Source organism: Rhizobium sp. BK661 (assembly GCF_024808825.1).
GTDB lineage: Bacteria > Pseudomonadota > Alphaproteobacteria > Rhizobiales > Rhizobiaceae > Rhizobium.
On sequence record NZ_JANTYT010000027.1, the window covers coordinates 1 to 53,973 of the forward strand.

Genomic DNA, 53,973 nt, shown 5'->3' on the forward strand with positions numbered 1-53,973 from the left:
TCTGTTCGTCTGTGAAACGGCTGCGCTTCATTCCCTGGTCCTCTCAATGGGCCAGAGCTTACTTCAAAATGGATTATTTCAACGGGGCAAGGTCAAAAGCTCCTCAGCTATTCAACGAAAAATACAGGTTGGACTAGATATCTCGCGGATGAAAGCCGTCCGCGACACGCTTGGGTAGCTTGGCGTCTCGTGGCAATACCAGCGGTATTCGCGTCGTTGACCGATCCCTCCTCTTGGCCTGCTGACGAACTTCGAACATCGTGCTGGGATCGAAGACCTTGAGTACGGTCATGAACGCCGACTTTTGGCCTTCCAGGATCAGAGCTTCAGCCCTGATCGCCTCAAGCCGCGCCTCCAATTCGGCCAGCTTGCCTTTCAATTCCTCGACGACCGACACCATACAAACCAACTCCGACAGAGTTGGAGGTAACAATTTTAACGAGAAATGGGCCGTCGTGACCTCTGCTCGCTTTGAGGCTGCGGCGGCTGGCCTTAGCCTAGTCACCCTGGAACCAAAATAAGCTTCATTTTGTTCGGCTTCTGTTAGAAGAGCAGGAGTTGATTGATGGTTGGCAGGCAAGCAGGCCTCGTCGTTCTGAGCGACGCGGATAGAAATTTCCTGTAATCTCAGGTGCGCCGGCATAAAGCGCCGCGCTCCTTGTCGGATCGATGCCGGATGGTCTTGTTGTGCGCGCAGGATCTGCAAAGCAAAGACGTTGCCGAGCGTCTCGGGGTCCACGAGCATACGGTTGGCAAGTGGCGCCGCCGGTTCCTACAAGATGGTATTGAAGGGCTGACAGATGAATATCGTGCCGGTCGACCACGAACTGTCTCTGATGCCCAGGTTGCTCAGGTCGTCGAGCGTACATTGAACACCACTCCCAAGGATGCCACGCACTGGTCCATCCGTTCGATGGCAGCCTCCAGTGGACTTTCGCATACCACCATCCGTCGGATCTGGACAGCATTTGGCCTGCAGCCGCATCGCGCCGGGACATTCAAGCTTTCCTCTGATCTGCTCTTCGTCGATAAGGTGCAGGACATCGTCGGACTTTACATGTCGCCTCCGGACCGGGCGGTCGTGCTTTGCGTGGATGAGAAGTCACAAATCCAAGCCCTGGATCGCGAGCAGCCTGTGCTGCCTATGGCGCCGGGCGTCGCCGAACGGCGCACTCATACCTATGTCCGCAATGGCACGACCGCCCTGTTCGCGCTCGACGTCGCGACTGGCGCCGTGATCGGTCATTGCTACAAGCGTCACCGAGCGACCGAATTCCTCGACTTTTTGAAGCGGATTGACGCCGAAATGCCCAATGGGCCGGCTGATCTGTTCCCGGCGAGGGAGGCCATGACCTCTTTTGGATCCGCGTGAGTTCAATCAGCGCCCGTCTCCTGGGAAGACGAGCATTCTTTGTCCCCATCGCATAGGCCCGCGCATCACCGCGCTCGATAAGGGCTTTGGCAAGATCGCGCCTTTTGCGGACGATCGTTCAGCTTTTCGATGTCGATGTTATTGAAAACTTTGAGAAGCCCATACGCTCGGTAGCGATTCTGATAAATTCTACAAGACGGCTCTTTTCGGCCCGATGCCTAGAGCGCATTTCCGCCGCGGCATTCACGATTTCATCTCGTCTCGCTTTGGGAACGAGAACCTCCACCCCTACGATGTCTGATGCTCCTCCCGTCTCTCGGTACTTATTGATGCGATGATCCATCAAAGGCATGCCGGCAACTCCCACACACAGCAAATTATCCGGGATACGCATCAGGCTTCTGATGGTTGGCTTTATCTTGGTTGATTTCGCCAGCTCAAAAGCCATCGGTTCTGTTGGGCACCCCTTGCTTGTCGTGACGGTAATTCGCAGAAAGACGTTCATCCCCGCGACCAGCAAACAGGCTTCAGCGACATCAGGGGAAACAGTGGTTGGGGGAAGGCTCGAGAGGGGTCCGGAGCCTTCCCTAACGCCAATGCGCCTGTTTTCGGGAAACAAGCCTAACGAGTGTATCGTTAGATCGTTGCCATGGATACTGACACAATGTGAGTAGTCCATAGCCCCAGAAGGAGCCCTGCCTCAACAAGAGCAGACGGAGCAGCTAGGCGGCTAGTTCGAGGAATAACGGAGAAGTGCGCACCCGTTCTTCCGGCGCCAAACAAAACAAGTGGGTTCTGTTCCATGGTTATAAAATAGCCCTGCGTTAGGGCGGGCCAGAGATCCTGGCGATGCCACCCAAAGGGTTGCTCAAAACCCTTATGTATTCATCCTGAAGTTCGTGCTCATTGTTCCGTTGCGGTCTTTTAACACACTTGCCCATCTCCGGAGCCATCATCAGGGCATTCGAAGGTCGCCTCAATGAAAGATGTCGATAAACGGTTGGTCATGATCGAAATTTCCGTTGCTGGCGGCGTCGTATGAATTGATACTCCGGCCGCCGCCCCGCGTTCCGAAGGCCGTCAGCTGGACCAGGATCGCGCGAGCACGTTCTACTGCGGCCTTTTCATCGACGTTGGCGCAATCGCAAACAAGGACCGTCACTGCGTCGCCATCATGACTTCGAAACTCGATCCTCCAGCCGTTGTTCTCATGGGCAACCCTGGTGTCTGTCAGATGCATCCCATCACCCCGCTTTTCGGCCCTTGAGATCAGCTTCGACACTCTTCCGCAGAGCTTCCATGATGTTGACGACGTTCGATTTCAGTGCGGTTTCGGCCGTTTTTCCCTTTGCCGTCTTCCTCGGCTTCAGCGCTTTTTTCTTTGTCTCTATGAGCTTCAACAGGCTGGTCTGGATCGGGTCGCTGGCCATATCCGGCGACCAATGAGCCGACTTCTGTTTGATGAGCTTCTGAACGAGAGGGACAAGGTCAGGATCCGCTTTGGCGGCGATATCCTCGAAATAGCTTTCTTCCGGTCTTACTTCATCGCCGAACCGAAGCGACCAAAGCACAATGCCGTCCCCTCGGGGCTCGAGGATGACGGCGCGCTCGCGGCGGCCCATCACCAGTTTCGAGACACCCACGACCTTGTCGGCCTTCATGGCATCTCGGATGACGGCAAAGGCCTCGTTACCAACAGCGTCATCCGGCATCAGGTAGTGCGGCTTTTCCAGATAGACCCATTCGATGGTGTGGGCCGGAACGAATTTCTCGATATCGATGGTTTTCACGGTATCTAGCGCGACGCGATCGAGATCGTCGTCGGTGAGAATGACGTAGTCGTTCTCACCGCGGGCATAACCCTTGGCTTCGTTCCCATCTTTCACGGGCTTCCCGGTCACGGAGTCAACGTACTGGGAGACCACCCGGTTTCCCGTATCCTTGTTCAGCGTATGAAAGCGGACCTTCTCGCTCTCGCTCGTGGCCGGGGTCATTGCCACCGGGCAGGTGACCAGTGACAGCTTGAGGTAGCCTTTCCAATAATGACGCGGTGCCATGCCTCGATCTCCTTAACCAGTCTTGCGAAGCGCAGAAGCACCGGAAGTGGCAGTTTTTGGAGCCGACTCGCGTGTCGCGCGCTGTCGACCCGGACCTCGATTGGCGTTGGCTGCGGAGCGTTTCGGCTTGTCGGCGGCGGCAGCCTTCATCATTCCTGCGCTTTCCCGGAGGGCGGCCAGCAGGTCGTTCGGCTTCGACACCTCCACCTTCTTCGGTTTCGGGAGCGACCGGCCTTCCATCTTGGCTTTCACGAGATCGGCGAGGGCAGCCTCATAGCGATCGTCGAAAGTCGCCGGGTCGAATTCGCCCTTCTTCGTCGCGATTATGTGCTTGGCAAGATCGAGCATCTCGCCCTCAATCTTCAACCTGGGTATTTCCTCGAATGCTTTCTTGCTGGAGCGGACTTCATAGTCGTAATTGAGGGTAGTGGCGATCAGACCCTTGCCGTGTGGGCGTATAAGAACGGTCCGCATCCGACGGAAGAGGACAGCTCTGGCGATTGCTGCGACCTCAGAGTTTTTCATGGCATCGCGCAGGGCGACAAAGGCGTCCCCGCCCAACTTGTCGGGCGCGAGATAGTAGGGCTTGTCGAAATAAACATCGTCCACGTCGGAGCAGGGGATGAAACAGCCGACCTCCAGGGTCTTGTTGCTCTCGGGGATCGTGGCAGCCACCTCCTCGGGATCGATGATGAGGTATTGGCCGTTTTCGATCTCGAACCCCTTGGTCTGCTTCTCCTTTGGCACCGGGTCTTCCGTCTCGCTGTCGATGAAGATTCGGTTGACCCGGTTCCCGGATACCTTGTTGATCGTGTTGAAACTTATGCGCTCTGACGTGCTGGCCGCCGTGTAAAGCGCAACGCCGCAGCTCACTTCGCCAAATTTGAGGAAGCCCTTCCACTGGGCACGATGACCCGCTGCCATACGCTCTACTCCGAATCTCTCGACAGCGACTCAAAGCCCGTCCAAGGGATTCGTTCCGATTGGAAACGAATCATTTTCAATGTGTTATGGAGATCTCTTCAAATTTTGATTCCAGGGGCCGCGTGCGATTTGACCGAACTCGTATGTGCTATCAGCCGGAGATGCGGCCGGGGGGCACGCCTGCACCCTCCACCGCTCCCTCCGAGGTCCGCCGCCTGCGCTCAATAAGGCGTCGGTGACCATAGGCGCAAATCTACGCAAGGGGAATCCGCAACAGGAGATCTGCCGTCACGTCTTGTCGGATTGTAAGTGATCCACAGGGCGGCCACTCGGTCGGAATTCCGGGATAGGAGCGTAGATTTACAGTGTGGATAACCTGTGGGCAGGCGGTGGACGATGTGTGAAAACGTGGGCTGGCGAGATGGGTCGTTCGTGATGGGGATCTTGCGGAGCATATGCGAATCCGCTGAAATGCGTTTTGTCGGACCACGGCCTCCGCCGCAACGCTGCCGTTTACGACCTAAGGGCGCTCCGACTTGAGTTCGAGTAGCGCCCTTTTCTTTCGCTTATTCATCTGTTTCAAGGGGCATTGGCTACCCAGGGCGAATGTCTGTTCCTAATCCCGCGCGCCTTCTGCAAGGGTAAGCAACCTCTGAGGATCTCGGACCGTCATCTTTTGGCCTCCGCCTTCAACGATCCCCTTCGATCCCCACGCGCTCAGGATTCGGGAGACCGTATGGAGCGTCGTGCCGGTCGTTTCGGCAATATCCTGTCGCGAGATGGGAAAGTCGATGTGAATTCCCGGCCGCTGTCGGATCGCCCGCCGATGAACTGGGCGCCGGTAACTGTCATCATCTTCCTTTTGAAACTGCGGCGGGCACGTCTCGGCACGAGGCCAGACGGACGTTCCTCTCGCCTTGAAGGTCTGCGGCCAATACGGAGCGACCAGTACGACCTGTCTTAAGGGGAGAGCGACAAAAAGTATTACTTTTGTCGCTGTCGTGAACGCGATATCGGGCCCTTATGAGACGCGTACCAAAAGCTTGCCGAAATTGCTGCCCTTGAGCATTCCGATGAAGGCCTCAGGAGCGTTGTCGAGGCCGTCAACCACATCCTCGCGGTACTTTATTTCACCCACGGCGACGAGCGGACCAAGCTCCTGTTGAAACGCTTCATAGTGCGTGGGGACGAACTCGGTGTTGATGAAGCCCCTCAACAGGAGACTACGTCGCAGGATCGCCGACATCGTCGCAGGAAGTCGGTCCTGCTCGCCAACAACAGATCCATTGTACTGGGCGATCAACCCGCAGACGGGCACCCGGGCATAGAGGTTCAGCAGCGGAAATACAGCATCCCAGACGTGGCCGCCGACGTTTTCGAAGTAGACGTCTATGCCATTGGAGCAGTTTGCTGCCAGCTCCGAGGCGAAATCCGGCGAGCGGTGGTCGACCACGGCGTCGAAGCCGAGTTCGGTCTTGACGTAGTCGCATTTATCGCGGCCACCTGCGATACCGACGGCTCGCGCCCCGACACGCATGGCAAGTTGGCCGACAAGCGAGCCCACCGGACCGGAAGCGGCGGCAACCACAACGGTCTCGCCCGATTTGGGCTGGCCGATCACCTTCATCCCGCCATACGCGGTGAAGCCTGGCATACCTAGAACACCAAGCGCTGTGGAGGCCGGTGCTCCGTAGGTGTTTACCCGTTTGACGCGTCTCGCATCGATGACTGCATGGGTACGCCAGCCTGTCATCGCCCGGACAATGTCGCCCTCCCTGAACTCCGCGCTCCTAGACTGCATGACTTCGCAAACGGTCTCGCCTTCCATGACGCCGCCGACGGGCACCGGCTCGGCGTAGGATTTGGCGTCGCTCATGCGACCACGCATATAGGGGTCCAGCGAGAGGTAGAGCACGCGAAGGGAGACCTGGCCGTCGAGCGGTGCTCCAACGTCGATCTCCTCGGTCCGGAAGTTTTCTGGTCCGGGTGTGCCAGTGGGCCGGCTGGCCAAGACGATAGCTGTCGATTTCATGGAGTTGTCCTTTCGATGCAACGTGGCCATGCCGGCCCTTACGAAGTCGCTTATGCTCGAGCTGCGGTGAGGTAGCGCTGTGCGGGTTTGTTCAAGGAAATCTTGGGGATCAGATTCCGCCGCGCGGTGTCGTAGGCGTCCCACTCGGAAACATCCGGCAAGGACGGCAACGTGATCAATTCACCGAGATCGAGGCCGGCAAGGGCCGCATCGACGGCGTCTTCGGCGTGCATGACCGCTCGTTCCGGCAGATGGTCGAGTGATCCTCCGGATGCCTTCCAGAACGCGGTAGCGATTGCCCCCGGAAGCACCGCCTGGAAGCGAAGTCCACTCCCTGAAAGCTCCTTATCCAGGGATTGCGTCAATGCGACCACGAATGCTTTCGACGCTCCGTAAACACCGTTGAACATGCCAGGAGCCAACGCGAGAGCGGACGCGAGATTTATGACTGTGCCGCGCTTGCGTTCGACGAAAGCCGGGACGGCCGCATAGACCAAACGGGTCAAGGCCACGATGTTGATCTCGATCATTCGCTCCATGTCGTCGACGTTCGCTTTCAAAAGCGGTTCGACAGAACCTACGCCCGCATTGTTGACGAGCATGGTGATCGAGGAGTTGTCCTTCAAGACAGCCTCGACACGACGGAGGTCCTCGGGGCTACCCAGGTCGGCCTGAACGGTCGCGACCGATCGACCCGTTGCGTCGACGATTGTCCCGGCGACGGTGGCCAGGGCTTCCTTTCCCCTGGCCACCAGGATGAGGTCGAAGCCTCGCCGAGCGAGCCTGTCGGCGTAGATCGCCCCGAGGCCGGAGGAAGCGCCAGTAATCAGCGCTGTACCGTTTGCGGAAGTCATTGCACGCACTCCTTGCTGGTTCGGCCGCTCGGCCGAGATGTTTCTGTTTGAGTTGCGTTCAAACGAGCTTGATCGTGACGGCGATGTTTCCGCGCGTAGCCCTGGAATAAGGGCAAATCTGATGAGCCTCTTCGATCAGTGATTGGGCGACGTCACGCTCCACGCCGGGGATGCCAACATGCAGGCGAGCGGTCAGCGAATACCCGTCGGTGTCGGACAGATTGAGATCGACTTCTGCGTCAATCGTCACATCGCCACCGAGCGTGATGCGCTTCTTCTGCACGATGAGCCCGATGGCGCTCTCGAAGCAGGCCGACCAGCCTGCCGCGAAGAGCTGTTCCGGGTTGGTCCCTATACGCGCCGTCCCCGGTACCCCCAACCGGACATCGAGACGCCCGTCGGAACTCCGCGCGACGCCATGTTCGCGTCCGCCGGTAACGTGGGTCTTTGCAGTGTAGAGAACTTTGGAATTCGCTTTCTGGTCCATGATGCACTCCTGTTTGCTTTCGTTGCGTATGAGGGGCGAGGTTGGCTTTATTGATCCGGCGTCAGCGACGTCGATGATCGTTTTGGCGAATGCGGATGGCGCTTCCTGAGGCAGGTTATGACCGATGCCTCCACTCCTTCGTCGCGGGGTCGCCGGCCCTTTGGGAGATGGCAGAGGGCGGACGTGCCGCCCTCTGGCGCGTTTGACTATGCGGCCGGTGCCACAGTCGCCATGGCAGCGAAGGCTTTGAGGATTTCCTCCGTCGTCACGATGGCGCTGGCGTAGTTCGGCATGTTGATTTCCAGGGCCGCGTGCATCATTTCGTCGGAGTAGTCGGCGACAGCGTCCTTCACGACGGTGACGTCGTATCCGAGTTCGGCCGCGAAACGGACGGTCGCTTCGATGCAGGTGTGGGCGATGAGCCCGATGACGATCAGCCTGTGGATGCCCCGCCTTTTGAGCTGGTTGTCGAGGTCGGTGTTGGCGAAGCCGCTGGAGCACCAATGCTCTGAAGCCACAACCTCGCCCTTGGCGGGCACGAACTCCGCCCTGAACTCACCGCCCCAGGTCCCGTATTCGAACGACCGCCGGTTCCATGCCATTTTCTGGATGGGGGCAATGTACTTCCAGTTTTCGTAGTCGCTTTCGCGGTACCTGTGGTGCATCGCGAAGAACACCGGGACTTTCACCTGCCGGGCCGCCTTGAGGATTTGCTCCATGTGCGGGACGCAGTTGTTGGCTTCGGCGACATCCTTGATGCGTGGCCAGATTTTGCCGCCCTCGGAGATGAAGTCGTTGTACGGATCAACCACCAGGAGACCAGTGATGCCGTGTTCGTAGGAGAGTTCGGACATTGTTTCCTCCGCTCGCCCTCAGGCGGCCTTCGACGCTTGCTGGCTGCGAAGCGCGTGGCGTTCGATGCTGGCTGCGAACAGCGGCGTCTCGCCCTTGTTGTGGGCGATCGACATCGGCTGGCGCTGTGTGCGGAAGATTTCGAAAGGGATGCCCTGCCGATCGAGGGATGCGAGCATTTCCTGGGTCGCAAAGGACTGCACCCGGTTGGTGAATTCGCAGCGATCCTTGTCGATTGCCTTGACGCTTAGTTCCCAGGTCACGTGAATGGTTACCCGGCCCGTCGGCGTGAACACATCTGAGTCGGAATCAAGGATCAGATGATCCTTTTCGCCGAGCGTTTCGACGTAGTGCTGTACCATCAGGCTGCCGCCGATCGTTTCGACGTTGATCGACATGCGCGTTCCGTCCGGCGCGGTCGTGAAGCCGGCAGCGATATGGGCGGGCGAGCAGCCCTGGTATTCCTTCTCGGGCAGCGTGAAGCACCAGGTTGGAATATCGATCTTCTCGATCGGCGCGTTGATGATCGCGGTGAAGCTGGAATCGACGATCTGGTTGTCTGACATTGTCTTTCTCCTTCATGCATGGGGGTTGGAATGCTGAATTGACTGCGGCGCGGGGGAACGCCGCAGATCTGGTCAGATCGATTTGCGGAGCGGCTTGAAGGCGGCGCGCAGATCGGCCGTGAGAAGCATCGGCTGCTCCCAGGCTGCGAAGTGGCCACCCTTGGGAGGCCGGTTGTAGAAGATGAGCTTCGGGTAGGCCTTCTCGGCCCAGCTCTGGGGGGCCTGGTAAATTTCGTCAGGGAAGGCACTGACCGCCACCGGAAGCTTGATGCCGCGCGGGTCGAAGAAGCCACCAGACGGGAAGTGCGCGTTGTCCCAGTAGAGACGGGCGGAAGAGATCGCCGTGTTGGTCAGCCAGTAGAGCGTGACGTTGTCGAGAACATCGTCCTTGGTCAGCCCTTCTGTTTTACCGTCGAAAACGCGAGCGATCATGTCATAGCTGCGGATGTCATGGTCGAGCATCCATGAGGCAAGCCCGATCGGTGAGTCGACGATGCCGTAAAGCGTCTGCGGCCGGTTATTCATCTCGATGGCGTAGCCAAGACCATTCTTGTAGAAATCGTCGAGCTGATCCCATGCACGTTTTTCATCAGGCGAAAGGCCGGTGGGCTGGCTGCCGGCGGATAGTGCCTTGGATATGTCGGCGGGAACGGTTGCCGCCATGTTGGTATGGATGCCGAGCAATCCCGGAGGTTCCTGCACAGCCATCAGTTCGGTAACCGCATTGCCCCAGTCGCCGCCCTGCGCGACGTACTTTGCGTAGCCGAGGCGTTGCATCAGCACCGCCCAGGCCTTGGCGATACGTGGTGGATTCCATCCGGGCTCCGTCGGCTTGCCGGAGAAGCCGTAGCCGGGAAGCGATGGGATGACGACATGGAAGGCGTCTTCGGCACTGCCGCCGTGCGCGGTCGGATCGGTCAGGGGCTCGATGATTTTGAGCTGTTCGATGATGGAACCGGGCCATCCATGGGTAACAAGGATCGGCAGGGCGTTCGTGTGCTTGGATTTCACATGGATGAAGTGAATCTCCAACCCGTCGATCTTCGTGGTGAATTGCGGGTAGGAGTTCAGTTTCGTTTCGATTTTGCGCCAGTCGTAGTGCTTGGCCCAGTGGTCGGCGAGCTTCTTGATGGTAGCGAGCTGGACGCCCTGCGAGTGATCCTTGACCGTCTCAGCATCCGGCCAACGCGTGGCGAGGACGCGGCGATGAAGGTCCTTCAGCGTCTCGTCGGAGAAATGTACGTGGAATGGCGTGATTGTGTCGCCGCTTTGAGAGGCCGCGAGCAAATGAGAAGGTAGAAGAGCACCGGTGCTAGCAACTGCGACGCCGAGCGAAGCGGCAGCGAGGAACTTGCGGCGATCCTGATCGACTTCTTCGATAACCTTCGTATGCATGGTCGTCTCCTGTGTGTCCGTTTCGGCTGCACCTTTGTGCTGTCCAAAACCTACGGCAGGAGGCGGGGAAACGCCCGTTATGCGTTATTAGATGTTGTTAGGCCCGAACTCGCAGCGTGCTAACAGTTAGCTGTGTTCGCCGCATACGGTGTCTCGTAGTTTTCTATACCTTCGCGTAGTGGCGGAGCGCGACCCGGTGGACTAATGTCCGCCGGGCGTTGGAGCGTCGGCTTGAGGGATTGGTCATGGCGGCCGCAGTCGGGGATAGCACAGGAGTCCGCTTTGGGCCGTTCAAACTGGCGGTAAACGAGCGGATGCTGACCAGGGAGGGAATCCCGGTGGAACTGGGTGGACGCGCCCTCGAGATTCTCATAGCGCTGGCGACGTCTCCGAACGAAGTCCTCAGCAAGAAGGAGCTGATGGACAGGGTCTGGCCGGATGCCATCGTTGAGGAGGGAAGTCTTCGGTTCCATATGGCCGGCCTGCGCAAGGCGCTTGGAGACGGCCAGGATGGAGCGCGCTACATCGCCACGCTTGCCGGGAGAGGCTACTGTTTTGTCGCTCCCACCGAACGGGCGCTCCCCGACGAAAACGACACCTCCACGCCCAAAGAGTCGTTTCCTCATGCCAACCTTCCTCAGCGGCTCGGCCGCATGGTGGGCCGTGATGTCGACGTCATCAAACTAGGCGCGCAACTGGTGGGCTCACGGCTCGTCACGATTGTTGGCCCGGGAGGTGTCGGAAAAACGACGGTTGCAATTGCCGCTGCGCATCAGGCGGCGGACGCTTTCGCCGGACATGTGCTGTTCGTAGATTTGGGCGTTATTTCCGATCCGAAACTCGCGGCGACGACAATTGCCGCAATGCTCGGACTTCCGGTCCAAGCCGAAGACGCGACACCCGATGTCATCAGGTTTCTCAGAGAAAAACGCCTTCTTCTGATCCTCGATACCTGTGAGCACCTCGTGGAGACGATCGCCACCATTGTGTCGTCCATCCTCGACGCAGCGCCGCACGTTCACATTGTCGCGACGAGTCGGGAAGCATTGCGGATCGACAATGAACGCATCTATCGGCTGGATACGCTGGCTTGTCCGCCCGAAGCCACCGCAGCCATCGCGGAGTATCCGGCGGTCCAGCTATTCGTCGAACGTGCGATAGCGGGCGGTGCCCAACTGAATGGAAACGAGGCGGAAGCGGCGATCGTAGCCGATATTTGCCGGAAGCTTGACGGGGTAGCGCTGGCCATCGAACTGGCCGCCAGACGCGTCGAGACATATGGTCTTGAGCAGACGGCCGCCTTACTCGATCAAAGGCTGACGCACCTTTGGCAGGGATTGCGCACGGCACCGCCTCGCCATCAAACGCTGCAGGCGACGCTCGACTGGAGCTACGGACTTTTGTCCAAACCCGAGCGGGCGGTTCTGCGCAGGCTCGCAGTATTCGTAGGCAATTTCCCGCTCGATGCCGCCCTGGACGTGGTAGCGGACGAAACTCTCGAGCGCGCCTCCGTTTTTGCCGCCATCGACAGTCTGGTGGAAAAGTCGATGGTGGCCGCCCGTCCGATCGGCGCGATGATGCGTTATCGCCTTCTCGATACCACACGCGCCTATGTGATCGAACTCAGCGAGGAAGACGAGCGGGAGGAACTGGCGAGGCGGCATGCCGCCTACTGCCGCCTGTGGTTCGATCAGAACGGCAACGAATGGACATCGCTCTTGACCCCGATGGAGCGCGCGCCACACTTCAACGCTGTCAACAACGTCCGCAGTGCCTTGGAATGGTGCTTCGGAGGAAAAGGCGATGTATCGTTAGGGGTTGGCCTGGTTGCTTCGGTCGCTCCAGTCTTTCGTGCCATGGGCCTGCTTCCCGAATGCCAGCGTTGGACCGAGCGCGCCCTACAGTCGTTGGACGACACGACGCGCGGCAGCGTCGAGGAAATGCAGCTTCAGGCGACGTTCGGCGTCTCGGTTATGTTCATGAGAGGCCACAACGAAGTATCGTCTTCGGCGCTGAAGAGAAGTCTGGAGATCGCCCAAGCGCGAGGCGACCTGTTGAATGCCGCTCGGCTGCACGGCCCGATCTACTTCTTCCACTTGCGGAGCGGGGAGTTCCGCCGGTGTCTGGAATACGCCGAACGTTGCTCCGCAATTGCGAGCCAGTTCGACGATCCGGCAGCAACCATGCTTTCCAAGGCGCTACTCGGTCTCTCCTATTGTCTGGTTGGACGCCTTGAGGAGGCCCACGCGACCTTGGCACCGATTGTCGGACCAGGTTTGCCGGCAGCCAGCAAACAGATGCACTATGGTTTCGATCATTATACGTGGGCGAGGATTGGATGGTCTACGAACCTCTGGCTCCAGGGCAATGTCGATCAGGCGCGCGCGGTGATCCGACAATGCTTCAAGGATGCGGAGACAATGCGTCATCCCGTCTCGTTCGCTATCTCCCTAAGTTCGATCGCCACACTCCTCTGGATCGGTGATCTCGATGTCGCCGAAGAGCATTTGATACCTTTCATCGCCCGTGCGAAGACGCAGGCTTTCGGCCCTTATCTCTCCATAGGACACGCCTATCAGGCTGAGATTGCGATCCGCCGCGGCGACGCCGAGGCTGGGGTCGCGGCGCTACAAGAGCAGCTCGAAATTCTCCATACACAACGCTTCGAACTCTTCACGGTACGGTTCCAATTCGTCATCATTACGGGGTTGGTGGCTCTGGGACGATTTGCTGATGCCTGGTCGCTTTCGAAGGAAAGCGAACAACTGATCGAAGAGAAGGGCTATTACTCCTACCTACCGGAGCTTTTGCGGCTCAGGGGGCAAATCGTTTTCAGGGCACCCGAGTTGAGCAACATGGATACGGAGACCTACCTCGCGAAGTCGTTGGAACTAAGCCGTAGCCAAGGCGCTGGAGCCTGGGAGTTGAGGGCGGCAACTGACATGGCCACGATTTGGCAACAGCAGGGTCGCGCCGCGGAGGCTGAGGGCCTGCTCAGACCAATCTACGAACGTATGAAAGGGGGCAGGGAAGCTCCAGCCCACCGCGCGGCCGCGGCGTTGATCCAAGACCGCTTCTGATCACCTACTCCTTGCACGGAACCGTCGGTGCGACAGCGGTAGCATGGAACGTCAGATAAAGATTAAGGGACTGGTCAGCCTCAGAAGCCAGCGAGTGTTGTCGCCACTGACGACATTGCGACAGCAACTCTTCACCGCACCATCGACGGCGAAGTCAACATCCGGACGTGAAGACTGCTATCGGCACTGTCATTGAGTTTCAGTACTCTGCGATCCGATGGTGTTGGTGGTCGACGGCATGCCTCTCAAACGATACTTGTCGTCGTTCCGTCAGGAATGTCGGGAGAAATGAGAAACTGCCCAACGAAGCAAGAACTGACCCCTCGTGTCAAACGAGGAGAGTTGGATGACGAGCGAGATTTTATTGCATCTCCATTGTCGCGAACGATGCAGGGCGGGGATATGCTTCAGGTTGAGTTGGTGGCAATGTTGCGACTACATGTTCTTGGTTGGGTGCCAAGCGGCTGTCCAAGGAATTTGCGTGCGCGCGCAACACGGTTCGCCGATATTTGCGGGAAGGCGGCGTGTCGCTTTTCAAGAAACCTGTTCGGCGCAGTTCGTTTGACGGGCTGGACGATTGGTTGCGAGAACGCTTTTTCCGTCATGACGGCAATGCGGATGTAATACGCCAGGAGTTGGCGATCGAGCACGGGATTGTCATCGGCCTGCGTTCTGTAGAGCTTCGAGTTCGGCAGTGGCGACGGAAGTTGTAGGCTCAGAAGCGTGCGACAGTTCGGTTCGAAATTCCACCAGGTCGCCAGTTGCAAATCGACTTTGGCCAGACGTGCGTATGGGTCGCCGGTGAGCGGCTTCGGGTGTACGTGTTTGTCGCAGCGTTGTGTTACTCGAGACGCATACATATCCGAGCCTCGTTGCGAGAGGGGCAAACCGACCGGTTCGAAGGACTGGAAGGTGCGTTCCTTCGATTTGGTGGCGTTCCCAACGAGGTGTTGCTGGATAATGCGAAGCCGCTGGTCGAGCACCACGATGCGGTCAGCCGGGAAGTGCGGTTCAATGCGCGATTGCAAACTCCAGACACCTTGAGGACTTCCGAACGGTCCGCCATTACCATTCGGTATCGCCGATACCATCGTTCAAGTGCAATGGCGCCGGGCGACGCGCATACTCCGGCTCGTGCAGCATTCGACTGCCGAACATTGAGCGAGGAGCCGACAGATGAAGATTTTGATGGTTTTTACATCACACGACATTCTAGGAAGCACCGGCCGGAAGACGGGTTTCTGGCTGGAGGAGGGTGCTGCCCCCTACTTTGTATTCCGCGACGCGGGGATCGACCTGACCCTTGTTTCGCCTAAAGGCGGACAGCCTCCCGTCGATCCGAAGAGCGATCTTCCGGAAAACCAGACACCAGCGATGGCGCGATTCAAGAAGGATCCAGCCGCGCAACAGGTTTTCGCGACGACGAAGTTGCTGAAGGACGCGCGTTCCGATGGATTCGACGCCGTATTCTACCCGGGCGGCCACGGTCCAATGTGGGATCTGGCCGAAGATCCTGACTCAATCAAGCTAATCGAGTCCTTCTACGACTCCGGCAAGCCCGTCGCCGCCGTCTGCCACGCACCCGGTGTGCTCCACCATGTTACCTATCGGGGCGAGCCGATCGTGAAGGGAAAGCGCGTTACGGGTTTCACCAACACCGAGGAAGAAGAGGTTCAGCTCACTCACGTCGTGCCTTTCCTCGTAGAGGACGAACTGAGACGTCTGGGCGGAATCTATGAAAAAAAACCCAACTGGGAACCCTTTGCGATCACGGATGGACGTCTGATTACGGGCCAGAACCCTGCGTCATCGACTGCCGGCGCTCAAGCGTTGGTGAAGCTCCTTTCCAGCGGTGTGTCCACAGCGACATGAGCCCGTGGTGACGGATTGTGGTCGCAACATCCGAGCTTGCGGCCATTTAAATTACGTGAACCTGGAGGTTTTCACATAATAGAAGAAATTCAGACACTTATTGCCCCGCACGAGCGAGAAAACCACCATTGCAATTACCAGATAAATTTCACCGCACCGCTCTTCACCGAGGACTCCCGGGAGATGTTGTTGAACGAAGCGGCACACGCCTCTTTCAAGGCATCGACCCTGGCTGCCAAGCCGAGCGGTTGTCTTCTGAGGGATCGCGGGCTCTCTGACTGATGACCTGCAACGGGGCGATGGTTGCTACAGCATGCACGTGTTCGACGTCCTGGACAACGCAAAGGCGAGTGACCTCAAGGGCGGAGCGTTGCGACATAATGCGGACCTTCGATATCGACCGCTCTCTGAGCAAGGAATCCCACTCACTCCGGCTCGGGAGGGCTACATGTGGGGACCGCCAATTCTATTCACGGCTCTTGTCAGCTTGGCGGCGTCGAGTATTGGCGCTGACCTTCCCCCATTTCACACGTCAATCTTCTCGGCGGATTGTCTCGGTTGCCTTGTCGGTGCGATCCGTCACCGCGTTTCGGTCTCGGGAATATGACCGTGATGTCACTATCAGGCTGACCGAGCGGCTGAGTAACGGCAGGACCATTTTTATCGATCATGGAAATCATGACGCGCGGGTCAAGTGTCTGCCCGGGAAGGTTTTCGTGGGTGGCAAGGAGTACCTTCCGCTGCCAAGTCAGGCGACTCTCGACTGGAAAGAGGACCTCGTAGAATCGCTATGCACCCGCCAGGTGTCCTAGTCGGCTAACTCAAACCGACGGACCTTCGCGCCAATTAGCTGTCTTCGTCGCGCCCGGGCCGGTTTTCAGCGGCCCGGGCGCACTATTTACTTGACCTGCGTGACGGTCAGCTTGCCATCAACGCGCTCGGCAACGAACTCGATGTTCTGGCCCGCCTTGAGTTTCTCAAGTATGGCCGCATCCTTGACCCGAAAAACCATTGTCATGGCGGGCATGTCGAGGTTCTTCAGGTCCTCATGCTTTATGGTGATCTTCTGCCCTTTCGCGTCGACTTTGTTGACGACGCCCTTGGTGAACTCCTGCGCGAATGCTCCAGCAGCGGCGCTGACGGAGAGCAGGAAGGCCAAAGCGAGTTTGATTGCGATCTTCATGTTAGTCTCCTTTTTTGGGGGGCGCTTACTTGGCGGCGACGGTGACGTCGCCGTGCATGCCAGCCTCGTAGTGGCCGGGGATGAGGCAGGCAAACTTGAAGTCGCCGCCTGTGGTGAACTTCCAGATGATCTCGCCAGACTCACCCGCCGCCAGGCGAATTGCGTTGGGGTCGGCGTGCTCCATCTCAGGGAACTTCTCCATCACCTTCTTGTGCTCCAGGATTTTACCTTCTTGGTCGAGCACGAACTCGTGGTCGGTTTCCCCAGCATTCTTGATGGAGATTTTCACCGTCTGGTCCTTGCGAACCTTAATGACAGCAGGCTGGAACAGCATCTTGCCGTCTTCGGTCTCTTTCATTGTAAAGCGGATGGTCTGCGTGACCTTCGCCTTATCGCCGGGTTCACCAACCGCCATCTTTTCCCCATGCCCACCAGCGTGGTTGCCGGAGGCCAGTGCGGGGGAGGTGACGGCGGCGAGAGCCAGTGCAAGTGCGTAAATTTTCATGTCAGGTCCTTCGTTGCTGAGGATGTGCGTCAACCGTGTTTCATCGGCTTCGGCGTGATGGTGGTGTTTGCGTCTGTGGCCTCGGGAGCGTCCGGCAGTTCGCCGGTCCACTCCCAGGCTTGGGTCCCGGGCGGGTTTTCGTACCAACCCGGATCGGAGTAATCGTCGGCCGAGATGCCCTCACGGACTTTCACGACCGAGAACATGCCCCCCATCTCGATGGGCCCGTGGGGACCCCAACCGGTCATCATGGGAATGGTGTTCTCGGGGATGGGCATTTCCATTTCGCCCATGTCAGCCATGCCTTTGGTTCCCATCGGCATGTAATCGGGCTGCAGCTTGCGGATTTTTTCGGCTACCTTCGACTTGTCGGCACCAATGAAGGTCGGGATGTCGTGGCCCATTGCGTTCATGGTGTGATGCGACTTGTGGCAATGGATCGCCCAGTCCCCGAGGTACTTGGCATCGAATTCGTAAGCCCGCATCGCCCCGACGGGGATGTCGATGCTGACCTCCGGCCACCGCGCTTCCGGCCGCACCCAGCCTCCATCCGTACAGGTGACCTCAAAGTCATAGCCGTGCATGTGGATCGGGTGGTTGGTCATCGTCAGGTTGCCGACGCGGACACGCACGCGGTCGTTCTTGGAAACGACAAGCGGGCTGATGTCGGGGAAAATGCGACTGTTCCAGCACCACATGTTGAAGTCGGTCATTTCCATGACCTTGGGCACATAGGTGCCGGGATCGATGTCATAGGCGTTGAGCAGGAACACAAAGTCCCGGTCGACCCGCATGAACTTTGGGTCCTTGGGGTGGATGACGAAGAAGCCCATCATGCCCATCGCCATCTGGACCATCTCGTCCGAGTGCGGGTGGTACATGAAGGTGCCGGACTTCACGAGATCGAACTCGTAGACAAATGTCTTGCCGACCGGGATGTGCGGCTGCGTGAGACCGCCAACGCCGTCCATACCCGATGGCAGGATCATGCCGTGCCAGTGGATCGTCGTATGCTCCGGCAGTTTGTTGGTGACGAAGATACGAACACGGTCACCTTCGACGGCCTCGATGGTCGGTCCTGGAGATTGTCCGTTGTAGCCCCAGAGGTAGGCGGTCATGCCATCCGCCATCTCTCGTTCCACCGGCTCGGCGACAAGGTGAAATTCCTTGACGCCATTGTTCATCCGATGGGGAAGTGTCCAGCCGTTGAGGGTGACAACCGGCTGATAGTCAGGGCCCGAGGTCGGGTGCAGTGGAGGCTGCATATCCGCCGACGCCATTGCCGGAGCGTCCGGTAGGCCCATCGCGGACGTCTTGGTCCAGGCTCCGGCTGCCACCAGGGCTGCACCAGCGCCAAAAAGTTGTCGTCTATTGAACATCTGAGTGCCCTTTCTCAATGAGCGCCGCCGCCGCTTTCGGAGGCCGAAGCAACCTCGGTCTCGGCTGCCGCCGCAGACGAGCCGCCGCCATAGACAGCGGGGGCAAGGTTCGCGTCGGCCAGCCAAAAATCTCGCTTGGCGTTGACGGAAAGCAGGATGGAATTGATCTTGTCCCGAGTGTCGGTGAGCAATTCGAAGGTGTTGGTGATCATCCCGTTGTAGGTGAGCAGGGACTCTTCCTCGACCTTGGTACGCAGCGGCACGACGTTGTTGCGGTAGTGCCGGGCGATGTCGTAGTTGGAGCGGTAGGCCTCGTAGGCCGATCTTGCCTCCGAACGGACATTGACGGCCTTCTCCGCCAATTGGTTCGCGGCCCGCATGTAGCCAAGCTCGGCCTTGCGCATCCTTGCCTTGCCGGTGTCGAAGATGGGGATTGAGAACTCCAGCTCGCCAGCGGCAGTGGTTTCCCACTTCTTCTTCCCGTCCTCGACTTCGCGTTCGGCTTCGAAGCCTGCGAGGATTTCCAGGTCCGTGACGTAGCGGGTGGCCTCGGTCAGGCCATAGGATCGCGCGGTGGCCTCCAGCTCCAGGCGGGCGACCTGAAGGTCAATACGATTTCTGAGGGCTTCGGTCTCTATTGCGTCGCGCTTGGCAAGCGACCGTGGCAGTGCCGGGAGACTGTTTGGAACCTGGTAATCGACATCTGTGCCCCATAGGCCCATCAGTCTCGTGAGTTCCTCCTTGGCAAGACGAGCCGTCAGTCGAGCCTTCGCCGTTTCGCCAGCCAGCTCGGCAACGAAGACATGCTCACGGGCTTGGCCGCTTTTGGTCATAGCGCCTGTTTCTCCGAGCTTTTCGGCGAGTTCCGACGCTGCGTCGGCGGCTGCTTGTGCTCGTTGCAGCTGACCGACGTTTTCCCATGCGGCGACGGCGTTGATCCAGGCACGACGGGTTTCCGCTGCGAGCTGCAGGGTCCTAACGGCAGCGTTCAACTGAGCCTGCCTGAAACGGGTGTCGGCGATTTCGATGTCCCGTTTCTTCGTCATCAAGGCGAGAAGGTTTGTGGTGATCGCCCCCTCGATTGTACGAAATGCCTCAAGTTCCGGCGCACCGACCCCCGAGAAGCCTACAGAAACCGTCGGGTTCAGCAGCATCGTCGACTGCCAGGCATCTGCCGCGCTGTCGCCGAGGTCGGCGTAGGCTGCCTGCAGGCCCTTGTTGTTGATGAGCGCGACCTGAACGGCTGTCTCGGCGTCCAGCACCTTGTTCCTGCCAAGGATGGCCCTCACGCGAGAGGACGTTGCCTGTGCCTGCTGTTGGTTTTGCACCCAGACAGTCTGTTTAGACGTGACACCACCGACTTTGGCAGAGACCGTGGAAAAGCCCGCTTCCTTTCCGGCGTATTCGGCACTGCTGACGCAACCGGCCAGAACCAGTGGAATAGCTGTCAGGACTACCGCTCTCCTGATCGCGATCATGATTGGTCTCCGGTCTTCGGAGACAGCTGCTCGTTTTGTTGCCGCCACGGCTTGGGATCGACAGGCTGGCGGGCAACGAAGCCAGAGATTGGCGAACGGTATCGAATAGGACGCACCGAGTACGTCTGCTGGACGTCCGCCGACGCAATAACATCGGGAGGGGTGGATGCGCAGCCGCCAATCAAAAGGGGCAGCCCCACCACAAAAAGGGAAGGTTTCATTTTGAAAAATCCGAATAGCAGAAGTCGACCGGCAGGCGCGGCTGTCGCCACGGCATGCCTTCCGGACCCGTCAGGACGGGCTAATCGCTATTCAGATATTAGGCGGTCGATACAGAGGCGGCAGCTCGCCAACGAGACTTTGATCGTTGACGAACTGCCGGATCGAAGACACGACGGGTCCGCCTACGTCGTGAGCTTCACAAACAATGCCAAAGCCGCCGCAGAAATCCTTGCAGCACTGCTGTTTGGAGAACTGGTCGTGATCGCCCGTGGATGACCCGTGATCATGCTGCTGGGAAACATCTTGAGCCGCCGCCTGATCACCGGACATCGAATGATCGTGACCGGACATGCCGTGATGATCGTGAGACATGGCACTATGGTCGTGCCCGCTCGCGGCAATTGGTGACGGCAATTCGGGGAAAGCCGATCCATGCATGGCGGCATTTGCGTTGGACAAGGTGTATCCTGCCAGCGATACGATGATCACCAGCCGCACGAATATGAGCAGTCTGCTCAGTGCGATTCGATACATTTTGCCCATTCCCAAGAGCTACAGCCAAAGCGGCCTCGCTTCAATTGCGCTCCCGAACGTTTCAAAGATTCGCGACCATTGTGAGGCAGTCATGGGGGCGTGTACGGCTTGCCACCGTTGGAAGGTCAACATCTATTTTGCTGAACCGCCTGCAATTTCGGACGGCAACGAGTTTGAGGGAGGCGACCCCGGCTTTTTGCAAACCACCCCTCCGCTGTGGCCTCCCACTATCCTCCCAGCAGAAGAGGATAGGAAGAGACTAGGACTAACCGCTCCCCTCGCCATCGGACTTGGGTCCAACAATGCGGTTAGCGTCTGACCTGACGGTTCAGGTAACCGGCTCGTCTGTGCGGGGAAGGATTATCCGGTCGATTGTAGCGTCTCGCTTGATCAACGTATGCCAGGCAGCAGCGGTGAAGTGGATCGCGACCATCATCAGGATCACATTCGATCCGATGGCATGAAGCGGGGCGACGGAGAAGGTCAAATAGCTGGCGACGAAACCAAGTGCGGCTTGACCGATGATCGCTGTATAGAAGGCAATGTGGAGGGCTGTCGCGAGCAGGTCGGCGCGTGTTAGCGGCGTTGCTTTTGTAGGCGGCTGCATAATCCTCAGGAGAAGCCGCAGGACCATCAACCCGCCGATGACAAGCCCTGCATAGTTGTGGATCAGATGCTGCAGAACGTCGGTCGCCGACGGCTGCACGCCCATGTGCACCGCATGATGGGTCCGCTCAATACTACCTCCAGTGAGGTACTGTATCGGCAGTAGTCCAGCGATAACCCAGTGCAAGGCGATCTGGTAACCCCTGTAGCCTTTGCGCATTCGATCCCCTCCAATTGCCGTGGAGAGTGCCGTGACTCTGTAAAAATTGGGTATCCACTTCGCGCTCCTTGGTTGCTTTCCAAGCTTCCCAGCCCATATCGCCCTCAGGAACAAAATTCTGCTTTCGCAGTGGAAGCGAAAGGGAAATTCGCAGTGAGCCGTATTCGTAGCAAAATGGCCCATGCCATAATCGCCCTGGCGTTGAGCTTGATGGTGATCGCGGCGATGGCCCCGTCGGTGAACGCTGGTTCGCTGGGCGGGCAGTGCGTGCATGCCTACTCAGGCTCACATGATGAAAAGCCGGATACGATACATGTAGGCGCATGCTGCACTGACATGCATTGCTGTCCGCTTATGCCGATCGTCGTGCTCTCCGGTGCGTCGCTGCGGTTGGGAGGCATCGTTTTCCCGGGACACGCGGCAGCAAGCCCGCTCCTGTTGATCAGGCCAATCGATCCGCCGCCGAGAGACGTCGCGGTCTGACGTTTCGATCAACCCAATCTTTGGAGATTTCCGATGAAAACGAAGTACCTTTTGACGGCTTTCGCCGCGTCTTGCCTGTCATTTGCAGTGCAGCCTTCTATCGCCCAGGAAATGACCCTTCCCGAAAAATGCAAGGGGATGGACATGGCCAACATGGGCACGGCGTCCGGCGGCGGGATGAAGATGGACATGTCTTCTGGCGGTGACGTGAAGATGGATATGCCCATGGATAAAATGGGCGATTACCAGAAGGCCGTGATGGACGGCATGAAGTCGATGCACGACGACATGATGACGGGAATGATGCAGAAAGACCCCGATGTGGCTTTCGTCTGCGGGATGATCGCCCACCACATGGGCGCAATCGCCATGTCCGAGGCCGAACTGAAGTACGGCGATAACAAAGCGGCGAAGGACATGGCGAAGAAGGTCATCGCTGCGCAAAAGAAGGAGATCGCGTACATGACCAAGTGGGTCGAGAAGGAAGCCAAGTAGGAGCCGGTCATGCACCACCAATCGGAACAAATGAAGCGTTGCATCGAGACCTGCCTGGCTTGCTACCAGGAGTGCCTATCGATGGCGATGACCCACTGTTTGGAAATGGGTGGCGAACATACGAAGCCTGACCATTTCCGTCTCATGATGGCTTGCTCGGAAATGTGCCGTACATCGGCGCATTTCATGTTGCTCGGCACACCGCATCATAAGCACACCTGCCGTGAATGCGCGGAAATCTGCCGGGAATGCGCTGCTGACTGCGAGCGCATCGGCGACATGGAAAGCTGCGTTGATGCTTGCCGACGCTGCGCGGACAGCTGTGAGAAGATGGCCGCCTGAGGCCGTCGGGAGGGCCGGGTGACCGGCCTTCCATTCAGGTTCTTTTCGGAGACTGTGGGAAGTGATTGCCCGCCTCCGACGTCATTTTTGATACGCACCACCTGGCGTACGCTTTTGCCGGAACTCCGCCCAGCCAGCTACCCACCGGGCTGAGGGAATGCGAGTATTGAATTTTGACGATTACCGGGTGCCTTCCGAGATCGGCCTGATGACGAAGTCCATAGGAGTCGATGACGAGGAACTTCGGACGGCCGAGCGTTTGCCACGGCTTCCGCCACGGTGGGTGCCATTCGGTGATGATCTCCTAGACGAACAGCTCCATGCCGAGAACCTTGCCGCGCATCTTTACGATGGAGCCGACGACTTGCCCGTTCCCGGCATCGACGTCGTATCGCATGGTGGCACCCAGCATCATTAGCGAGCGCTTCTGCAAATGGGCTTCGACAACGGTTGGGTCGTCAAGGAACGCGAAGACCTGCTGGGGCGGAGCCAGTAGGTCGTTGGTGCTTATCGCAGAGTCCTCGTACGTCATCACGCGCCGTCCTTGTGGTCATGACCTCCATGGCCACCGTGTCCATGGAACAGGTGCATCAGCGGACATGCCAAAAGAAGAAGGTATGGGGCGATGCCAAGCGCGTGCGGCCACTGCTTCCGGAGCATGATGAACACGACGATAATGCCAAGTGATGCCGCAATCAAAATCAAGGTGTGCGAATAGGGAGCTGCCGACGACGCTCACGGACGACAGGGCCATGGCGGCTGCGGCAATGATGGGGGAAAGGAGGACTGCGAAGACGGGGTAGAGAACCCCCGCCGCTATTGGCACGCCAGCGGCGTTGTAAATGAAGGCGAAGAACAGGTTCTGACTGATGTTGCGCATCGTCGCCCGGCTAAGCTGCCTTGCCCTGACAATGCCTTGTAGATCGCCCGTCAGCAGGGTTACCCTCGCACTCTCGATGGCGACGCGGGTGGCCGCCAGCCGGGGCGAACGACGCCGAGGCGGCCATCGCGCTCGCCCGCCGCGCAATCGTTGCCGGCGACGAGGATGCAATGTCGCTGGCGAGGGCCGGCTTTGTGCTTGCGATGGTGGCACGCGACTATGATGTCGGTCTTCACGCAGTGCGCCGCGCCCTCGACCTCAATACCGGCGCGGGATACGTGGTTTTCACCGCCGCCGCAGCGCTGGTTTTCGGCGGAGACCCGAGCGAAGCATTTGGACTTGCCGAGCACGCCATGGCGTTGAGCCCGCTGGATTCCGGCCGTTTCATGTTTTTGACGATCGCCGCACTTGCCGCCCTCTTCAGCGGCCGCCTCGAGCAAGCCATTGGTCACAACTAACGCCCACCTCGACCGCATCGAGGAGGCTCAAGACGCGCTTTCCAAGCTTCACTCCCTGTCTCCCGGATTGACTCACGACGCTCCGACGCCTACCGCTCAGGAACCCGGTCTCAATGGACCTAATTCTGAACGGATTTCGGAAGGCGGGCCTGTCGGATTGAAGGCAGCAGCCTAGTTGCGCTTGCTCAATTCTGTTAGCGTTACGCACACAGTCGAGGAGAATCCATGTCCAGCGCGTCGCAGCAGATCATGAGGCTCGGATTCGGGTTCGCTGTGTCACAGGCACTGCGGGTCATTATCGAACTCGGCGTCCCCGATCTTTTGGCCGACGGCGAGCGGTCGGTGGATGAACTAGCGGCCGCCACTCAGTCAGACGCTGACCCGCTTTATCGTGTAATGCGACTTCTCGCGCCTGAAGGGGTTTTCAGGGAAGTAGCGCCCCGACATTTCGAGTTGACGGAGGTCGGTGCCGTGCTGCGCTCCGATCGGCCGAGTCCGCGTGACTTCGTCAGTATGATCAATAGCGAGGCATATCTTGCCTTCGAGCAACTCCTGTATTCTGTCCGTACAGGAAAGCCAGCCTTCGACAAGGTGTTCGGGAGCCCAAGGTTTGACTGGCTGTCGAAACACCCCGAGCAGGCTGCCTTGTTTCAGCGTGCTATGGTCGCTGTGAGCCAAGGCAGCAACGAGGCCGTTGCCGAAGCTTATGACTTCACCCCGTACACGAGGATCATTGACGTAGGGGGCGGACATGGTCAGCTTCTCTCGGCGATCCTAGCCCGCAACCCCCATCTGCGCGGCGTGCTTTTCGATCTGCCTTCGGGCGTCGCGGCGGCACATGACGGTACCGGAGGCGACCTGCCGCGCACCGAATTTATCGCTGGTGATTTCTTTGACGGCCTTCCCAGCGGTGACGTCTACGTCCTCAAGAAGGTCATTCACGATTGGGACGATGGGCGTGCTATGGCGATCCTGCGAAATTGCCGAAAGGCGATGCTACCGAACGCGAAGGTGCTTGTGGCAGAGACGCTGATCCCGCCGGGTGACGAACCGAACCACATTAAAGGTATCGACGTGGTCATGCTCGCCGTCACCGGCGGCTTGGAGAGGACGGAGGCACAGTATGCAAGCTTGTTCAACGCCGCCGGGCTACGGCTTGAACGGGTGATTGAGACCTCAGGACCCATTTCCATTATCGAGGGGTCTCCCGTCCACGCGTAAGGGTCTCATCGTGTGATTTAGTTTCGCCTTAGCCTAAGATGCTCGAGGAAGAAACGAACCATCTCTGCTGAGGCATCCGGTCCATAGGAGTCGGTGTAGGAGCCGCTGCCATGGCCGCCCGACCAGGCATGTCCGGCACCTTCGACGAGCCAGTGTTCCACCGTCGATACCCCATTTGGGTCGGCAACAATTGTTCTCGTATAGGTCCGCCCGCCTGCGGAACGGCCCGTTTGCGTTTGGGTTGTCGAGCCTGCCGGAGTGGCTGCCGTCACGATCCGTTTGGCGTTGGAAGGATGAACCGTCCGGTCAGCACTTCCCTGGAAGACTATGGTGCGAACCAGCTCCATCGGGCGAGCACTGCGCTCGGGCCGGGATATAAAACCTGCATCCCCGCGCATGACGGAAAATGCCGACATGACGTCGTTTGCCGATCCATAGGGCAGTCCAGAGTGGATGCCCACTGCGGCATAGAGATCGGGATAGGTCTCGCCCATGACGGCCGCCATCGCGCCGCCCGCTGAAAGGCCGGCGACGAAAACCCGGCCGCGATCGAGGTTGAATTCAGACATGAGCTCCGCGGTGATCCCCGCAATGATCGCAGGTTCTCCAGCCCCGCGCATCTGATCCGTCGGCCGGAACCAGTTCCAGCAGGACGAGGCGTTGTGCGCCCCGGTCTGGCCGGGATAGGCGACGAGCAGGCCGTGTGCCTCGGCAATATCATTCATGCGCGTGCCAACGGCAAACCCATCTGGGTCTTGCTTGCAACCGTGAAGCATCACGACAAGCCCGCGCGGCTGGTCATGCGCGGATGCCGGTATGTAGAGCTTGTACTCTCGTCGGCCGGCCGCGCCGGTAAAGGATCGGATGAGAAATTGTGCCCCGTCTGCAACCGCAGGATAGGGGCCATGTTTGGCCATGTCTGGCGGAGTTGAACCCGACATCGATCCGAACGCGCTGCTCGCCGACCGTCCTTCACGCAGGATGCGTAGAACCTCTCCGAGGGGCTTTCGCAACCTTTGCGAGGTTGCAGCCCCGCTCAGCCCTTTCGTCGGCTCGATGACCTCTGCGGCGGGATCGATCGGAAAAGGTTTTGACCGGCCTTTTGATGGAGCAGGGGTAATGTCCGGGTCTGCTGTCCCGTGAGTGCCGAACGCTGGAGGGCCCGCAAGTGCAACTTGGATCACGCGTGTCGCCTCGGCGAGGTTGAAGGCGCGTGTGGATAGTGTTGCCCGGCGCATGGATGCTAGGAAATCCTCGTTCATGGACATGTCCTTGCTGGTGTTGCCGTTGCCCTAGCGAATACGCTCGGCCAAGGCTGATTTCAGTTCTGCACTGGCGTGAAGTGCGCCCAGCACGGTGATGGATTCGATGGTTGCAAGGGCAAGCTCGGGGGAGACATCGGCTGCGATGCGGGCAAGTCCGACTATCTTGATATCGAGGCGTTCTCCGGCAGCCCTCACCGCTTCCAGATCGGCACTGGTATAGTCGCGAAGTCCCAGTTCGAGAGTGTGCCGGACGATCGATTGAGTGACCGCCTCACGCTCGATGGCAAGCTGGTTTCGGATTGCCGTGCGGATGAAATCCGTGCGATTGGAATAAAAGCCTTCCTGCACGAGAAGATCGACACGACCGAGATCGACATAGCCTAGATTAATCGTGATTTTTTCAGAGTCACCGCCCTTGTCGCGGAGCTTGTGAACATTGTCCTTCATAACGTATCTCCATCCACATAGATGTTATATGGATGGTATATGGATGCTTTTCAAGTGCGACCGCACAGAGCGGTAATTCGAAGGCGGTTTCCATGGGATCGCGCCGGCTATCGTCGAGCGTTGGCGGGGAGAGAGGCGCCCCCCTTGTTCCTGGATTTCGGTGACGCTGAATTTGCGCTCCCTTGGCTGCCCGCAAAGGAACTCCTCTGGCCGCTGAATTACCTTCCACCGGAGCGAGTGATCGTGACGCCCGTTTTCCGGCAGAGTGTGATTGACCATCTGCTATCAGGAACGCCGATTGAGGGGTTTGCCAGGCCGATGCCGGTTCCACCGCCTAAAAACCACCATTGCCCGGGTTTCAGGCCCATCTTATGAGTGCGCGCGGGCGGCGGCCAAGGTTCGCACGCAGCTGTTAGCGGTAGAACTCGGCGACTATCGGCAGCCTCCTGTTCGTCAGCTACAGCAGATCGGCCCTCCTGATCCATCCTCGTTTCGACTCCGGATCGAGGGCCACGGTCAGAGCGGTAGGGCGCACTCTGAGCCCGGAAATACAAACCTTGGTATACCTGCTACATTGAGGACAACTATGATAACCTTGAGGCGTGAAGGACCGCCGCCCAAGGACACCCTTCTGCGGCCCGCTAATGCCCCGATCTCAGCATTTCCCTGCGATCAAATTCTCTGCATGCCGGTTCAACATAGGTTGCCAATGGATGTCTGGCTCCCGCGCGAAGATTGTCGCTATAGTCGATGACGACCGTAAATTTCGCGTCGCGTTGGAGGACATGCTTGCCTCCGCTGGCATATACGGCGAGCTGTATGCTTCAGGCGAAGATTTCATGTCCAGCAAGGGCTATCTCACGTGCGACTGCATTATCAGCGATCTCCGGATGCCGGGAATGTCTGGAATCGAACTCCTCCGACGACTGAGGGAAGGTGGGATCGAGCAACCAGTGATCCTAATGACATCCTATCCAGACCCGGATGCTGCGTCTGTCGCTTTCGAACTGGGAGCCTGTGCATTTCTCAGCAAGCCCTTAGATAGCAGTGAATTGCTCAATCTGCTGAGGCCACCATGACCAAGGCGAGCCACCCACCGTTTACAACGGTCCACATCATTGATGACGACCTGAGAATTCGAACGTCGCTGGTCGATTTCTTCGCATCGATTGGCCTGCTGGCTACGGCTTATGCAAGGGCGAGCGACTTCATGGAGCAGGCCGACTTGTCGGGCCCCGGGTGTGTCATTCTGGATGTCCGGATGCCTGGAATGACTGGTCTGGAGCTTCAGGAAAAGCTGTCTGCCCTGGAATGCCCCTTGCCGATCATATTCATGACTGGGGACGCTTCTGTGGAGGCGAGCGTTTTGGCCATGAAGGCCGGCGCGTTTGACTTCATATTGAAACCATTGGAGCTCGAAACCCTTGCTGAACGCACGGGTTTCGCGCTTTCCCGCAATGCTGAGATGCGGTCTAAATATCTGGCGCGGTTCCGCGCGCAATCGGTCGTAGATACTCTTACGCCCCGTGAGTCTGAGGTATTTGCCCTTGTTTCGAAAGGCCTGCCCAACAAAGCGATAGCACGGGAGATGAACATCAGCGAGATAATGGTCAAGCTTCACCGTAGCCGCATGATGAAGAAGCTTCAGGCCAGATCGATCGTGGACGTCGTGCGTACCTTCGATGAAATCAACACCGCCCAGGCCAACTAGCTGCTATCATTTGCCGGCAGGCCACGATTGGCAAACCAACGTATATCGTCCGCGACCGCTACGTTGGTGTTAGACTGCTGCGCAACGTAGCCGGAACAAGTTCTGGCAGACAAGCACTCCGGCCGGGAGGTGTACCATGGCAGTTTTGAGTTCCAAAGCGGAAGCAACGGTGGAACCCATTGTCTATATCGTTGATGACGACGATCGGATGAGGGAATCGCTTCTCGACCTTTTTATGGCCACTCACAAGGAGGTATCCGCGTTTGCCAGTGGCGCTGAGTTCCTCGAAGCGGCGGACACGGGGCGACCGGGCTGCATAGTCCTCGACCTTCAAATGCCAAACAGCAGCGGCCTAGCGATACAAAAAGAACTGGCAACCTCCGGAAGCCGAATGCCTGTCATATTCCTGACGGGACACGCCGATGTTCCGTCCAGCGTCACCGCCCTGAAGGCAGGGGCGGTGGATTTCATTTTGAAGCCGTTCGCTCCTCGGAACTTGCTCGAAGCGGTGGACAAGGCAATCGAGCTAGATGACGAGCGTCATCGCGTGCTGAACGAACATAATAGGTTGTACGCACTCGCGGACACGCTTACGCGACGGGAGCGTGAGGTGATGTTCCTCATTGTAAGCGGCCTTATGAACAAGCAGGTGGCCTACGAACTCGGTATTTGCGAAATGACCGTCAAGCTGCACAGGATGAACGTCATGAGGAAGATGGAAAGCCGGTCGCTCGCCGATCTCGTCCGCAAAGTCCAAAAACTCCATGACGGCCACGAGATGACAACGGTGTAGTCCTCTAATTTACACGGGTTTGATGACGGGGTAGGGTGCCGACCGACAATAAACGCGGTTGGGGAACCGCCGAATATGGGCGAAGTTTCAGGCAATGCCGCCATATCCCGCGATCCTGCCTCTCTGGTGATCGGCGCGACAGCCGCCCAGATTATCGGCGGTCTCGTCCCTCAAATGTCGCCATTTGTTGTCGCTGGATTGATCGACGGTCTTTCGCTGCCGGAGCGCGATGCTGGTTTTATTGCCTCCGTCGAACTGTTGTCTCTCGCGACTGCCGCGATCCTGATCGCACCGTTCTTATCGCGGTTTTCCTACAAACGGGCCAGCCTGTTCGCGATTATTGTGACCCTTTCTGCGCAAGGCGCATCGATCTTTGTCGCTGGGTGGAGCGGGCTATTGCTTTTGCGGGGATTGGCAGGAACCGGGGAGGGAGTCCTCTACGCGATTTCGCTCAGTATCGTAGCTTCTCACTCGCAGAACCCTGAAAAGATTTTCGGCTACTTCCAACTTGTCTGGGCGATAGGAAGCATTGCGCTTTTCAGCATCGGCGGTGAAGTCACCGCCGCATTCGCGCATCGAGGTATATTCACTCTCCTTGCGGCAACATCCCTGGCATTCACACCACTTCTTTTGCTCGTTCCCAACGTCCGCGCGGTGAGGGACGGCAACACGATCGTTGCCATCAACAACCGGATGCTCGGAGTTTTGCTTCTTGCCGCAATCGTCCTGTACGTGGCCGTTTCCGCCGGGCTATTCGCCTTTAGCGGACCACTGGGCGAACGGGTCGGCCTTGATACCAGCGCGGTCGGATACGTACTGACTGCGTCCACACTCGTTGGTCTGGTGGGAGCGGGTACGGCCACGGTGCTGAACGTCCGCTGGGGAAGGGCAACTCCAATCACGGGCTTCTGCGTTGGTTACATCCTCGTCGTGCTGGCGCTCTGCCTCTGGCCCGACCCGTGGGCATACAGGATAGCGGTCATTGCATCGGCCGTCCTTTACTACTTTTCGCTGCCGTATCTATTCGGCCTGGCTGCTGCGCTCGATTCCAGCGGACGGTGGGCGGCGGCGGCAGGTGCTGCAAATCTCCTCGGGTTTGCAGCAGGTCCCGTTTTTGCGGGCGTAGTGATCGGGGCTTCCGGCTATGCGAGCTTGGCGGCGGTTTCCAGCGCGATGATCGCTGCAGCCTGGGTCCTGGCCATGTACGTTATAGGCCGTGGGTACAATGGTCGGAGCCTTCGCGAGCGCGTGCCAGAATCGACGGCCTAGACTTGTTCAGCCGGAAGCCCGATCGGCAAAGTGAACGCGACGGTCGCACCCACCGTCTCGTTGTTTTTCACCCAAAGATGGCCCCCGTGGGATTCGACCATTGAGCGGCAAATCGGAAGGCCCATCCCCATCCCCGCGCTCTTCGTCGTGAAGAACGGCTCGAAAACGCGGTCAGGATCGCTAAATCCACTCCCGGAATCCTCAACGGAGATGACAACGGTATTGGGACCATCCCGATCTGTTTTTATCCTCAACTTCCTCAAGGGGTTCGTGCTGTCCATCGCCTGAATTCCGTTCCGGATCAGGTTCACCAAAATCTGTTGCACTTGGATGTGATCGACCAGAACCTGTGGGAGCGCTGGATCGAGTTCGGTATCGATCCGGGTGGTCGTCGCGGCAATTTCGTCCGACATGAGGCTCAAGACCTCGTTGATCAGTTGGTTTATGTCCTCAACTGTTCGCGCCTGGGGCTTGTGCTGGAAGAGGGCGCGGATTCGAGCGATGACATCCGTGACCGCTCCAACGTCCTCGGATATACGTTCCGCAGCACGCCTGCCCCTCTCGACGTTCGGTGGGTCGGCCGACAGCCATCGCGAGCATGCCTCGGAGTCAGCGGCGATCGCTGCAAGCGGCTGATTGATTTCGTGGGCGATAGACGCCGAAAGCTGTGACAGGTTGGCCGCTTGCGTTGCCTGCGCCAGCTTTTCCGCCGATCGTCGCAGCGCCGCCGTCGCCTGTACCTGGTCCTCGATGTCGTGGCATAGGCCGAACCATTGGACGATATTGCCGTCCTGATCCCGCAAGGGTTCGGCTCGACCTGACATCCATCGATAAGCGCCGTCCGCGCGAAGTAGACGATACCTCATTGAGAATCTGTCCCCGGATGCCAGGCACCGGGTAAGCTCGACACCAACGGCCTCGACGTCATCCGGATGGAAAATGGTGTCCATAACGGACTCGAGCGAGCTCACGTTCGACACATCAAGGCCAAGAAAATCGGCCATGCGCTTGTTGACCAGGGTTGTCGTTCCATCAGGCGTCAACCGCCACAAATGGCTTGGGACCATATCGACGAGCAAGGATAGCTCGAGCGTACGCGCCTTCAGTTCCGCTTTTTGATCCTCCATGTCGACGTTCTGACCGTGCCATGCCGTTATCCGGTGGTATGTGTCCCAAGATGGCCGCCCCTCGATACGAAACCATCGATACTCGCCGTCTGCTCCTCGTAAGCGGTGCTCGCCCTTGAAAATTTCGCCTGTGTGCAGCGAATGTCGCCACTTGGCAGCTGCGGCGTCATGATCGTCGGGATGGACCCGCCACAGCCAGTCAGACTCTTCTGTCAAAGAGCCGACGCCGAAGTATTCTCGCATGCTCGGATTGATGTACGTGAACCGCCCCCCCGAGTCCGTCGACCACAAATGGCCAGGCAGCGCGTCCACTAGGTCACGCGCCAGCGCCGCAAAGTCGCGGTCGCTTCCCGATTGATCAACCTTCGACAGCGCCTTGCCTTCAGACATTGGCTCCTCCGGTCAAAAAACACTAAAGCCCACCTTTCGCTCGGTTTGGCGATCAGGCGGCTTGTTGAAGGGATGGCGCATTATACGCTGAAGAAGCCGATCTTCAAGTTACAGTAGTGCGCTATCTTTCCAGACAAAAGCTTCCATCGGGCAGGGCTTTGGGTTTCTTCAGGTTAGGTGTCGAAGCGCTCACAGGACCCCAAACTTCAGTTTACTTGTTGGCTGCGCTCCCACGCCTTACGAAGGTTTCCAATCGGTCGCTCAAAGCGGCTGAAATCGAAGCGCAATGGCGCTCCGGTAGCCAGAACCCGAGCAAGGCCACGGAGATGAACGCAAATTCCACACACTTGATCTCCCCAAATACCGAAGCCGACGGGCTCGATATATCGGGCTTCCTCGCGGAAATAGCATTGGAGGTCGAAATGACGCTGGGAGAGGATATCGTCCTGGACATCGAGGTCCCCTCAACCATCCCTCGCGTGACGGTCTTCGCGACGCAGTCATCCAACTGCTCGCGAACTCTCGCGAAGCCTTGCCAGAAGGAGGTTCGATCTCGCTCGCAGTGGCTGCGACGCGCCATGCCCCCCTCTCGGAGGTCGTAGAACTTCGAATTGTCGACAACGGCATAGGGATGGACCGCGAAACACTCCGGCGCGCCAGCGACGCGTTCTTCACGACGAAATCCACTGGCCTCGGCGGTTTCGGGCTGACGATCGTCGGCCACTTTGCCCAAGAGATCGGAGGAAATCTCCATCTGCAGAGCGAGATTGGCATCGGCACGCGCGCAACTCTGGTCCTTCCGCTGCGAAGCCGTGATGAAAAACTGGCTCTGTGAGAACGGAGAAGATTGGTCACAAGGAGGACTTTATGGAAACGTCGAAGAAGACCGTGAATTTCGGAGTTCCTTGGGAAATGACCTATGGCTACTGCCAAGCGGTCCAAGTCAAGGATGTGGTTTACCTTTCTGGGCAGCTCAGCCACGACAGCGAGGGAAATCTCGTCGCTCCTGCTGAGCTGGACGCATCTGGGCGTCCTGTGAATTTCTCGAGTATGGAAGCCCAGATGCGGCAAACCTACGCCAACGCCGTGGCGCTCCTGGAAAAATTCGGAGCTACGCTTGATGACGTGGTCGAGGAGACCTTGTTCGCTCTCGACGTCGACGCTGCCTTCGCGGTAGCAGGAAAAGTCCGGAAGGAAGTGTACAATACAGAGCTGCCTCGGTGCGCGAGTAACTTGATCGGAATTTCCCGTCTCGCCTTCCCGGAGCAGCTCATCGAAATCACGTTTCGAGCGGTTTTGGCATCGGCGTAACGAAAATCGGGGTCAATTAGTGCGCTCCACCTGCGGAGAGCCGGCCTGGTTTCTTCAGCAGGAGGGACGCTAGCAATGCAACGACGAGCGCCGCTCCCATCAGAAAGAACGTATCGCTGAACGCCATGATGTTTGCCTGCTGCCGGACCTTGAGGGCAATGGTCACGATAGCCTTGTGCGTCGCAGCGGCTTGGTCGCTGACGCCGTGGTTCATGTAGTAGGCCGCCAGCTTGGCAATACGGTTACGGGATGACTCGTCGAAAGCGCTGATGGAGTTCGTCAGGATGTTGGAATGGAACTGCTCTCGCTTGGTGAGGAATGTTTGCAACGACGCTATTCCGACCGCACCGCCGAGGTTGCGCATCATGTTGAACAGGGAGGATGCCGACCCGGCGTTTTGCTCTTCGATCCCCGCGGTGGCGACTGCCGACAACGGGGTAAAAACAAGAGCCTGGCCGACGGCACGGACGACGTTCGGCCAGAACAGCTGGTCGCTCGCATAGTCTGCCGTCATGTAGACGTTCATGAAGTTCGAGGCCGCAAACAGCGCGAAGCCGAAGACGATCAGAAGGCGGACGTCAAAAACCTTCATCAGTCGCGGAACGAGCGGTATCAGAAGAAGCTGTGGGATGCCTGTCCAGGCAAGCACCGCTCCAATCTGCTGCGAATTGTAACCCTGCACGCGGGAAAGGTAGATCGGCAGGATGAAGGCCGATCCAAAAAGCGCCATTCCAAGCAGAAAATTCGCGACGATCCCGAACCCGAAGTTTCTCCTGGCGAGAAGCCGGAGATTGAGCAATGGGTGCTTGCTTCTAAACTCAATGACGAGAAATAGCGTCAGCGCGATTGCCGCGACAATCGACAGCCGCACGATGAAGTTGGAGCCGAACCAATCTTCCTTGTTTCCTTCTTCGAGCACGGTCTGGAGGGCGGCGAGACCAATGGCCATTGTGACGATCCCGAGCCAATCGCCCTTTGCCAATAGGCAGAGGTCCATGGGCGCGCGATCGAGCGATGCCCAAAGCATGCCGACCATGATCACTCCGGGGACCAGGTTAACGTAGAAGATGAATTCCCAACCGTAGTTCTCGGTCAGGTAGCCGCCGATGGTTGGTCCTATGGCCGGCGCGAAGGTGGCTGAAAGCGCGAAAAGCGCCAACCCCGTCGGCTGCTTGGGTTTGGGAAGAAGGGTGATGATAATCGTGAAGGCCATTGGGATAAGCGCTCCGCCGGAAAAACCCTGGACGGCCCGCAACGCGATCATCTGCTGGAGATTGGTCGCGAATGCACATGCGACTGAGAAGACGAGGAAGAGGATCGCGCTGGCGAGAAGGTAGTTGCGGACGGAGAACACGCGCGCAAGCCAGGCGCTCAACGGAATGACGACGATCTCGGCGATCAGATAAGAGGTGGATATCCATCCGCCGTCGTCCTTTCCCGCACCGATCGCCCCCTGGATGTCGGCCAGCGACGCGTTGACGATCTGGATGTTCAGAACAGCCATGAACGCGCCGAGTGTCGAGGCGACGACGGCACACCAGACCCGCAACGTATCTTCGGCCTGTTTTGGAATTGCAATTTGACGGTTGCTGTTCGCGGAAATAAGAAGAGTAGCCATGACATGCCTCTCCGTAGTTACGAACGTGCGGGTGAGCTTCGTTTTCGATATTGCTATGGCGCTTCCGGCGCGTAGGCGTCTTTCGTGTCGATTTCCGGCTCCACCGACATGCCTGACCGCAGCGTGGCGGAGAGGCGCTCGTCATCGATGAGGATTTTTACCGGAATGCGCTGAACGATCTTCGTAAAATTGCCCGTAGCGTTGTCGGGTGGGAGCAGGGAAAACTCCAGGCCGCTGGCGGGAGAGATACTATCGACGTGTCCCTTGATCTTGAGCTTGGGAAAGCTGTCCACCCTGATCTCGGCTTGTTGGCCAGGGTGCATATGCGTGAGCTGGGTCTCCTTGAAGTTCGCCACGATGTAAACCGCATGCAACGGGACGACCGCCATCAATTGCGTGCCTGAGGCCACGAACTGTCCAACCCGGACCGATCGTGCGCCGACCGATCCCGACGATGGAGAGCGCGACATGGTGGCGAACTCCGGCGGCACGCTCCGCCTTGAGCAGATTGGTCGTTGACGTCTCGAAGAACGAAAGCACGGCGCTCGGTTCCCAGGAGGGGGAGTTCGTGACGTCTATTACGACGTTTGCTCCAGCCAGCGCGCCGCCGAGACCTTCGCCCGTGAGAGAGTTGACTCCAGTGGACGGAGAGGACTGAACTACCTCGTGCCCACGCGTTCGCAGGCGCTCGGCAACTTTCGTCCCGATAAGGCCTGAGCCTCCGATGATGACGATTTTCATGGTTCCATACCTTGTTTGGGGGCGGCACATCAATGTTCGGATGTGGCCGCCGAAGTTCAGAGAAGAGCCGGCTTGAGAGAGCCGTACCGCCGCAACCCTAATCGGTAGCGCCATCCGGTATCGTGAGCTTCGTTTCATCAGTGTCGACAACGAAGACCGCGAGAATTTTGGCGGGCTTCGTATCGCTGGCATTGGCGCTGACCTGGTGGTGGTCACCGGGGACTTCGATCCAGTTTTCACCGGTCTTGTAGATTGTCACCTTACCGTCGTTGAGCTGGCTCTTAATCTCGCCTTCGATGACCGTGGCGTAGATGAATGCGCTTTTGGCATGGGTATGCGACGGGTTATGGCCACCTGGCCCGTACTCGACGAGCACGCCGCGCATGCTCTTGCCTGGTACGTTGGGGAGGGGGTGGTCGAAGACCACGGAGACTTTGGCGTTGTGAGGTTTGTCCGCCGCGCCGGCCGGTACTGCAATCAGTGCCGAGCAAAACAAAAAGGTCGCGAGCTTTCGCATCATGCTTCTCCTTCGCTTTTGATCCTGCCTATGACCGGCTGGGATCGTATGCGACCTGCGAGGAAGAAAAATAGATATACCAAGGTTAGTAATCGGCCTGGCGCAAGGCCACTCGCCAAACGCCTGCCTTTGATGAAGCGAGTAGAAGGCTTTGGCAGGGAGTAGAGTCGGCGGAAAAAGCACTGCCAAGGAGGTCGCGTCGCAGCACCCCCAAACCTAAGCATACCTCGACCACATCTTGTCCCCGATCTAAGGTTCTGATCGCGACCTATGACCGACAGCTCTCAACAACCTTATCTGGAGCCTATCATGTCAACGGTAGATGCAAGACCCACCACCACGTCGATCCCTGGGCCTATACTCGGTAACCCTCAAGGCGAACTGGTCCCCTCGCGCTATGCAGTGCGCGTTGGCGACATCGACGTACTTGTGATCAGCGACGGCGTGCTGACGCCGCCGGCCGAGTCAATGGCCACCAACGCCGACCCGGCAACTCGGTCGGCCTGGCTGGACAACATGTTCTTGTCGAAAGAGGCCTTCGACTGGGCCTTAAATGCGGTCGTCGTGCACAGCGGCAGCCAGACGATACTGATAGACAGTGGTCTGGGGGAAGAGTATCCGGACTTCCCAAGGGCCGGCTTGTTTGTTCAGCGGCTGGAGGCGGCAGGCGTCGATCTCGCGGCGGTCACGGACGTAATCCTCACCCACATGCATTTCGACCACGTCGGCGGCTTGCTTGCTGACGGTGTCAAGGAACGGTTACGGCCGAACCTCAGGATTCATGTGTCTTCAGCGGAAGCCGAATTTTGGCAGTCGCCCGACTTCTCTCGGACCGCCATGCCACCGCCTCTTGTCGAACTCGCACGGCGTGCATCTTTGGAATTCTTGCGCGAATACGGCAGCCATCTTCGAACATTCGTGGATGAGGCCAAGGTAGCGCCGGGCGTCACCGTCGCTCGCACGGGCGGCCATACCCCTGGACATAGTGTTGTACGCCTTGCGTCTGGCGGCGAGCGACTGATGTTCGCAGGCGACGCCATCTTCCCCGTTTCGTTCGATCATCCGGAATGGCACAACGGCTTCGAGCACGACCCAGAGGAAGCGACGCGAGTTCGCCTTCGTCTCATGCATGAACTCGCCGCCAATGGGTCTTGGTTGGTATCGACGCACTTGCCTTTCCCCTCCGTGGGGCGTGTGGCGGCTGCCGGCGATCTGTTTCGCTGGGTTCCGGTATGGTGGGATTTCTGAGTATCGCTTGCGGCCCGAAATGAGTTGTATCGGCGCAGTCTATTTTGATGCCTGACTTTCTCAGCAGGCGCTTCTAGGACGCCCGTTTCGGCCTTTGCTTGAAGCGGGCGTCGTCCATTGCTGCTCTGCCGATGGACGCTCCACCATCGACATTCAACATCTGCCCTATCATCATGCTAGCGTCGTCGGGCAACAGATATTCGATAGCCGAGGCGACTTCATCGGCTGTCCGAAGCGTCCCATAGGCACGCCCGACATAGCAGGCCTCGCCAGGGCCGCCAACAGGATTGTTTGCCCGGAACAGGTCGTTTTACGTGGGGTCGGCGTCGATAATCTGAGCTTCGCTCAATCTGATTTCTGCGGACCCGTCAATCGTCCAGTGCGATCCCAGGCAACGGTCCTTTTGCCGGACCATTCAAATTGCTCGTGCCCGGCACGGCGTGTTCCGCGGGCCAGTTGATAAACATAGCGGGTTCTCGATCTTAGCGCTAATCGAGAGCCGCCGCACCACGTGCATGGCGATGACCGCCTATGGCGTCATGCACTTTAGGTACTTGGTTTCAGATTGCGGAGACGCGCAGCCTCCGCATCGCTGAGGTGACCAACGCTGACGGGCAGGAGCCGCTCAAGTCCGGCGCGCATTTCATCCTGGTCGACGCTTCCTTTGTGGGTCGGATCCAACACGTTCCAATGCCTATCCACGACGGCCGCGTCGTAGGGCCGGTCGTTTGCCGCGGCGAGTTCTTTGTTGCTCTGGGCGTATTCCTCCTTCGAGACCCTGCCGTCTTCATTGGTGTCGGCTGCGAAGTTTGACTGTACCAGCCTTCGGTAAAAATCGTCCACCAACTGTGCGTCGGTCTTCAGCGCCGGAATCTTGGTGGGAGTAGACGAGGGTAGTTCAAATTTCTCATCGCTGACGGACGGGGAGTTTCCCGTTTGGCGGGCTAACACACTGTAAACCGAGCTGTGAAAATCGATTTTCATAGAAACCTCCTGGGCAAAAGCCAGGAGACCATGGTCGCAACGGCTTGCCTGAAACTGGTCGTTTTCTGGAATTCAGCCACTCTGTGACAGCTGCCATCGATTTCTCGATCCCGCAGTTCTTTCGGCATCCCGAGGCAACGCGTACGAACTTTTGGCTGCCCTCGAACGCCAGGCTGGCCGGGAGCCTTAGGAACGCCCGCTGGGGCATTCCAAAAGGCCATATCGCCCCGGGTGAGACGAGCACGTTGCCGCAAGTCGCGAAGCGTTCGAGGAGGCGGGAGCCAAAGGATTGAAAGCTTGAAGGCTCGTTCTCATGTCGAGGTTCACTCGCGGAAGTGTCCTCGCTGGCCATTGACCTCCCGAGAAAGGTGTGAGGAAACAACAAAGATTTCTGACCATTCTTCGGGATTCGCCCCGCAATCGAGGGCCGAGAACCGCCCGCCCTTGACCTCCGTGACGTGGTAGCCGGCCCTCCTCGTACGACAATATCAACGGCAAATTCGGCGCGGAGCCGACGTGGGACAGGAGTTGTCCCAAAGTGATGTCCAATGTCGTCGAAACCGTCTTGATGATCGAGTCCATATGCGCTACCCCTCTGATCAATGTTTCAAGGAATATTGAATTATGGAAGAACGTCAAGCCCTTATGTCTTTCGCGGCGCTGTCGCAAGAAACCCGCTTGGGCGTCGTACGCACGCTCGTGGTCGCCGGTCCGGATGGAATGGCGGCGGGTGCGATCGCCGAGAAGATGGGTGTCTCTCCGTCGAACATCTCGTTCCATCTCAAGGAACTCGAACGGGCCGGGCTGATCGACCAGCGGAGGGAGTCCCGATCGATCGTCTACAGCGCGAACTACGAGGCACTATCGGGGCTAGTCACGTTCCTTATGCACGACTGCTGCGCGGGACATCTGCGAGTACTTGGGGTTGGCGAAGGTGAGGGAGCCTGCTGCTCTACCGAGACGTCGGAAGAGAACCAAAATGCGTGATACGAAGAACGCGATTTCGCTCGCAACGATTTTCGCGCTCGGCCTGACCCAGATCATCGGCTACGGGACGCTCTACTATTCGTTTTCAATCCTCGCGCCCGGAATGGCGAAGGACCTCGGGATCACTCTCGAGCAGGTCTTCGGCGTGTTCTCGGTGTCGCTCCTCGTCGGTGGGCTTTCGGCCCCGATGATTGGAAAACAGATGGACGGGATCGGGGCGGCGACCGTGCTGACCGTCGGCTCGCTTTTCTCGGCACTGACGCTCGCCCTTTGCGCTTGGTCACCGTCGGTCGCCGTGTTCGCGCTCGCTATCGTCCTGCTAGAGGTATCCTCCGGGATGGTCCAGTACCAGGCTGCCTTCGCGGCGCTCGTCGAAAGCGATCCAAAGACGGCCTCCCGGAGCATCACCTATCTGACGCTCATCGGCGGCTTTGCCTCCACGATCTTCTGGCCGATCTCGGCGGCGCTGATGGGATATATGTCGTGGCGGGAAATCTACCTGGTGTTCGCAGCCCTCAATCTGGTCGTTTGCATGCCCCTGCATTTCTGGATGATGCGGAAGGGTAAGGCGGCAAGCGCCAACGGAACCGCTCGCGAACGACAACGAGTGATCGGCGCAATCCCGCCGGAGGCCCGCCGGGGTGCGATGGTCGTCGTCTCGGCCGCCTTCGCGATCCTCGGGTTCACTCTGGCATCGATCCTCGCGCACATGGTTCCGATGCTCGGTGATCTCGGTCTTGGAGCGGCCGCGGTGGTCATCGGCTCGCTTTTCGGACCCGCCCAGGTTCTGAGCCGCCTGCTCAATATGATCTTCGGCACGCGCCTGTTGCCGCCCATGCTTGCGGTCATATCGGCTGCGCTCATGGTCGTCGGCATCTTGATCCTCGGCCTGAGTGGAAGCTGGCTGCCGGGAGCCGTCGCCTTCGCGATCTGCCTTGGTCTCGGCTCGGGGATCAATTCGATCGCACAGGGCAGCCTTCCGCTTTATCTGTTCGGCAGCGACGGCTACGGAGCGATCACGGGCAGGATGGCGGCCGCCCGCCTCGCATTGGGAGCTGCCGCGCCTTTCGCCTTTGCGATGGCTATGGAACTGCTTGGCATCAGTCTGTCATTGTTCGTCACGGCCGCGCTCGGGATGGTCGGCATGGCCGCATTCGTCAGCGTGGCGATGGCGACGAAACGTAGCGTTGTCGCCGCTGGCTGAGATCAGATCGACTTCAGCTGAACCCGCTGTTCGAGCTTGGCCGCGTCTTCCTTCCGCTCGCTGTAGCGGTCGGTGAGGTAGGACGAGGCGTCGCGAGTCAGCAAAGTGAACTTCACCAGTTCCTCGCAGACGTCGACGACACGGTCGTAGTAGGACGACGGCTTCATCCGCCCGTCGGCATCGAACTGCTGATATGCCTTGGCGACAGAAGACTGATTGGGGATCGTGATCATCCGCATCCAGCGGCCGAGGATGCGAAGCTGGCCGACGGCATTGAATGACTGCGAGCCGCCAGATACCTGCATTACCGCGAGCGTCTTTCCCTGCGTTGGCCGCACCGACCCGACGGCAAGGGGAATCCAGTCGATCTGGGACTTCATGACGCCGGTCATCGCGCCATGGCGCTCGGGGCTGACCCATACCTGGCCTTCGGACCATTCGGAAAGTTCACGAAGTTCCTGCACCTTGGGATGGCTGACGGGAGCTTCATCTGGCAGGGGGAGGCCCTTGGGATCGAACACCCGAACCTCGCATCCCATTCGCTCCAGCAGACGGCGTGCCTCGTGAGCGAGAAACCTGCTGTAGGAAACGTCACGGAGCGATCCGTAGAGGATCAGGATGCGCGGCTTGTGTGTCGGGAACCGCGGGCGGAGCGCTTCGAGGTCAGGCTGGCGAAGATGCCGCTCCTCGAGAGCGGGAAATTCCTCAGACAACGCGCTTCCCCTTCTCGTCGAGAACCTTCTCGCCGTCTTCCTTGGCGAAGGCACCTTTTTGAGTGTCCGGCAGGATATCGAGCACAGCTTCAGACGGCCGGCTCAACCTCGTGCCGAGCGGCGTGACGACGAACGGTCGGTTGATCAAGATCGGGTCCTTGAGCATGGCGTCGAGCAATTGGTCGTCGGTCAACGAAGGATCGTCGAGACCAAGTTCTTCGTAGGGCGTTCCCTTCTCACGGATCGCCTGACGCACGGTGAGGCCCGCGTCAGCGATCATTTTCACCAGTTCGGCTCGTGACGGCGGCGTCTTGAGGTATTCGATTACACTCGGCTCGATGCCCGCATTGCGGATCATTTCGAGCGTGTTCCGCGACGTCCCGCATGTGGGGTTGTGGTAGATTATGACATCCATGTTCATGTCCTTTCGGTTGCGGCGTTTTTGGAAACGGCGGGCGCGGCCTCGTACCAGCCCTTGGTACGGTTCACGATCCAGACGACCGACAGCATCACGGGAACCTCGATGAGGACGCCGACGACGGTCGCGAGCGCCGCTCCGGACTGGAAGCCGAACACGCTGATGGCGGCGGCGACCGCGAGCTCGAAGAAATTGCTTGCCCCAATGAGGGCTGACGGCCCGGCGACGCAATGCTGTTCGCCCGATATCCGGTTCAGCAGGTAGGCCAGTGCGGAGTTGAAGTAGACCTGGATCAGGATCGGCACCGCGAGCAAGCCGATGACGGCGGGCTGCGCGATGATTTGCTCGCCCTGGAACCCGAAGAGCAGGATCAAGGTGGCAAGGAGGGAAAGAAGCGAAAGGGGCTGCAGCCTTGCCAGCAAACTGTTCAGGGATCGCGTCGTGCCATCAGCAGTCAGGCGCTTGCGAACCATCTGGGAGATGGCGACCGGGATGAGGATATAGAGGACCACCGATATCGCCAGAGTATCCCAGGGGACCGTGATCGCCGAGAGGCCCAATAGCAGTCCGACGATCGGTGCGAAAGCGACGATCATGATGGCGTCATTGAGGGCTACCTGTGACAGGGTGAAGTGGGGCTCGCCCTTCGTGAGATTCGACCACACGAACACCATGGCGGTGCACGGCGCGGCCGCCAGAATGATCAGACCAGCAATGTATGAGTCAATCTGGTCGGCCGGGAGCAGTGGGCGGAAAAGCCATCCGACGAACAGCCAGCCGAGCAGTGCCATCGAGAAGGGCTTGACGGCCCAGTTGACGAAGAGCGTCACACCGATCCCGCGCCAATAGCTGCCGACCTTCGCCAGCGAGCCGAAGTCGATCTTCAGCAGCATCGGGATGACCATCAGCCAGATCAGCACGGCGACCGGGATGTTCACGTTGGCGACTTCGGCCGCGCCGATGCCATGGAACACGCCAGGCATGACATGGCCGAGCGCGATTCCAACCACGATGCAGAGGAAGACCCAGACGGTCAGATATCGTTCGAAGGTGGACATATCACTCGGCCTTTGCGGATTTGACAGAAGCGCCCTCAAGCGAACCGATGTGGCGGACATGCTGCTCGAGCGCCATGCGGTCGATCGAGGCGAGCGGAAGATTGATGAAGGCGGAGATGCGGTTCTTGAGGAAGCGCGCAGCCAGCGCGAAGGCGCGCTGGATTTCGACCTCGGTCCCGATGGCGGCCGCAGGGTCCTCGACGCCCCAGTGCGCCGTCATCGGGTGGCCGATCCAGACCGGGCAGGCTTCACCAGCGGCGCTGTCGCAGACGGTGAAGATGAAGTCCATCTCAGGCGCTCCGGGTTTAGCGAAGACGTCCCAGCTTTCCGATGAGAAACCCGTCGAGGGATAGCCGAGGGCGTCCAGCTCCTTGAGCGCATGCGGGTTCACTTCGCCCTTGGGCTGACTGCCGGCGGAGAATGCCCTGAAGCGACCAGCGCCTTCCTTGTTGAGGATGGACTCAGCGAGGATTGAGCGTGCGGAATTGCCCGTGCACAGGAAGAGCACGTTGTAAGTCTTGTCGGTCATGGTCGTGTTCCGTGGTTAGGTCGCAGGCCGCCTGGTCAGTTTCATGATCGTCGCCGATGCGGGACAGATGCCCGACAGCTGGCGGGTGGAAAGAATTGTCTGCGGCACCTGATCGCGTGCGACGACCTGGAAGCCGACGCGCTCGAAGAAGGATGCGGCGCTCGTGGTGACGAGATAGACCTCAGACGCCATGGGTATTCGGGCTAGTGTCATTTCTGTGAGATGCCGCCCGTATCCACGCGATCTGAATTCCGGCACGATCACCACGGATCGCAGAAGGACGGCTTCATCTGAGGCCGCTTCGATACCTGCATAGCCAAGGACCTGGTTTTCGTCGTCGACGAGCCGGAAGTACGCTCTGTCGGGTCCATCGACATCGTCTATCGGTAGCCCGGCAGCGGCCAGCGCCGTCTTCAACTGCTCGGCCGCCCATATGGGGGCGAGCGTCAGTTCATACATGGCCCGGACTCCGGGGAGCAACATGGCGTCAGATCGGCGATGAGAGGAGCGCAAAGCTCAGCGTTTCCACCGCAGCAGTCCATAAGTAGGAACAACGTGAGCGCCCGGAAACCCTCGAGGTCCGCCCGGTAGATAATAGAGCGGCTTTGCCTCTCGCTTTTCACGATGCCAGCACGCGACAGGGTGGCGAGATGCGCGGACATGGTATTCTGCGGCACGTCCAAAATGCGAGCCAGTTCTCCCGCGGGGATGCCATCTGGCTCCGCCCTCACAAGCAGGCGGAAAGTTTCGAGCCTTGTCGTCTGGGCGAGGGCAGCCAGCGCCGCGATAGCGTCCTTAGGTTCCATACATCCAGAATAATGGATATAATTTGTCTGTCAACGGGTGAATGACCGACGACGTGGCGCCGGTGGTTGAGGACGAACTATGCCATCCGCTTCACGCGGAGCCTCCACCCATGAGGCGAGGATTGGACAGCGACGCCGTTGTCGTCTTCATCCATCTGAAGGGTCGCGACGATCCAATCCGGCGGCATGATCCCCGGCAGGTCCTCTGAACGCAGGAATTCGATCAAGGCATCGACGGCATCAAGACCACCCCGCGGTTCCCGCCCGTCGCGCTCCAGTGTCCAGAGGTACCGCATGGTTATCCTGATTTCCGTCGTGCGAGCCTGCATAGCGGCTTCAGTCGTCGCTTCAAGCGGCGCGATTGGTATTCGTTATTTCGAGGGAACTACTGGAGTCGTAGCGAGTTCCTGCTGCGAACATTGATCAAGGAGGACATGCAATGGCAAAGACGCAAACATCTCGAAGCCATGCACAGGATCGCGCCCGCGTCGCCGGCGGCCAGGACCACGAGGTAACATACGAGGCAAAGAAGGAAGGCGTCTCCAACGATACCGTCAAGGAAGCGGTCAGGAATGCTGGCAATTCCCGGAAGAAAGTTGAAGCCGAAATCGGCCGTCACTGACTTCTACCAGTATGTCCTAACAGCCGTGCCTTTCGGCGGTATCTCAGGACAAAGCTAAGACTGACCACAGCATCATGTCGCAGGCTGTCAGGGAATGGTATCGATATTACAAAGTCGAGTGGGACGATCAGGCGTCGTCGTTTCCGTGCGACGCAGCTATCAACCTTCACAATCGTGGCTGCCGATCCCTAGACATGGCCAATCCCCCTCGGCTGGCGAAGCTCTCTCGATGAAGTTGCACATGATAATTTCAGCCCCGCGGGTTGCGGTGCGATTTCCCGCGGGCCTAATTTGTTGTAGGTCGTGATCAGACCGGACGTACGTTCTCGGCCTTGGATTTTCCGGTCTTGCGATCTTGACCCAGCTCGTAGCTGACATTCTGGCCATCGCGTAGCGATCCGCCCTGGACGGCAGAGATATGCACGAAGACGTCCGGGCCACCATTGACTGGCGTTATGAAGCCGAAGCCCTTGTCCTGATTGAAAAACTTTACAGTTCCGTTAGCCACGTACTTCTCCGATAGTTTAGATTCTTCCAGGTGAAGTGATAGACCTAAGGGGCAGCGCAGGCAAGTAAGGGTGCCAACTAACCCTGGACAGAAAGCGGAAAAGTGCTGGAAATACTACCTCCTCCCTCTCGGTGGCGCTCCCCTAGCGGCCGTGAAGCCCCGATTGGAACCAATGCGGGAATATCTAAGAACACCTGCGCGGGTCGAAGTCGTACGGGGTCGGGAGATTTGCTTCCTCGGAGCAGGTTGGGCCACTTTGCCGGATTGGGTCCGTGAATTCTACGAGCGTGGCCATATGGTTATCGCCACGGCTGCTGTTACGGTATTCAACGCGACTGAAGCTCTTAGGGCGCGGCCCAGCGATTTCATCGTCCGCAGCCAGGATGGTGTCCTTTCAGTTTACGCCGCGGCGGCTTTTCACCGGGATTTCCTGCCAGCGCACGCAACTGAACTTCATAAACTTCACGCGGCATAGTGCGTCGGATTTTGCGTGGAGCCGTGCCTCTTCTCGCGAGTTCTGCCGAACATTTCTCTGGTCGGTGCGTACCACTCGATTGCTGCAATGAAAGCCAAAGCTGCCAACCGTCCTGCCTCCCCTTTGAGGCTCGTACATTGAAGCACGTCGTTCCGCGCCGGCCGGTCGACGTGCGGCCGCTATGTCCGACCTACGACGAAGAGGCGGGGCCCGCGTCTCAGACCTCTGACTACCTCTCCGGACTGCAGCTATTCCGTGGGCAGAACGATGCGGATCAGGGCCTCCCGGTCCTAGCCCCCGGGGGGCGTGAGGCATTGCAAATCCCGCTACCGGGAACGAACCGTTCTACAAGCGGGCCAGAATATGAGCGTTTCGTCACCGCGGTTCGCGCTCGCGGCTATCGTTTTCCACAGCCGGAATCGCACTATCCGGGACATGCTCCTCTACCGTCGCAACCGGTTACCTCAAACGACGTGGACGTTAGTAATTAAAGTAATTATTTGGTAACCACAAAGCTCGACACGGAAAGCATACGAACACCAAATCACCTAGTTTCCGCCTCGCTTCAATGAATGAAGAGGTGATGAAACATGTTGAATACCGGCGGTGTTGCCGAGAGTATGGCTACGGATAAGTCCATTGGCGACGAGGAGATCCTAGTTGCGATCGATCACTTGAATAATGCAGTTCGAGCATCCAGCGATGCCGGTAGCCCGATTTCGCCAGATGTTCTTCGCGTCAAGCGCATCCTCGAAGAGGTCGCCACACAACGCAACCTGCTTGCCTAGCACTTCACGAATTTGAGCCCGCCATCGGCGAAGGTGGCGGGCTATGATTGCGTCGACGAGATACCGACAAACTACGCAGCTTGCATTCGGGCGGCTCACTTGCATGGGAAAACTTCGGTAGTCGCAATATTCGGCTGGCAATAAAGCGTCCGCGCCCGCTGCTTGATCCTGTTGTCATGATGGCGCAGGACATGACCTATCTCGAAAAGTGCAAGAGTATGGATATGGGCAAGAGGGGCACGTCATCCAGTGGCGGCTCGAAGATGGATATGTCGTTGGTCGGCAACATGAAGATGGACCGATCAACATGGAAAGCTTTGTCGACGCTTGTCGACGCTGCGCCGAGAACTGCGAAATGATGCCGACGGGAGGCCCAGGAGGCCGGCCTATCCGTTATTGGCCATTGCGTGGGGATGCGAAGTGTTTCAAAGCCTCTGACGTCATTTTCGACACGCACAACCCTGCATATGCTTTCGCCGGGAACGAGCCGAGCCAGCTGCCAATCGGGCTGCGGGAATACGAGTATTGAATTTTGACGATCACCCGGGAGCCTTCTCTGATCGGCTTTATGACGAAATCCATGTGGTAGTTGTCGATGACCAGCAGTTTCGGACGGCCGAGCGTCTGCCATGATTTTCGCCACGGCGGTTGCCGTTCGGTGACGATCTCTTCAACGAACACGTCCATGCCGAGGACCCTGCCTCGCATCTTCACGATGGAGCCGACAACTTGCCCGTTCCCATGATCGACCTCGTATTCCATGGAAGCCCCCAGCATCATCAGCGAGGGCTTCTGCATATGGGCCCCGACAACGGTTGGATCATCGAGGAACGCGAAGACCTGCTGGGGCGGAGCCAGCAGGTCGATGGTGTTTATCGCAGAGTCCTCGTACGTCATCACGCGCCGTCCTTGTGGTCATGACCTCCATGACCACCGTGTCCATGCAACAGGTGCATCAGCGGACATGCCAAAAGAAGAAGGTATGGGGCGATGCCAAGCGCGTGCGGCCAATGCTCCCGGAGCATGAAGAACACGACGATAATGCCAAGTGATGCCGCCATCAAAATCCAGGTGCGCGAATTCATAGTCCGATACTCCTGAGTCTGAGGGAATTGCCGACGACGCTCACGGACGACAGGGTCATGGCGGCGGCGGCGATGATGGGGGAGAGGAGGATTCCGAAGACGGGATAGAGAGCGCCCGCCGCTATCGGTACGCCAGCAGCGTTGTAGATGAAGGCGAAGAACAGGTTCTGCCGGATGTTACGCATCGTCGCCCGGCTAAGCTGCCTTGCCCTGACAATGCCTTGTAGATCGCCCTTCAGCAGGGTTACGCCCGCACTTTCGATAGCGACATCCGTTCCGGTTCCCATGGCAATTCCGACGTCGGCCGCCGCAAGTGCAGGTGCATCATTAACGCCGTCGCCAGCCATGGCAACGATGCGGCCTTCGCCCCTCAGCCGCGAGACGATCTTGCTCTTGTCTTCTGGAAGGACTTCCGCCTCCACCGAGGTGATGCCGAGCTTGCGAGCAACTGCTGCCGCCGTCGTCTTGTTGTCGCCGGTCAGCATGACAACTTCGACGCCTTCTTCCATCAGCGCCTTCACGGCCTGCGGTGTCGTGGCCTTGATCGGATCAGCGATGGCAAAGAGACCGGCCAGCGAGCCATCGATTGCCAGGAAGATGACGGTTGCGCCTTCGTCTCGGAGTTCCTCCGCTTGAGCCGTCATTGGCAGGACGTCGACGTTAGCGTCGGCCATGATCCTGTGGCTTCCCAGGATAAGCTTTTTTCCTGAAACATTCCCCGTCACGCCTTTGCCGACCGGACTGTCGAAGTCTTGCGCGTCTTGGAGAGGGAGATTCTGATCTTGAGCAGCGACGACGATAGCATGGGCAAGCGGATGCTCGCTCGACCGTTCCAGGCTGGCGGCCAACTGCAGGACGTCATCAGCCGCCACGCCGTCGCGAGGAATGATGGCTGTCACTTTCGGACGCCCCTCGGTGAGGGTCCCGGTCTTGTCGACCACGAGGGTGTTAATCTTTTCAATCCGTTCCAGTGCCTCGGCGTTCTTGATGAGAACCCCGAGCCTTGCGCCGCGACCGACGCCGACCATGATCGACATCGGTGTCGCCAGCCCCAAAGCGCATGGGCACGCAATGATCAGGACAGCGACGGCTGCGACCAACCCATGGGCAAATCGCGGCTCCGGACCTATCAGCAGCCATGCGACAAAGGCGATGACCGCAATGACGATAACGACCGGTACGAACCAGCCCGACACCTGGTCGGCGAGCCGCTGGATCGGCGCACGAGAGCGCTGTGCCTCGGCGACCATCCGCACGATCTGGGACAGCATCGTGTCACGGCCGACCTTTCCGGCCTCCATGACGAAACCGCCGGTCTGGTTCATGGTGCCGCCGATCAGCTTCGAGCCGGTCTCCTTGGTGACAGGCATGGACTCTCCCGTGATCATAGACTCGTCGACCGAGCTTCTACCTTCGAGAAGGATGCCATCGACCGGTACCTTCTCGCCGGGGCGAACACGAAGCCGGACCCCGACCACAATGACATCGAGGCCGACATCTTCGTCGGAGCCATCCGGTTTCACGCGTCGCGCCATCTTCGGAGCGAGATCGAGCAGGGCCCGGATCGCGCCGCCCGTTTGCTCGCGGGCTCGAAGCTCAAGAACCTGACCCAACAACACGAGGACCGTGATGACTGCTGCCGCCTCAAAGTAGACCGCAACCGCGCCTTCGTTTGAGCGAACCGTTTCCGGAAAGATTTCCGGGAACACGGTCGCGACCGCGCTATAAATCCAGGCGACCCCGGTTCCCATGGCGATCAGGGTAAACATGTTGAGGTGACGACTGACCAGTGACTGCCACCCCCGTTGAAAGAACGGCCAGCCAGCCCAGAGCACGACAGGGGTGGCCAAAACCATCTGCACCCAGTTCGACGTCTGAGCGCCGAGAAGCATGTGCAGGTTCGTGAGGTGGCCGCCCATCTCCAGCGCCAGGACTGGCAGAGAAAGCACCAGGCCGATCCAGAACCGTCGTAGCATATCGATCAGCTCGGCGCTGGGCCCGGTCTCTTCTGTCACGATTTCGGGTTCAAGGGTCATGCCGCAGATTGGACAGTTACCCGGGCCGGGCTGCCGTATCTGGGGATGCATGGGACAGGTATAGATGACCGGCTCGCCGGTTATCGTAGGCGGTGGCGATGCCGCCATATGTTCATGGTCGTGATGATGTACCGTTGTCACGAGACACTCCGTGTTTTCCGTTGCCAGCTCGCGCGGCCGCGCAATGGCCACGCTCGTCAGGTCAGGCAGCGGTACGGGGCGGTCCCAGCGATGGTGGGAAAATGACACCGGTCAGGTGATCGACTGGTTGCCGGTAGGCGACGTCAATGAAACTCGGAACGTGATGGACTTCTGGCGCAACGGCCTCTGCGACAAACACCAGACACTGCAAGGCACAGCATTGGCCAGGGACAGCGTGCGGTTTTGAATCGTCGCAATCTTCGTGAGAACTCTGGTCGGCCGAAACGTGCGTTTGGGAAACAACGGAGAGGTCGGCTGTGAAGCTTGGCATCACAGGGGAAAGGAAGAGCAGGACTGCGATGAAAACCGCGACCATGACTTTCCGTCCTTGAACCTCGTCGCTAAATCGAACTGGGCTGAATCTTGCCAATGTCTGTAGATAGCTGAGACGCAAAGTAAGACATTGATCTTGATCAAATTCAAGTCGATGCCGAGCCGTGCCAGGTTCGTTCATCGATCCTGCCAGCGAAGGGATGCCATGAGGTCCGTTATTGTCGGTTCATTGATTTTTCTGGCTGTCGCGTCTGCTGCGGTTTGCGCGGGCGACATCGTGACCGTCCGGCAGGCGGATATGAAGGCAATCGCGGCTGCCACCAAGTCCATCGCGGGCATGTTCAAGGTGCCGTCGACCTATTCGTCGCCCGAGTTCAAGTGGGCAGCCGAGCTTATCCGAGACAAGGCGGGCCAGACGCTGATCGACCACTTCGCGTCGGAAGCCGCATCTCCGGCTTCGAAGGCGAAGCCAAATATCATCGAGGAACGTGACCGTTTCGACCGCCTGGCAAATGACCTCAAGTCCTATGCGGCGGCGCTGGCTGTGGCCGCCGGGAAGAATCCGGCGGTTATGACCGACAGCATGCGAATGAAGCCCGGCGAGCCGATGGGCGGCGGGCCGCTCGGGACCCATGTCCAGAGCGAGGCCGAGCTTTCATCCCTCCCTGCCGAGCATGCCTTCCACCTTATGCTGCAGACCTGCACGAGCTGTCATGTCAGGTTCCGCATGGAATAGCAGTCACCGTCGTACCGGCTGCTCAGCCCTGATACCGTTTACGCCGAATGGAGCGTTCATGGCTGGAACGTCATCCGCATCACCTGCATTTGCGAACTCCTCGATGATCGGGCAGTCCGGACGCTCGTCGCCGTGGCAGTGTGTCGCAAGATGTTTCAGGGTTTCCGTCATCGCATGGATGGCGGCTGCCTTCCGTTCCAGTTCGGCGATGTGCTCCATGGCGATGCTCTTGACGTCCGCGCTTGCGCGAGAACGGTCTCGCCAGAGCGCGAGCAGTGTCTTCATCTGCTCCACGGAAAAGCCGAGATCGCGTGCCCGGCGGATGAAGCGCAGCGTGTGGATGTCGTTGTCGGCGTAGGTTCGATAGCTCGACTCCGTCCGGTGAGCGGGCGTGATCAGCTTGATCTGTTCGTAGTAGCGGATCATTTTCGCCGAAACGCCGCTCGCCTTTGCGGCCTGTCCAATATTCATGTTCGATCTCCTTGAATGCGGGCGGCCCTTCCAGGCCAGCCCGCTTCGTAATGGGTTATGGGTTTACAGAGCGGAGACGTAGCGCATTTCCAAGTACGAAGACGCTGGACATCGCCATGGCTGCTGCTGCGAATATCGGTGACATCAGGGTGCCGTTTACCGGGTAAAGCACGCCTGCTGCTACCGGGATCAAGCTCACGTTGTAAGCAAAGGCCCAAAACAGGTTCTGCTTGATGTTCCGGATCGTCGATTTGCTGAGGGCGATGGCCTTCGGTACGCCGTTCAGGTCGCCAGACATCAGCACGACGTCCGCACTTTCGATTGCAATGTCGGTGCCCGTGCCGACAGCGAGGCCGACGTCCGCTTCGGTCAAAGCCGGAGCGTCATTGATACCATCGCCAATGAAGGCAACCTTTCTGCCACCGGCCCGCAGACGCTTCACGGCCTCTACCTTGCCGTCCGGAAGGACTTCGGCGACGACCTCGTCGATACCCAATTGGCGGGCGATTGCGTCGGCGGTGCGTTTGTTGTCTCCGGTGATCATCGCCACCTTCAGGCCGAGCGCATGGAGCGCAGCCACGGCTGCTGGGGTTGTTTCCTTTACAGGATCAGACACCGCGATAATCGCTGCGAGATTGCCGTCGATGGCCGCATAGAGTGGTGACTTCCCCTGATCGCCAAGAGCGGCGGCTTTCTCACGGAATTGGCCGATGTCGATACCCGCTTTCTCCAAGGCGCGGTCAGCACCGACCAGAACCTTTCGGCCGTTGACCGAGCCTTCAATGCCGAAGCCGGGGTTCGCCTGAAAGTCGGTGACAGGGAGAGCACGAATGCCCCGTTCCCAAGCCGCTGCCGCCAATGCCTTGGCAATCGGATGCTCCGACAGGGTCTCGACGCTGGCGACCAGTTGCAGGACTTCGATTTCCGCATATCCGTCCCGGACCTCAATATCGGTCAGTTCAGGGCGACCCTTCGTCAGGGTGCCGGTCTTGTCGAAAGCGACGATATCGGCTTCGCGAAGGCTTTGCAGAGCCTCTCCCTTCCGAAAGAGAATGCCGAGTTCGGCCGCGCGGCCGGTTCCGACCATGATCGATGTTGGCGTCGCCAGACCCATGGCGCATGGGCACGCGATGATGAGGACTGCCACCGCGTTAACCAGTGCGAAACTCAGGGCGGGCGACGGGCCAAGCGCATACCAGGCGACAAAGGTGAATGCTGCGGCGAAGATGACCGCGGGGACGAACCAGCCTGTCACCTTGTCGACCAGAGCCTGAATCGGCAGTTTCGATCCCTGCGCCGCTTCGACCATCCTGATGATCTGCGCCAGAAGGGTGTCGCTGCCCACCTTGGTCGCCTGGAAGGTGAACGTGCCATTTGTATTGATCGTACCGCCGACGACCTCGCTGTCGGCTGTTTTTTCGACCGGTATCGGCTCGCCTGTTATCATCGACTGATCGACATATGAGCTACCGGTTGCGACGATGCCATCGACGGGCACCTTCTCGCCCGGCCGGATGCGAATGATGTCGCCGACGACCACGTCCTCGATCTCGGTTTCGACGAACGCACCGTTGCGCGACACGAAAGCAGTCCTGGCCTGGAGGCCGATCAGCCGCTTGATGGCCTGGCTGGTCCGCCCTTTGGCGCGGACCTCGAGAAAACGCCCGAGCAGGATGAGGGTCACGATGACCGCAGCAGCCTCGTAATACACGTTGACAGTCCCGGACGGCAGCAAGCGCGGCGCGAAGGTCGCCACGACGGAGTAGAGCCACGCAGCCGTGGTTCCGAGGACCACCAACGAGTTCATATCGGGCGTCCGACGCAGGAGGTTCGGTACGCCCTTCTGGAAGAATCGCAGGCCAGGTCCGAACAGGACAACGGTTGCGAGGACGAACTGCAGGTAAAGATTGTTCTGCATGCCGATGCTGTCCATGATCAACTCATGAACGGCCGGGATGAAGTGAGAACCCATCTCCAGCAGGAAGAGCGGCAAGGTCAGCGCTGCAGAGACCGCTAGCAGGGCTTTGAGCTTGGAGATTTCGGTCGCTCGGTGGTCTTTGTCTTCAAGGGCCTGTGGTGCTTGCAGGCGGCGGACGTCGTATCCGGCATTCCTCACCGCAGCTTCGAGTACCGGGGTCTGAACAG

At 58.7% G+C, this 53,973-nt stretch carries 59 protein-coding genes and 6 pseudogenes (1 of these 65 only partly in view); 22 read left to right on the forward strand and 43 right to left on the reverse strand.

Going from position 1 to position 53,973, the window contains the following annotated elements; genetic code table 11:
* Positions 1–133: 133 nt before the first annotated feature.
* A complete protein-coding gene (locus FHX16_RS28425) occupies positions 134–745 on the reverse strand; it encodes a hypothetical protein (RefSeq protein WP_259131708.1) in 612 nt (203 codons plus the stop codon).
* On the opposite strand from FHX16_RS28425, the pseudogene FHX16_RS28430 reads away from it, so the two are divergent.
* Positions 632–1,324: pseudogene (locus FHX16_RS28430) on the forward strand (IS630 family transposase); the annotation flags it as partial. The gene FHX16_RS28425 and the pseudogene FHX16_RS28430 sit on opposite strands and share 114 nt — an antisense overlap.
* 166 nt (positions 1,325–1,490) lie before the next feature.
* On the opposite strand, the gene FHX16_RS28435 reads toward FHX16_RS28430, so the two are convergent.
* From FHX16_RS28435 to FHX16_RS28455, 5 genes and pseudogenes are all read right to left on the reverse strand, one after another.
* Positions 1,491–1,877 (reverse strand): hypothetical protein, encoded by a 387-nt coding sequence (locus tag FHX16_RS28435; RefSeq protein ID WP_246712822.1) that lies wholly within the window; start codon positions 1,875–1,877, stop codon positions 1,491–1,493.
* A gap of 471 nt (positions 1,878–2,348) precedes the next feature.
* Positions 2,349–2,612 (reverse strand): hypothetical protein, encoded by a 264-nt coding sequence (locus FHX16_RS28440; protein WP_183864854.1) that lies wholly within the window; start codon positions 2,610–2,612, stop codon positions 2,349–2,351.
* Between the two features lie 4 nt (positions 2,613–2,616).
* Positions 2,617–3,429 carry a Ku protein gene (locus FHX16_RS28445; protein WP_259131655.1) on the reverse strand — a complete coding sequence of 271 codons (813 nt, stop codon included), beginning with the start codon at positions 3,427–3,429 and terminating at the stop codon, positions 2,617–2,619.
* Between the two features lie 12 nt (positions 3,430–3,441).
* Complete coding sequence (locus FHX16_RS28450) at positions 3,442–4,353, reverse strand: Ku protein (RefSeq protein WP_183864856.1); 912 nt, start codon at positions 4,351–4,353, stop codon at positions 3,442–3,444.
* Between the two features lie 616 nt (positions 4,354–4,969).
* Positions 4,970–5,167: pseudogene (locus FHX16_RS28455) on the reverse strand (Crp/Fnr family transcriptional regulator); the annotation flags it as partial.
* Here FHX16_RS28455 and FHX16_RS28460 point away from each other — a divergent pair.
* Positions 5,090–5,317, forward strand: a complete 228-nt coding sequence (locus FHX16_RS28460) for a hypothetical protein (RefSeq protein WP_183864857.1) — start codon at positions 5,090–5,092, stop codon at positions 5,315–5,317. The pseudogene FHX16_RS28455 and the gene FHX16_RS28460 overlap by 78 nt on opposite strands.
* Before the next feature lie 57 nt (positions 5,318–5,374).
* Here the strand turns inward: FHX16_RS28460 and FHX16_RS28465 are convergent, their stop codons facing one another.
* From FHX16_RS28465 to FHX16_RS28490, 6 genes are all read right to left on the reverse strand, one after another.
* Positions 5,375–6,385 (reverse strand): NADP-dependent oxidoreductase, encoded by a 1,011-nt coding sequence (locus tag FHX16_RS28465; protein ID WP_183864858.1) that lies wholly within the window; start codon positions 6,383–6,385, stop codon positions 5,375–5,377.
* Positions 6,386–6,435: 50 nt separating this feature from the next.
* On the reverse strand, positions 6,436–7,239 hold the full coding sequence (locus tag FHX16_RS28470; protein ID WP_183864859.1) for an SDR family oxidoreductase: 804 nt from the start codon (positions 7,237–7,239) through the stop codon (positions 6,436–6,438).
* 58 nt (positions 7,240–7,297) lie between these two features.
* Positions 7,298–7,726 (reverse strand): organic hydroperoxide resistance protein, encoded by a 429-nt coding sequence (locus tag FHX16_RS28475; RefSeq protein WP_183758231.1) that lies wholly within the window; start codon positions 7,724–7,726, stop codon positions 7,298–7,300.
* 206 nt (positions 7,727–7,932) lie between these two features.
* Positions 7,933–8,580 (reverse strand): isochorismatase family cysteine hydrolase, encoded by a 648-nt coding sequence (locus FHX16_RS28480; protein WP_259131657.1) that lies wholly within the window; start codon positions 8,578–8,580, stop codon positions 7,933–7,935.
* 18 nt (positions 8,581–8,598) lie between these two features.
* The gene (locus tag FHX16_RS28485; RefSeq protein WP_183864860.1) at positions 8,599–9,144 is read right to left on the reverse strand and encodes a hypothetical protein; all 546 of its coding nucleotides are present in this window, start codon (positions 9,142–9,144) and stop codon (positions 8,599–8,601) included.
* A gap of 72 nt (positions 9,145–9,216) precedes the next feature.
* On the reverse strand, positions 9,217–10,539 hold the full coding sequence (locus FHX16_RS28490; protein WP_183864861.1) for an epoxide hydrolase family protein: 1,323 nt from the start codon (positions 10,537–10,539) through the stop codon (positions 9,217–9,219).
* A gap of 245 nt (positions 10,540–10,784) precedes the next feature.
* On the opposite strand from FHX16_RS28490, the gene FHX16_RS28495 reads away from it, so the two are divergent.
* The 3 genes and pseudogenes from FHX16_RS28495 to FHX16_RS28505 all read left to right on the forward strand — a co-directional run bounded on the left by FHX16_RS28495 (position 10,785) and on the right by FHX16_RS28505 (position 15,491).
* Complete coding sequence (locus FHX16_RS28495) at positions 10,785–13,619, forward strand: winged helix-turn-helix domain-containing protein (protein WP_183864862.1); 2,835 nt, start codon at positions 10,785–10,787, stop codon at positions 13,617–13,619.
* Between the two features lie 346 nt (positions 13,620–13,965).
* Positions 13,966–14,644 (forward strand): annotated as a pseudogene (locus tag FHX16_RS28500) (IS21 family transposase); the annotation flags it as partial.
* Between the two features lie 151 nt (positions 14,645–14,795).
* Positions 14,796–15,491: a type 1 glutamine amidotransferase domain-containing protein gene (locus FHX16_RS28505; protein ID WP_183864863.1), complete on the forward strand. Its 696-nt coding sequence runs from the start codon at positions 14,796–14,798 to the stop codon at positions 15,489–15,491.
* An 898-nt stretch (positions 15,492–16,389) separates the two neighbouring features.
* Here the strand turns inward: FHX16_RS28505 and FHX16_RS28510 are convergent.
* The 7 genes from FHX16_RS28510 to FHX16_RS28540 all read right to left on the reverse strand — a co-directional run bounded on the left by FHX16_RS28510 (position 16,390) and on the right by FHX16_RS28540 (position 21,618).
* Positions 16,390–16,674, reverse strand: a complete 285-nt coding sequence (locus tag FHX16_RS28510) for a copper-binding protein (protein WP_183758242.1) — start codon at positions 16,672–16,674, stop codon at positions 16,390–16,392.
* 25 nt (positions 16,675–16,699) lie between these two features.
* Positions 16,700–17,179 carry a plastocyanin/azurin family copper-binding protein gene (locus FHX16_RS28515; protein ID WP_183864864.1) on the reverse strand — a complete coding sequence of 160 codons (480 nt, stop codon included), beginning with the start codon at positions 17,177–17,179 and terminating at the stop codon, positions 16,700–16,702.
* Between the two features lie 29 nt (positions 17,180–17,208).
* Positions 17,209–18,558 carry a multicopper oxidase family protein gene (locus FHX16_RS28520; protein WP_183864865.1) on the reverse strand — a complete coding sequence of 450 codons (1,350 nt, stop codon included), beginning with the start codon at positions 18,556–18,558 and terminating at the stop codon, positions 17,209–17,211.
* A gap of 14 nt (positions 18,559–18,572) precedes the next feature.
* Positions 18,573–20,036, reverse strand: coding sequence for a TolC family protein (locus tag FHX16_RS28525; RefSeq protein ID WP_183864866.1), 1,464 nt, complete (start codon positions 20,034–20,036; stop codon positions 18,573–18,575).
* Positions 20,033–20,257: a hypothetical protein gene (locus tag FHX16_RS28530; protein WP_246712828.1), complete on the reverse strand. Its 225-nt coding sequence runs from the start codon at positions 20,255–20,257 to the stop codon at positions 20,033–20,035. The genes FHX16_RS28525 and FHX16_RS28530 overlap by 4 nt, the downstream gene beginning before the upstream one ends.
* A gap of 91 nt (positions 20,258–20,348) precedes the next feature.
* A complete protein-coding gene (locus FHX16_RS28535) occupies positions 20,349–20,801 on the reverse strand; it encodes a hypothetical protein (protein ID WP_183864867.1) in 453 nt (150 codons plus the stop codon).
* Between the two features lie 319 nt (positions 20,802–21,120).
* Positions 21,121–21,618: a cytochrome b gene (locus FHX16_RS28540; protein ID WP_183864868.1), complete on the reverse strand. Its 498-nt coding sequence runs from the start codon at positions 21,616–21,618 to the stop codon at positions 21,121–21,123.
* Between the two features lie 153 nt (positions 21,619–21,771).
* Here FHX16_RS28540 and FHX16_RS28545 point away from each other — a divergent pair, with 153 nt between their 5' ends.
* Genes FHX16_RS28545 through FHX16_RS28555 form a run of 3 tightly spaced genes read left to right on the forward strand, consistent with a single transcriptional unit; the run spans position 21,772 to position 22,938 of the window.
* Positions 21,772–22,101, forward strand: a complete 330-nt coding sequence (locus tag FHX16_RS28545) for a hypothetical protein (RefSeq protein WP_183864869.1) — start codon at positions 21,772–21,774, stop codon at positions 22,099–22,101.
* A 33-nt stretch (positions 22,102–22,134) separates the two neighbouring features.
* On the forward strand, positions 22,135–22,596 hold the full coding sequence (locus tag FHX16_RS28550; protein WP_246712823.1) for a DUF305 domain-containing protein: 462 nt from the start codon (positions 22,135–22,137) through the stop codon (positions 22,594–22,596).
* 9 nt (positions 22,597–22,605) lie between these two features.
* Positions 22,606–22,938, forward strand: coding sequence for a four-helix bundle copper-binding protein (locus FHX16_RS28555; RefSeq protein ID WP_183864870.1), 333 nt, complete (start codon positions 22,606–22,608; stop codon positions 22,936–22,938).
* Between the two features lie 304 nt (positions 22,939–23,242).
* Here FHX16_RS28555 and FHX16_RS28560 read toward each other — a convergent pair whose 3' ends face one another.
* The 3 genes and pseudogenes from FHX16_RS28560 to FHX16_RS28570 all read right to left on the reverse strand — a co-directional run.
* The gene (locus tag FHX16_RS28560; RefSeq protein ID WP_183864871.1) at positions 23,243–23,470 is read right to left on the reverse strand and encodes a hypothetical protein; all 228 of its coding nucleotides are present in this window, start codon (positions 23,468–23,470) and stop codon (positions 23,243–23,245) included.
* Entirely contained in the window at positions 23,470–23,637 is a 168-nt protein-coding gene (locus FHX16_RS28565; RefSeq protein ID WP_348649652.1) for a DUF2933 domain-containing protein, read from the reverse strand. The genes FHX16_RS28560 and FHX16_RS28565 overlap by 1 nt, the downstream gene beginning before the upstream one ends.
* A 16-nt stretch (positions 23,638–23,653) precedes the next feature.
* Positions 23,654–23,908 (reverse strand): annotated as a pseudogene (locus FHX16_RS28570) (haloacid dehalogenase); the annotation flags it as partial.
* An 80-nt stretch (positions 23,909–23,988) separates the two neighbouring features.
* Between FHX16_RS28570 and FHX16_RS28575 the strand changes: the two are divergent.
* Together FHX16_RS28575 and FHX16_RS28580 are read left to right on the forward strand one after the other, a co-directional pair.
* On the forward strand, positions 23,989–24,276 hold the full coding sequence (locus FHX16_RS28575) for a hypothetical protein (protein ID WP_183864873.1): 288 nt from the start codon (positions 23,989–23,991) through the stop codon (positions 24,274–24,276).
* A 225-nt stretch (positions 24,277–24,501) separates the two neighbouring features.
* Positions 24,502–25,497 (forward strand): methyltransferase, encoded by a 996-nt coding sequence (locus tag FHX16_RS28580; RefSeq protein ID WP_183864874.1) that lies wholly within the window; start codon positions 24,502–24,504, stop codon positions 25,495–25,497.
* A 17-nt stretch (positions 25,498–25,514) separates the two neighbouring features.
* Here the strand turns inward: FHX16_RS28580 and FHX16_RS28585 are convergent, their stop codons facing one another.
* Together FHX16_RS28585 and FHX16_RS28590 are read right to left on the reverse strand one after the other, a co-directional pair.
* Positions 25,515–26,759 (reverse strand): PHB depolymerase family esterase, encoded by a 1,245-nt coding sequence (locus FHX16_RS28585; RefSeq protein ID WP_183864875.1) that lies wholly within the window; start codon positions 26,757–26,759, stop codon positions 25,515–25,517.
* A gap of 30 nt (positions 26,760–26,789) precedes the next feature.
* Complete coding sequence (locus FHX16_RS28590; RefSeq protein ID WP_183864876.1) at positions 26,790–27,209, reverse strand: CopG family transcriptional regulator; 420 nt, start codon at positions 27,207–27,209, stop codon at positions 26,790–26,792.
* A 713-nt stretch (positions 27,210–27,922) separates the two neighbouring features.
* Here FHX16_RS28590 and FHX16_RS31720 point away from each other — a divergent pair.
* The 4 genes from FHX16_RS31720 (at position 27,923) to FHX16_RS28605 (ending at position 30,982) form a co-directional block, all read left to right on the forward strand.
* The gene (locus FHX16_RS31720) at positions 27,923–28,288 is read left to right on the forward strand and encodes a response regulator transcription factor (protein WP_405049333.1); all 366 of its coding nucleotides are present in this window, start codon (positions 27,923–27,925) and stop codon (positions 28,286–28,288) included.
* Positions 28,285–28,920: a response regulator transcription factor gene (locus tag FHX16_RS28595; RefSeq protein WP_259131667.1), complete on the forward strand. Its 636-nt coding sequence runs from the start codon at positions 28,285–28,287 to the stop codon at positions 28,918–28,920. Before FHX16_RS31720 ends, FHX16_RS28595 begins: the two co-directional genes overlap by 4 nt.
* A gap of 136 nt (positions 28,921–29,056) precedes the next feature.
* Positions 29,057–29,713, forward strand: a complete 657-nt coding sequence (locus FHX16_RS28600) for a response regulator transcription factor (protein ID WP_183864879.1) — start codon at positions 29,057–29,059, stop codon at positions 29,711–29,713.
* A gap of 75 nt (positions 29,714–29,788) precedes the next feature.
* Positions 29,789–30,982: an MFS transporter gene (locus FHX16_RS28605; protein ID WP_183864880.1), complete on the forward strand. Its 1,194-nt coding sequence runs from the start codon at positions 29,789–29,791 to the stop codon at positions 30,980–30,982.
* Here the strand turns inward: FHX16_RS28605 and FHX16_RS28610 are convergent.
* Complete coding sequence (locus tag FHX16_RS28610; RefSeq protein WP_183864881.1) at positions 30,979–32,499, reverse strand: PAS domain-containing sensor histidine kinase; 1,521 nt, start codon at positions 32,497–32,499, stop codon at positions 30,979–30,981. The two genes, FHX16_RS28605 and FHX16_RS28610, sit on opposite strands and share 4 nt — an antisense overlap.
* Positions 32,500–32,908: 409 nt before the next feature.
* Here FHX16_RS28610 and FHX16_RS28615 point away from each other — a divergent pair, with 409 nt between their 5' ends.
* Both FHX16_RS28615 and FHX16_RS28620 read left to right on the forward strand, forming a co-directional pair.
* Complete coding sequence (locus FHX16_RS28615; RefSeq protein WP_259131701.1) at positions 32,909–33,334, forward strand: ATP-binding protein; 426 nt, start codon at positions 32,909–32,911, stop codon at positions 33,332–33,334.
* Between the two features lie 32 nt (positions 33,335–33,366).
* The gene (locus tag FHX16_RS28620) at positions 33,367–33,810 is read left to right on the forward strand and encodes a RidA family protein (protein WP_183864882.1); all 444 of its coding nucleotides are present in this window, start codon (positions 33,367–33,369) and stop codon (positions 33,808–33,810) included.
* Between the two features lie 16 nt (positions 33,811–33,826).
* Here the strand turns inward: FHX16_RS28620 and FHX16_RS28625 are convergent, their stop codons facing one another.
* From FHX16_RS28625 to FHX16_RS28640, 4 genes and pseudogenes are all read right to left on the reverse strand, one after another.
* Positions 33,827–35,428 (reverse strand): DHA2 family efflux MFS transporter permease subunit, encoded by a 1,602-nt coding sequence (locus FHX16_RS28625; RefSeq protein WP_183864883.1) that lies wholly within the window; start codon positions 35,426–35,428, stop codon positions 33,827–33,829.
* A gap of 53 nt (positions 35,429–35,481) precedes the next feature.
* Positions 35,482–35,877, reverse strand: a pseudogene (locus tag FHX16_RS28630) (HlyD family secretion protein); the annotation flags it as partial.
* Positions 35,867–36,169, reverse strand: a pseudogene (locus FHX16_RS28635) (NAD-dependent epimerase/dehydratase family protein); the annotation flags it as partial. The pseudogenes FHX16_RS28630 and FHX16_RS28635, both read right to left, overlap by 11 nt.
* 97 nt (positions 36,170–36,266) lie before the next feature.
* Positions 36,267–36,686, reverse strand: a complete 420-nt coding sequence (locus FHX16_RS28640) for a cupin domain-containing protein (protein WP_183864906.1) — start codon at positions 36,684–36,686, stop codon at positions 36,267–36,269.
* 309 nt (positions 36,687–36,995) lie between these two features.
* On the opposite strand from FHX16_RS28640, the gene FHX16_RS28645 reads away from it, so the two are divergent.
* On the forward strand, positions 36,996–37,934 hold the full coding sequence (locus tag FHX16_RS28645) for an MBL fold metallo-hydrolase (RefSeq protein WP_183864886.1): 939 nt from the start codon (positions 36,996–36,998) through the stop codon (positions 37,932–37,934).
* Between the two features lie 546 nt (positions 37,935–38,480).
* Here the strand turns inward: FHX16_RS28645 and FHX16_RS28650 are convergent.
* On the reverse strand, positions 38,481–38,918 hold the full coding sequence (locus FHX16_RS28650; RefSeq protein WP_183864887.1) for an EF-hand domain-containing protein: 438 nt from the start codon (positions 38,916–38,918) through the stop codon (positions 38,481–38,483).
* A gap of 624 nt (positions 38,919–39,542) precedes the next feature.
* Here FHX16_RS28650 and FHX16_RS28660 point away from each other — a divergent pair.
* Complete coding sequence (locus tag FHX16_RS28660) at positions 39,543–39,905, forward strand: helix-turn-helix transcriptional regulator (RefSeq protein WP_183864888.1); 363 nt, start codon at positions 39,543–39,545, stop codon at positions 39,903–39,905.
* Entirely contained in the window at positions 39,898–41,109 is a 1,212-nt protein-coding gene (gene arsK, locus FHX16_RS28665; protein ID WP_183864889.1) for an arsenite efflux MFS transporter ArsK, read from the forward strand. Before FHX16_RS28660 ends, arsK begins: the two co-directional genes overlap by 8 nt.
* 2 nt (positions 41,110–41,111) lie before the next feature.
* Here the strand turns inward: arsK and arsH are convergent, their stop codons facing one another.
* The 7 genes from arsH to FHX16_RS28700 all read right to left on the reverse strand — a co-directional run bounded on the left by arsH (position 41,112) and on the right by FHX16_RS28700 (position 44,929).
* On the reverse strand, positions 41,112–41,822 hold the full coding sequence (gene arsH, locus FHX16_RS28670; RefSeq protein ID WP_183864890.1) for an arsenical resistance protein ArsH: 711 nt from the start codon (positions 41,820–41,822) through the stop codon (positions 41,112–41,114).
* A complete protein-coding gene (gene arsC / locus FHX16_RS28675) occupies positions 41,815–42,243 on the reverse strand; it encodes an arsenate reductase (glutaredoxin) (protein ID WP_183864891.1) in 429 nt (142 codons plus the stop codon). Before arsC ends, arsH begins: the two co-directional genes overlap by 8 nt.
* Positions 42,240–43,298: an ACR3 family arsenite efflux transporter gene (arsB, locus tag FHX16_RS28680; protein ID WP_183864892.1), complete on the reverse strand. Its 1,059-nt coding sequence runs from the start codon at positions 43,296–43,298 to the stop codon at positions 42,240–42,242. Before arsB ends, arsC begins: the two co-directional genes overlap by 4 nt.
* 1 nt (position 43,299) lies before the next feature.
* The gene (locus FHX16_RS28685; protein WP_183864893.1) at positions 43,300–43,827 is read right to left on the reverse strand and encodes an arsenate reductase ArsC; all 528 of its coding nucleotides are present in this window, start codon (positions 43,825–43,827) and stop codon (positions 43,300–43,302) included.
* 15 nt (positions 43,828–43,842) lie between these two features.
* Positions 43,843–44,286, reverse strand: a complete 444-nt coding sequence (gene arsN2 / locus FHX16_RS28690) for an arsenic resistance N-acetyltransferase ArsN2 (protein WP_259131677.1) — start codon at positions 44,284–44,286, stop codon at positions 43,843–43,845.
* Positions 44,274–44,633 (reverse strand): helix-turn-helix transcriptional regulator, encoded by a 360-nt coding sequence (locus FHX16_RS28695; protein ID WP_183758281.1) that lies wholly within the window; start codon positions 44,631–44,633, stop codon positions 44,274–44,276. The genes arsN2 and FHX16_RS28695 overlap by 13 nt, the downstream gene beginning before the upstream one ends.
* 77 nt (positions 44,634–44,710) lie before the next feature.
* Positions 44,711–44,929, reverse strand: a complete 219-nt coding sequence (locus FHX16_RS28700) for a hypothetical protein (RefSeq protein WP_259131679.1) — start codon at positions 44,927–44,929, stop codon at positions 44,711–44,713.
* 143 nt (positions 44,930–45,072) lie between these two features.
* Here FHX16_RS28700 and FHX16_RS28705 point away from each other — a divergent pair, with 143 nt between their 5' ends.
* Positions 45,073–45,255: a DUF3606 domain-containing protein gene (locus FHX16_RS28705; protein WP_183758283.1), complete on the forward strand. Its 183-nt coding sequence runs from the start codon at positions 45,073–45,075 to the stop codon at positions 45,253–45,255.
* A 307-nt stretch (positions 45,256–45,562) separates the two neighbouring features.
* On the opposite strand, the gene FHX16_RS28710 is transcribed toward FHX16_RS28705, so the two are convergent.
* Positions 45,563–45,763 carry a cold-shock protein gene (locus FHX16_RS28710; protein ID WP_183758285.1) on the reverse strand — a complete coding sequence of 67 codons (201 nt, stop codon included), beginning with the start codon at positions 45,761–45,763 and terminating at the stop codon, positions 45,563–45,565.
* 1,065 nt (positions 45,764–46,828) lie between these two features.
* On the opposite strand from FHX16_RS28710, the gene FHX16_RS28715 reads away from it, so the two are divergent.
* A complete protein-coding gene (locus tag FHX16_RS28715) occupies positions 46,829–47,026 on the forward strand; it encodes a hypothetical protein (protein WP_183864895.1) in 198 nt (65 codons plus the stop codon).
* Positions 47,027–47,419: 393 nt separating this feature from the next.
* On the opposite strand, the gene FHX16_RS28720 is transcribed toward FHX16_RS28715, so the two are convergent.
* From FHX16_RS28720 to FHX16_RS28730, 3 genes are read right to left on the reverse strand one after another with little or no spacing between them, the layout of a single operon-like run.
* Complete coding sequence (locus FHX16_RS28720; RefSeq protein ID WP_259131684.1) at positions 47,420–47,923, reverse strand: SRPBCC family protein; 504 nt, start codon at positions 47,921–47,923, stop codon at positions 47,420–47,422.
* Positions 47,923–48,111: a DUF2933 domain-containing protein gene (locus FHX16_RS28725; RefSeq protein WP_183864897.1), complete on the reverse strand. Its 189-nt coding sequence runs from the start codon at positions 48,109–48,111 to the stop codon at positions 47,923–47,925. Before FHX16_RS28725 ends, FHX16_RS28720 begins: the two co-directional genes overlap by 1 nt.
* A complete protein-coding gene (locus tag FHX16_RS28730) occupies positions 48,108–50,255 on the reverse strand; it encodes a copper-translocating P-type ATPase (protein ID WP_259131704.1) in 2,148 nt (715 codons plus the stop codon). The genes FHX16_RS28725 and FHX16_RS28730 overlap by 4 nt, the downstream gene beginning before the upstream one ends.
* 571 nt (positions 50,256–50,826) lie before the next feature.
* Here FHX16_RS28730 and FHX16_RS28735 point away from each other — a divergent pair.
* Positions 50,827–51,357 carry a cytochrome c gene (locus FHX16_RS28735; protein WP_183758293.1) on the forward strand — a complete coding sequence of 177 codons (531 nt, stop codon included), beginning with the start codon at positions 50,827–50,829 and terminating at the stop codon, positions 51,355–51,357.
* Positions 51,358–51,360: 3 nt separating this feature from the next.
* Here the strand turns inward: FHX16_RS28735 and cueR are convergent, their stop codons facing one another.
* Both cueR and FHX16_RS28745 read right to left on the reverse strand, forming a co-directional pair.
* Positions 51,361–51,828, reverse strand: a complete 468-nt coding sequence (gene cueR / locus FHX16_RS28740) for a Cu(I)-responsive transcriptional regulator (RefSeq protein WP_183758294.1) — start codon at positions 51,826–51,828, stop codon at positions 51,361–51,363.
* A 55-nt stretch (positions 51,829–51,883) separates the two neighbouring features.
* On the reverse strand, positions 51,884–53,973 hold the 3' portion of the coding sequence (locus tag FHX16_RS28745) for a heavy metal translocating P-type ATPase (RefSeq protein ID WP_259131688.1). 388 nt of this gene lie beyond the right edge of the window; the window shows 2,090 of its 2,478 coding nt (coding positions 389–2,478); its start codon lies beyond the right edge, outside the window; the stop codon is at positions 51,884–51,886.

What these genes read in the sequence shown, in the direction of transcription:
- FHX16_RS28425 (WP_259131708.1), bottom strand. Translation starts at nt 745, where the DNA reads ATGCTCGTGGACCCCGAGACGCTCGGCAACGTCTTTGCTTTGCAGATC.
- FHX16_RS28435 (WP_246712822.1), bottom strand. Translation starts at nt 1,877, where the DNA reads ATGAACGTCTTTCTGCGAATTACCGTCACGACAAGCAAGGGGTGCCCA.
- FHX16_RS28440 (WP_183864854.1), bottom strand. Translation starts at nt 2,612, where the DNA reads ATGCATCTGACAGACACCAGGGTTGCCCATGAGAACAACGGCTGGAGG.
- FHX16_RS28445 (WP_259131655.1), bottom strand. Translation starts at nt 3,429, where the DNA reads ATGGCACCGCGTCATTATTGGAAAGGCTACCTCAAGCTGTCACTGGTC.
- FHX16_RS28450 (WP_183864856.1), bottom strand. Translation starts at nt 4,353, where the DNA reads ATGGCAGCGGGTCATCGTGCCCAGTGGAAGGGCTTCCTCAAATTTGGC.
- FHX16_RS28460 (WP_183864857.1), top strand. Translation starts at nt 5,090, where the DNA reads ATGGAGCGTCGTGCCGGTCGTTTCGGCAATATCCTGTCGCGAGATGGG.
- FHX16_RS28465 (WP_183864858.1), bottom strand. Translation starts at nt 6,385, where the DNA reads ATGAAATCGACAGCTATCGTCTTGGCCAGCCGGCCCACTGGCACACCC.
- FHX16_RS28470 (WP_183864859.1), bottom strand. Translation starts at nt 7,239, where the DNA reads ATGACTTCCGCAAACGGTACAGCGCTGATTACTGGCGCTTCCTCCGGC.
- FHX16_RS28475 (WP_183758231.1), bottom strand. Translation starts at nt 7,726, where the DNA reads ATGGACCAGAAAGCGAATTCCAAAGTTCTCTACACTGCAAAGACCCAC.
- FHX16_RS28480 (WP_259131657.1), bottom strand. Translation starts at nt 8,580, where the DNA reads ATGTCCGAACTCTCCTACGAACACGGCATCACTGGTCTCCTGGTGGTT.
- FHX16_RS28485 (WP_183864860.1), bottom strand. Translation starts at nt 9,144, where the DNA reads ATGTCAGACAACCAGATCGTCGATTCCAGCTTCACCGCGATCATCAAC.
- FHX16_RS28490 (WP_183864861.1), bottom strand. Translation starts at nt 10,539, where the DNA reads ATGCATACGAAGGTTATCGAAGAAGTCGATCAGGATCGCCGCAAGTTC.
- FHX16_RS28495 (WP_183864862.1), top strand. Translation starts at nt 10,785, where the DNA reads ATGGCGGCCGCAGTCGGGGATAGCACAGGAGTCCGCTTTGGGCCGTTC.
- FHX16_RS28505 (WP_183864863.1), top strand. Translation starts at nt 14,796, where the DNA reads ATGAAGATTTTGATGGTTTTTACATCACACGACATTCTAGGAAGCACC.
- FHX16_RS28510 (WP_183758242.1), bottom strand. Translation starts at nt 16,674, where the DNA reads ATGAAGATCGCAATCAAACTCGCTTTGGCCTTCCTGCTCTCCGTCAGC.
- FHX16_RS28515 (WP_183864864.1), bottom strand. Translation starts at nt 17,179, where the DNA reads ATGAAAATTTACGCACTTGCACTGGCTCTCGCCGCCGTCACCTCCCCC.
- FHX16_RS28520 (WP_183864865.1), bottom strand. Translation starts at nt 18,558, where the DNA reads ATGTTCAATAGACGACAACTTTTTGGCGCTGGTGCAGCCCTGGTGGCA.
- FHX16_RS28525 (WP_183864866.1), bottom strand. Translation starts at nt 20,036, where the DNA reads ATGATCGCGATCAGGAGAGCGGTAGTCCTGACAGCTATTCCACTGGTT.
- FHX16_RS28530 (WP_246712828.1), bottom strand. Translation starts at nt 20,257, where the DNA reads ATGAAACCTTCCCTTTTTGTGGTGGGGCTGCCCCTTTTGATTGGCGGC.
- FHX16_RS28535 (WP_183864867.1), bottom strand. Translation starts at nt 20,801, where the DNA reads ATGGGCAAAATGTATCGAATCGCACTGAGCAGACTGCTCATATTCGTG.
- FHX16_RS28540 (WP_183864868.1), bottom strand. Translation starts at nt 21,618, where the DNA reads ATGCGCAAAGGCTACAGGGGTTACCAGATCGCCTTGCACTGGGTTATC.
- FHX16_RS28550 (WP_246712823.1), top strand. Translation starts at nt 22,135, where the DNA reads ATGAAAACGAAGTACCTTTTGACGGCTTTCGCCGCGTCTTGCCTGTCA.
- FHX16_RS28555 (WP_183864870.1), top strand. Translation starts at nt 22,606, where the DNA reads ATGCACCACCAATCGGAACAAATGAAGCGTTGCATCGAGACCTGCCTG.
- FHX16_RS28560 (WP_183864871.1), bottom strand. Translation starts at nt 23,470, where the DNA reads ATGACGTACGAGGACTCTGCGATAAGCACCAACGACCTACTGGCTCCG.
- FHX16_RS28575 (WP_183864873.1), top strand. Translation starts at nt 23,989, where the DNA reads ATGTCGCTGGCGAGGGCCGGCTTTGTGCTTGCGATGGTGGCACGCGAC.
- FHX16_RS28580 (WP_183864874.1), top strand. Translation starts at nt 24,502, where the DNA reads ATGTCCAGCGCGTCGCAGCAGATCATGAGGCTCGGATTCGGGTTCGCT.
- FHX16_RS28585 (WP_183864875.1), bottom strand. Translation starts at nt 26,759, where the DNA reads ATGAACGAGGATTTCCTAGCATCCATGCGCCGGGCAACACTATCCACA.
- FHX16_RS28590 (WP_183864876.1), bottom strand. Translation starts at nt 27,209, where the DNA reads ATGAAGGACAATGTTCACAAGCTCCGCGACAAGGGCGGTGACTCTGAA.
- FHX16_RS31720 (WP_405049333.1), top strand. Translation starts at nt 27,923, where the DNA reads ATGTCTGGCTCCCGCGCGAAGATTGTCGCTATAGTCGATGACGACCGT.
- FHX16_RS28595 (WP_259131667.1), top strand. Translation starts at nt 28,285, where the DNA reads ATGACCAAGGCGAGCCACCCACCGTTTACAACGGTCCACATCATTGAT.
- FHX16_RS28600 (WP_183864879.1), top strand. Translation starts at nt 29,057, where the DNA reads ATGGCAGTTTTGAGTTCCAAAGCGGAAGCAACGGTGGAACCCATTGTC.
- FHX16_RS28605 (WP_183864880.1), top strand. Translation starts at nt 29,789, where the DNA reads ATGGGCGAAGTTTCAGGCAATGCCGCCATATCCCGCGATCCTGCCTCT.
- FHX16_RS28610 (WP_183864881.1), bottom strand. Translation starts at nt 32,499, where the DNA reads ATGTCTGAAGGCAAGGCGCTGTCGAAGGTTGATCAATCGGGAAGCGAC.
- FHX16_RS28620 (WP_183864882.1), top strand. Translation starts at nt 33,367, where the DNA reads ATGGAAACGTCGAAGAAGACCGTGAATTTCGGAGTTCCTTGGGAAATG.
- FHX16_RS28625 (WP_183864883.1), bottom strand. Translation starts at nt 35,428, where the DNA reads ATGGCTACTCTTCTTATTTCCGCGAACAGCAACCGTCAAATTGCAATT.
- FHX16_RS28640 (WP_183864906.1), bottom strand. Translation starts at nt 36,686, where the DNA reads ATGCGAAAGCTCGCGACCTTTTTGTTTTGCTCGGCACTGATTGCAGTA.
- FHX16_RS28645 (WP_183864886.1), top strand. Translation starts at nt 36,996, where the DNA reads ATGTCAACGGTAGATGCAAGACCCACCACCACGTCGATCCCTGGGCCT.
- FHX16_RS28650 (WP_183864887.1), bottom strand. Translation starts at nt 38,918, where the DNA reads ATGAAAATCGATTTTCACAGCTCGGTTTACAGTGTGTTAGCCCGCCAA.
- FHX16_RS28660 (WP_183864888.1), top strand. Translation starts at nt 39,543, where the DNA reads ATGGAAGAACGTCAAGCCCTTATGTCTTTCGCGGCGCTGTCGCAAGAA.
- arsK (WP_183864889.1), top strand. Translation starts at nt 39,898, where the DNA reads ATGCGTGATACGAAGAACGCGATTTCGCTCGCAACGATTTTCGCGCTC.
- arsC (WP_183864891.1), bottom strand. Translation starts at nt 42,243, where the DNA reads ATGAACATGGATGTCATAATCTACCACAACCCCACATGCGGGACGTCG.
- arsB (WP_183864892.1), bottom strand. Translation starts at nt 43,298, where the DNA reads ATGTCCACCTTCGAACGATATCTGACCGTCTGGGTCTTCCTCTGCATC.
- FHX16_RS28685 (WP_183864893.1), bottom strand. Translation starts at nt 43,827, where the DNA reads ATGACCGACAAGACTTACAACGTGCTCTTCCTGTGCACGGGCAATTCC.
- arsN2 (WP_259131677.1), bottom strand. Translation starts at nt 44,286, where the DNA reads ATGTATGAACTGACGCTCGCCCCCATATGGGCGGCCGAGCAGTTGAAG.
- FHX16_RS28695 (WP_183758281.1), bottom strand. Translation starts at nt 44,633, where the DNA reads ATGGAACCTAAGGACGCTATCGCGGCGCTGGCTGCCCTCGCCCAGACG.
- FHX16_RS28700 (WP_259131679.1), bottom strand. Translation starts at nt 44,929, where the DNA reads ATGCGGTACCTCTGGACACTGGAGCGCGACGGGCGGGAACCGCGGGGT.
- FHX16_RS28705 (WP_183758283.1), top strand. Translation starts at nt 45,073, where the DNA reads ATGGCAAAGACGCAAACATCTCGAAGCCATGCACAGGATCGCGCCCGC.
- FHX16_RS28715 (WP_183864895.1), top strand. Translation starts at nt 46,829, where the DNA reads ATGTTGAATACCGGCGGTGTTGCCGAGAGTATGGCTACGGATAAGTCC.
- FHX16_RS28720 (WP_259131684.1), bottom strand. Translation starts at nt 47,923, where the DNA reads ATGACGTACGAGGACTCTGCGATAAACACCATCGACCTGCTGGCTCCG.
- FHX16_RS28725 (WP_183864897.1), bottom strand. Translation starts at nt 48,111, where the DNA reads ATGAATTCGCGCACCTGGATTTTGATGGCGGCATCACTTGGCATTATC.
- FHX16_RS28730 (WP_259131704.1), bottom strand. Translation starts at nt 50,255, where the DNA reads ATGGCGGCATCGCCACCGCCTACGATAACCGGCGAGCCGGTCATCTAT.
- FHX16_RS28735 (WP_183758293.1), top strand. Translation starts at nt 50,827, where the DNA reads ATGAGGTCCGTTATTGTCGGTTCATTGATTTTTCTGGCTGTCGCGTCT.
- cueR (WP_183758294.1), bottom strand. Translation starts at nt 51,828, where the DNA reads ATGAATATTGGACAGGCCGCAAAGGCGAGCGGCGTTTCGGCGAAAATG.